The sequence below is a fragment of the Streptomyces scabiei 87.22 genome (assembly GCF_000091305.1).
GTDB classification, from domain to species: Bacteria; Actinomycetota; Actinomycetes; order Streptomycetales; family Streptomycetaceae; genus Streptomyces; species Streptomyces scabiei.
The window spans coordinates 3,109,703-3,166,669 of record NC_013929.1 but is presented as its reverse complement, the minus strand read 5'-3'; the positions used below and the strand labels follow the sequence as shown (position 1 = coordinate 3,166,669).

53 protein-coding genes and 2 riboswitches (1 of these 55 running past the window's edge) are annotated in these 56,967 nt (G+C 72.5%); of the genes, 30 read left to right on the top strand and 23 right to left on the bottom strand.

Translation table 11 applies throughout. From position 1 onward, the window contains the following. The 6 genes from SCAB_RS13190 to SCAB_RS13165 all read left to right on the top strand — a co-directional run. On the top strand, positions 1–279 hold the 3' end of the coding sequence (locus SCAB_RS13190) for a L,D-transpeptidase (protein ID WP_013000564.1). 948 nt of this gene lie to the left of the window's left edge; the window shows 279 of its 1,227 coding nt (coding positions 949–1,227); the start codon falls outside the window, past its left edge; the stop codon is at positions 277–279. Between the two features lie 172 nt (positions 280–451). After that, on the top strand, positions 452–1,708 hold the full coding sequence (locus SCAB_RS13185) for a L,D-transpeptidase (protein WP_173402870.1): 1,257 nt from the start codon (positions 452–454) through the stop codon (positions 1,706–1,708). Positions 1,709–1,800: 92 nt separating this feature from the next. Then, positions 1,801–2,568: an enoyl-CoA hydratase/isomerase family protein gene (locus SCAB_RS13180; protein WP_013000562.1), complete on the top strand. Its 768-nt coding sequence runs from the start codon at positions 1,801–1,803 to the stop codon at positions 2,566–2,568. 347 nt (positions 2,569–2,915) lie between these two features. Further along, positions 2,916–3,419 (top strand): ATP-binding protein, encoded by a 504-nt coding sequence (locus SCAB_RS13175; RefSeq protein ID WP_037722843.1) that lies wholly within the window; start codon positions 2,916–2,918, stop codon positions 3,417–3,419. 102 nt (positions 3,420–3,521) lie between these two features. Further along, positions 3,522–4,760: a YVTN family beta-propeller repeat protein gene (locus SCAB_RS13170; protein WP_013000560.1), complete on the top strand. Its 1,239-nt coding sequence runs from the start codon at positions 3,522–3,524 to the stop codon at positions 4,758–4,760. Positions 4,761–4,875: 115 nt separating this feature from the next. Next, positions 4,876–5,502: a DNA-targeting ADP-ribosyltransferase toxin scabin gene (locus SCAB_RS13165; protein ID WP_037722833.1), complete on the top strand. Its 627-nt coding sequence runs from the start codon at positions 4,876–4,878 to the stop codon at positions 5,500–5,502. 27 nt (positions 5,503–5,529) lie between these two features. Here SCAB_RS13165 and SCAB_RS13160 read toward each other — a convergent pair whose 3' ends face one another. Beyond that, positions 5,530–6,180 carry a GNAT family N-acetyltransferase gene (locus SCAB_RS13160; protein ID WP_041669157.1) on the bottom strand — a complete coding sequence of 217 codons (651 nt, stop codon included), beginning with the start codon at positions 6,178–6,180 and terminating at the stop codon, positions 5,530–5,532. A 245-nt stretch (positions 6,181–6,425) separates the two neighbouring features. On the opposite strand from SCAB_RS13160, the gene SCAB_RS13155 reads away from it, so the two are divergent. After that, positions 6,426–6,638 (top strand): EF-hand domain-containing protein, encoded by a 213-nt coding sequence (locus SCAB_RS13155; protein WP_013000557.1) that lies wholly within the window; start codon positions 6,426–6,428, stop codon positions 6,636–6,638. 189 nt (positions 6,639–6,827) lie between these two features. Further along, complete coding sequence (locus SCAB_RS13150) at positions 6,828–7,490, top strand: NADPH-dependent F420 reductase (RefSeq protein WP_013000556.1); 663 nt, start codon at positions 6,828–6,830, stop codon at positions 7,488–7,490. Between the two features lie 28 nt (positions 7,491–7,518). Here the strand turns inward: SCAB_RS13150 and SCAB_RS13145 are convergent, their stop codons facing one another. The 13 genes from SCAB_RS13145 to SCAB_RS13085 form a co-directional block, all read right to left on the bottom strand. Beyond that, a complete protein-coding gene (locus SCAB_RS13145) occupies positions 7,519–8,073 on the bottom strand; it encodes a glycoside hydrolase family 25 protein (RefSeq protein WP_037722835.1) in 555 nt (184 codons plus the stop codon). 152 nt (positions 8,074–8,225) lie between these two features. Continuing rightward, positions 8,226–9,698, bottom strand: coding sequence for an NADase-type glycan-binding domain-containing protein (locus tag SCAB_RS13140; protein WP_013000554.1), 1,473 nt, complete (start codon positions 9,696–9,698; stop codon positions 8,226–8,228). After that, complete coding sequence (locus SCAB_RS13135; protein ID WP_013000553.1) at positions 9,695–10,252, bottom strand: phage tail protein; 558 nt, start codon at positions 10,250–10,252, stop codon at positions 9,695–9,697. Before SCAB_RS13135 ends, SCAB_RS13140 begins: the two co-directional genes overlap by 4 nt. Positions 10,253–10,286: 34 nt before the next feature. Beyond that, entirely contained in the window at positions 10,287–12,245 is a 1,959-nt protein-coding gene (locus tag SCAB_RS13130; RefSeq protein ID WP_013000552.1) for a putative baseplate assembly protein, read from the bottom strand. Further along, a complete protein-coding gene (locus SCAB_RS13125) occupies positions 12,245–12,688 on the bottom strand; it encodes a GPW/gp25 family protein (protein ID WP_013000551.1) in 444 nt (147 codons plus the stop codon). The genes SCAB_RS13130 and SCAB_RS13125 overlap by 1 nt, the downstream gene beginning before the upstream one ends. A gap of 76 nt (positions 12,689–12,764) precedes the next feature. After that, positions 12,765–14,666, bottom strand: a complete 1,902-nt coding sequence (locus SCAB_RS13120; protein WP_013000550.1) for a VgrG-related protein — start codon at positions 14,664–14,666, stop codon at positions 12,765–12,767. After that, positions 14,666–15,394, bottom strand: a complete 729-nt coding sequence (locus SCAB_RS13115) for a CIS tube protein (RefSeq protein ID WP_013000549.1) — start codon at positions 15,392–15,394, stop codon at positions 14,666–14,668. Before SCAB_RS13115 ends, SCAB_RS13120 begins: the two co-directional genes overlap by 1 nt. Before the next feature lie 15 nt (positions 15,395–15,409). Beyond that, positions 15,410–15,835: a phage tail protein gene (locus SCAB_RS13110; RefSeq protein WP_013000548.1), complete on the bottom strand. Its 426-nt coding sequence runs from the start codon at positions 15,833–15,835 to the stop codon at positions 15,410–15,412. A 53-nt stretch (positions 15,836–15,888) separates the two neighbouring features. Continuing rightward, positions 15,889–17,646, bottom strand: a complete 1,758-nt coding sequence (locus tag SCAB_RS49035; protein WP_158512232.1) for a hypothetical protein — start codon at positions 17,644–17,646, stop codon at positions 15,889–15,891. 1,896 nt (positions 17,647–19,542) lie between these two features. After that, on the bottom strand, positions 19,543–19,701 hold the full coding sequence (locus SCAB_RS47705) for a DUF6760 family protein (protein ID WP_013000546.1): 159 nt from the start codon (positions 19,699–19,701) through the stop codon (positions 19,543–19,545). Continuing rightward, positions 19,698–20,273, bottom strand: coding sequence for a hypothetical protein (locus SCAB_RS13095; protein WP_013000545.1), 576 nt, complete (start codon positions 20,271–20,273; stop codon positions 19,698–19,700). Before SCAB_RS13095 ends, SCAB_RS47705 begins: the two co-directional genes overlap by 4 nt. After that, on the bottom strand, positions 20,273–20,716 hold the full coding sequence (locus SCAB_RS13090) for a phage tail protein (RefSeq protein WP_005480063.1): 444 nt from the start codon (positions 20,714–20,716) through the stop codon (positions 20,273–20,275). The genes SCAB_RS13095 and SCAB_RS13090 overlap by 1 nt, the downstream gene beginning before the upstream one ends. A 91-nt stretch (positions 20,717–20,807) precedes the next feature. Then, positions 20,808–22,385 (bottom strand): phage tail sheath family protein, encoded by a 1,578-nt coding sequence (locus SCAB_RS13085; protein WP_013000544.1) that lies wholly within the window; start codon positions 22,383–22,385, stop codon positions 20,808–20,810. A 280-nt stretch (positions 22,386–22,665) separates the two neighbouring features. Between SCAB_RS13085 and SCAB_RS13080 the strand changes: the two genes are divergently transcribed. Both SCAB_RS13080 and SCAB_RS13075 read left to right on the top strand, forming a co-directional pair. Continuing rightward, entirely contained in the window at positions 22,666–24,129 is a 1,464-nt protein-coding gene (locus tag SCAB_RS13080) for a hydrolase (protein ID WP_013000543.1), read from the top strand. Positions 24,130–24,224: 95 nt separating this feature from the next. Then, complete coding sequence (locus tag SCAB_RS13075) at positions 24,225–25,625, top strand: RICIN domain-containing protein (RefSeq protein ID WP_013000542.1); 1,401 nt, start codon at positions 24,225–24,227, stop codon at positions 25,623–25,625. Positions 25,626–25,687: 62 nt separating this feature from the next. Here the strand turns inward: SCAB_RS13075 and SCAB_RS13070 are convergent, their stop codons facing one another. From SCAB_RS13070 to SCAB_RS13060, 3 genes are all read right to left on the bottom strand, one after another. Next, the gene (locus SCAB_RS13070; RefSeq protein ID WP_013000541.1) at positions 25,688–27,796 is read right to left on the bottom strand and encodes an ATP-binding protein; all 2,109 of its coding nucleotides are present in this window, start codon (positions 27,794–27,796) and stop codon (positions 25,688–25,690) included. Next, the gene (locus tag SCAB_RS13065) at positions 27,793–28,449 is read right to left on the bottom strand and encodes a DUF4255 domain-containing protein (RefSeq protein WP_013000540.1); all 657 of its coding nucleotides are present in this window, start codon (positions 28,447–28,449) and stop codon (positions 27,793–27,795) included. The genes SCAB_RS13070 and SCAB_RS13065 overlap by 4 nt, the downstream gene beginning before the upstream one ends. Positions 28,450–28,581: 132 nt before the next feature. Beyond that, the gene (locus tag SCAB_RS13060; protein ID WP_013000539.1) at positions 28,582–29,307 is read right to left on the bottom strand and encodes a helix-turn-helix transcriptional regulator; all 726 of its coding nucleotides are present in this window, start codon (positions 29,305–29,307) and stop codon (positions 28,582–28,584) included. 370 nt (positions 29,308–29,677) lie between these two features. Between SCAB_RS13060 and SCAB_RS13055 the strand changes: the two genes are divergently transcribed. From SCAB_RS13055 to SCAB_RS13045, 3 genes are all read left to right on the top strand, one after another. Beyond that, positions 29,678–32,764, top strand: coding sequence for a helix-turn-helix transcriptional regulator (locus tag SCAB_RS13055; protein WP_013000537.1), 3,087 nt, complete (start codon positions 29,678–29,680; stop codon positions 32,762–32,764). A gap of 98 nt (positions 32,765–32,862) precedes the next feature. Then, positions 32,863–33,315, top strand: a complete 453-nt coding sequence (locus SCAB_RS13050) for a DoxX family protein (RefSeq protein WP_013000536.1) — start codon at positions 32,863–32,865, stop codon at positions 33,313–33,315. Between the two features lie 269 nt (positions 33,316–33,584). Next, on the top strand, positions 33,585–34,052 hold the full coding sequence (locus SCAB_RS13045; protein WP_013000535.1) for a hypothetical protein: 468 nt from the start codon (positions 33,585–33,587) through the stop codon (positions 34,050–34,052). On the opposite strand, the gene SCAB_RS13040 is transcribed toward SCAB_RS13045, so the two are convergent. From SCAB_RS13040 to gcvT, 4 genes are all read right to left on the bottom strand, one after another. Beyond that, entirely contained in the window at positions 34,039–35,406 is a 1,368-nt protein-coding gene (locus SCAB_RS13040) for an L-serine ammonia-lyase (protein WP_013000534.1), read from the bottom strand. The two genes, SCAB_RS13045 and SCAB_RS13040, sit on opposite strands and share 14 nt — an antisense overlap. A gap of 111 nt (positions 35,407–35,517) precedes the next feature. Then, positions 35,518–36,783 (bottom strand): serine hydroxymethyltransferase, encoded by a 1,266-nt coding sequence (glyA, locus tag SCAB_RS13035; protein ID WP_013000533.1) that lies wholly within the window; start codon positions 36,781–36,783, stop codon positions 35,518–35,520. Between the two features lie 18 nt (positions 36,784–36,801). Next, on the bottom strand, positions 36,802–37,179 hold the full coding sequence (gene gcvH / locus SCAB_RS13030; protein ID WP_013000532.1) for a glycine cleavage system protein GcvH: 378 nt from the start codon (positions 37,177–37,179) through the stop codon (positions 36,802–36,804). A gap of 185 nt (positions 37,180–37,364) precedes the next feature. Next, on the bottom strand, positions 37,365–38,489 hold the full coding sequence (gene gcvT / locus SCAB_RS13025) for a glycine cleavage system aminomethyltransferase GcvT (protein ID WP_037724756.1): 1,125 nt from the start codon (positions 38,487–38,489) through the stop codon (positions 37,365–37,367). Positions 38,490–38,523: 34 nt separating this feature from the next. Then, positions 38,524–38,664, bottom strand: a riboswitch (glycine riboswitch). After that, a riboswitch (glycine riboswitch) is annotated at positions 38,665–38,761 on the bottom strand. It abuts the riboswitch before it with no gap. A 214-nt stretch (positions 38,762–38,975) separates the two neighbouring features. Between gcvT and SCAB_RS13020 the strand changes: the two genes are divergently transcribed. From SCAB_RS13020 to SCAB_RS12975, 10 genes are all read left to right on the top strand, one after another. Continuing rightward, positions 38,976–39,647: an AAA family ATPase gene (locus SCAB_RS13020; protein ID WP_037724754.1), complete on the top strand. Its 672-nt coding sequence runs from the start codon at positions 38,976–38,978 to the stop codon at positions 39,645–39,647. 88 nt (positions 39,648–39,735) lie between these two features. Then, positions 39,736–40,512, top strand: a complete 777-nt coding sequence (locus SCAB_RS13015; RefSeq protein WP_013000528.1) for an enhanced serine sensitivity protein SseB — start codon at positions 39,736–39,738, stop codon at positions 40,510–40,512. A 191-nt stretch (positions 40,513–40,703) separates the two neighbouring features. Then, complete coding sequence (locus tag SCAB_RS13010) at positions 40,704–41,453, top strand: enhanced serine sensitivity protein SseB C-terminal domain-containing protein (protein ID WP_046773699.1); 750 nt, start codon at positions 40,704–40,706, stop codon at positions 41,451–41,453. 329 nt (positions 41,454–41,782) lie between these two features. Then, positions 41,783–42,781 carry an ABC transporter permease gene (locus tag SCAB_RS13005; protein ID WP_013000526.1) on the top strand — a complete coding sequence of 333 codons (999 nt, stop codon included), beginning with the start codon at positions 41,783–41,785 and terminating at the stop codon, positions 42,779–42,781. Positions 42,782–42,855: 74 nt separating this feature from the next. Further along, entirely contained in the window at positions 42,856–44,613 is a 1,758-nt protein-coding gene (locus SCAB_RS13000; RefSeq protein ID WP_231884989.1) for an ABC transporter substrate-binding protein, read from the top strand. 69 nt (positions 44,614–44,682) lie between these two features. Continuing rightward, on the top strand, positions 44,683–45,690 hold the full coding sequence (locus SCAB_RS12995) for an ABC transporter permease (protein ID WP_013000524.1): 1,008 nt from the start codon (positions 44,683–44,685) through the stop codon (positions 45,688–45,690). Next, the gene (locus SCAB_RS12990) at positions 45,687–46,781 is read left to right on the top strand and encodes an ABC transporter ATP-binding protein (protein WP_013000523.1); all 1,095 of its coding nucleotides are present in this window, start codon (positions 45,687–45,689) and stop codon (positions 46,779–46,781) included. The genes SCAB_RS12995 and SCAB_RS12990 overlap by 4 nt, the downstream gene beginning before the upstream one ends. Continuing rightward, on the top strand, positions 46,778–48,079 hold the full coding sequence (locus SCAB_RS12985; RefSeq protein WP_013000522.1) for an ABC transporter ATP-binding protein: 1,302 nt from the start codon (positions 46,778–46,780) through the stop codon (positions 48,077–48,079). The genes SCAB_RS12990 and SCAB_RS12985 overlap by 4 nt, the downstream gene beginning before the upstream one ends. 63 nt (positions 48,080–48,142) lie before the next feature. Beyond that, positions 48,143–48,778 (top strand): trimeric intracellular cation channel family protein, encoded by a 636-nt coding sequence (locus SCAB_RS12980; protein ID WP_013000521.1) that lies wholly within the window; start codon positions 48,143–48,145, stop codon positions 48,776–48,778. A gap of 117 nt (positions 48,779–48,895) precedes the next feature. Next, entirely contained in the window at positions 48,896–49,750 is an 855-nt protein-coding gene (locus SCAB_RS12975; RefSeq protein ID WP_013000520.1) for a thioesterase family protein, read from the top strand. A gap of 158 nt (positions 49,751–49,908) precedes the next feature. On the opposite strand, the gene SCAB_RS12970 is transcribed toward SCAB_RS12975, so the two are convergent. Beyond that, positions 49,909–50,535, bottom strand: coding sequence for a TetR family transcriptional regulator (locus SCAB_RS12970; protein ID WP_013000519.1), 627 nt, complete (start codon positions 50,533–50,535; stop codon positions 49,909–49,911). Between the two features lie 148 nt (positions 50,536–50,683). Between SCAB_RS12970 and SCAB_RS47700 the strand changes: the two genes are divergently transcribed. The 3 genes from SCAB_RS47700 to SCAB_RS12955 all read left to right on the top strand — a co-directional run bounded on the left by SCAB_RS47700 (position 50,684) and on the right by SCAB_RS12955 (position 52,485). After that, complete coding sequence (locus SCAB_RS47700) at positions 50,684–50,848, top strand: hypothetical protein (RefSeq protein WP_013000518.1); 165 nt, start codon at positions 50,684–50,686, stop codon at positions 50,846–50,848. 103 nt (positions 50,849–50,951) lie between these two features. Continuing rightward, positions 50,952–51,242, top strand: a complete 291-nt coding sequence (locus SCAB_RS12960; RefSeq protein WP_013000517.1) for a hypothetical protein — start codon at positions 50,952–50,954, stop codon at positions 51,240–51,242. Between the two features lie 73 nt (positions 51,243–51,315). Next, positions 51,316–52,485, top strand: coding sequence for a cysteine desulfurase family protein (locus SCAB_RS12955; protein ID WP_013000516.1), 1,170 nt, complete (start codon positions 51,316–51,318; stop codon positions 52,483–52,485). Between the two features lie 31 nt (positions 52,486–52,516). Here SCAB_RS12955 and SCAB_RS12950 read toward each other — a convergent pair whose 3' ends face one another. Then, complete coding sequence (locus tag SCAB_RS12950) at positions 52,517–53,236, bottom strand: N-acetylmuramoyl-L-alanine amidase (protein ID WP_013000515.1); 720 nt, start codon at positions 53,234–53,236, stop codon at positions 52,517–52,519. Positions 53,237–53,296: 60 nt separating this feature from the next. On the opposite strand from SCAB_RS12950, the gene mnmA reads away from it, so the two are divergent. The 4 genes from mnmA to SCAB_RS12930 all read left to right on the top strand — a co-directional run bounded on the left by mnmA (position 53,297) and on the right by SCAB_RS12930 (position 56,802). Continuing rightward, positions 53,297–54,427, top strand: coding sequence for a tRNA 2-thiouridine(34) synthase MnmA (mnmA, locus tag SCAB_RS12945; protein ID WP_013000514.1), 1,131 nt, complete (start codon positions 53,297–53,299; stop codon positions 54,425–54,427). 323 nt (positions 54,428–54,750) lie between these two features. Beyond that, a complete protein-coding gene (locus SCAB_RS12940; RefSeq protein ID WP_041669141.1) occupies positions 54,751–55,524 on the top strand; it encodes a class I SAM-dependent methyltransferase in 774 nt (257 codons plus the stop codon). 9 nt (positions 55,525–55,533) lie between these two features. Continuing rightward, a complete protein-coding gene (locus SCAB_RS12935; RefSeq protein ID WP_013000512.1) occupies positions 55,534–56,073 on the top strand; it encodes an LOG family protein in 540 nt (179 codons plus the stop codon). A gap of 39 nt (positions 56,074–56,112) precedes the next feature. Next, positions 56,113–56,802: an SDR family oxidoreductase gene (locus SCAB_RS12930; protein WP_078580104.1), complete on the top strand. Its 690-nt coding sequence runs from the start codon at positions 56,113–56,115 to the stop codon at positions 56,800–56,802. Positions 56,803–56,967 lie beyond the last annotated feature (165 nt).

Here is a 56,967-nt window from a genome sequence, read left to right as displayed (position 1 = left end):
CACGCCATGCGCCTCACCACCTCGGGCACCTTCCTGCACGGCAACTACTGGGCCCCGGACGCCTTCGGCCGGGCCAACGTCAGCCACGGCTGCGTCGGCCTGCGCGATGTGAAGGGCGGCGACTCCGGCACGCCCGCGGGCTGGTTCTTCGACCGCAGTCTCGTCGGGGACGTCGTCGAGGTCGTCAACAGCACGGACAAAGAGGTCGCTCCGGACAATGGTCTCGGAGGGTGGAACATGGGGTGGAAGGAATGGAAAGCGGGTGCCGCGGTGAAGTAGACGGACAAAGCCCGGACATGGGGGGTGCGCGCGTGCCCAGGGAAGTTGGGACTGAACGGTGACATACGCCGAGGCCAAATCGTCCCGATCATCTGGTTAATGTACGAGCGTACGCGCGCTCTGCGCGTAGGGGTGCGGGCCTGATCAGGCCGTGCGAGGGGAGAACAGAGAGTTGAACGGGCGACCGATATCGGGGGCGTCGGTTGGCGCGCGGACGCGGCGGCGCAAGGGGGCCCTGGCCGTACTGCCGGTCCTGATGCTGCTCGCGGTCACCGCGTGCGGCGGGGGCGGGGGTTCGGACACCGGCTCCGACGGAGGCAAGGGGAAGGGCTCCGACCGGACCGCCTCCGACAAGACGGCCACCAAGGCCTCGGAGGCCGTGGTCTCCATCGCGCCGAAGAACGGCGCCGAGTCCGTGGCCACCAGCGGTGCCCTCAAGGTGAACGCCACCAAGGGCAAGCTGTCCGAGGTCACGGTCGAGAACGACAAGGGCGAGAAGATCGCCGGCGAGATATCCGGCGACGGCGCCAGCTGGACGCCGTCGATCCACCTCAACTCGGCCACCGAGTACAAGGTGCACGCCGTCGCGAAGGACTCCGAGGGGCGTGAGGCGGCCGAGGACTCGTCCTTCACCACGCTGACCCCGAAGAACACCTTCGTCGGCATCTTCACCCCCGAGGACGGCTCGAAGGTCGGCGTCGGCATGCCGTTCTCGATCCGCTTCACCCGGGGCATCACGGCCCCCGACGACGTCGAGAAGGCCGTCACCGTCAAGACCGACCCGCCCGTCGACGTCGAGGGCCACTGGTTCGGCAACGACCGCCTCGACTTCCGCCCGGAGAAGTACTGGAAGGCCGGCACCAAGGTCACCGTCGACCTCAACCTCGACGGCGTCGAGGGCCGTGACGGCGTCTACGGCGAGCAGAGCAAGAAGGTCTCCTTCACCATCGGCCGCAGCCAGGTCTCCGTGGTCGACGTCAAGAAGCTCACCATGAAGGTGAAGCGCGACGGCAAGGTCATCAAGACCATCCCGGTCACCACCGGCAAGCCCGGCATGGAGACCTGGAACGGTCAGATGGTCATCAGCGAGCGCCTGCGCGTGACCCGGATGAACGGCGAGACGGTCGGCTACGGCGGCGAGTACGACATCAAGGACGTGCCGGACGCGATGCGCCTGACCAACTCGGGCACCTTCATCCACGGCAACTACTGGGGCGGCGACGCCTTCGGCAACTACAACGCCAGCCACGGCTGCATCGGTCTGCGCGACACCCGCGGCGGCTACGACCGCAAGGCGCCCGGCGGCTGGTTCTTCGACCACTCCATGGTCGGCGACGTCGTGGTCGTGAAGAACTCCAACGACCGGACCGTGGACCCGGACAACGGCTACAACGGCTGGAACATGGCCTGGGACAAGTGGAAGGCGTAGGCGCCCGCGCCTGACGGCCCCTTCCGACGCACGGCCCCGGTGTGATGTACGGCACCGGGGCCGTTGCCGTTAGTCGCCGTTAACCTGCCCTCATGACTGTGCATCTCGAAGTCGCCGAGGGCGTCGGCACCATCCGCCTCGACCGGCCGCCCATGAACGCCCTGGACGTCGCCACCCAGGACCGCCTCAAGGAACTCGCCGAGGAGGCCACGCGCCGCGACGACGTCCGCGCGGTGGTGATCTACGGCGGCGAGAAGGTCTTCGCGGCCGGCGCCGACATCAAGGAGATGCAGGACATGGACCACGCGGCGATGGTCGCGAGGTCCCGCGCCCTGCAGGACTCCTTCAGCGCCGTGGCCCGGATCCCCAAGCCGGTCGTCGCGGCCGTCACCGGCTACGCCCTGGGCGGCGGCTGCGAGCTGGCGCTGTGCGCGGACTACCGCATCGCCGGGGAGAACGCGAAGCTCGGCCAGCCGGAGATCCTGCTCGGCGTGATCCCGGGCGCGGGCGGCACCCAGCGGCTCGCCCGTCTCGTCGGCCCCTCCAAGGCCAAGGACCTCATCTTCACCGGCCGGATGGTCAAGGCGGACGAGGCCCTCACCCTCGGTCTGGTCGACCGGGTCGTCCCGGCCGACGAGGTGTACACCGCCGCGCACGCGTGGGCCGCCCGGCTGGCGAAGGGGCCGGCCATCGCGCTGCGGGCCGCCAAGGAGTCGATCGACGCGGGGCTGGAGACCGACCTGGAGACCGGACTCGCCATCGAGCGGAACTGGTTCGCGGGGCTGTTCGCCACGGAGGACCGCGAGCGCGGGATGCGCAGCTTCGTGGAGGAGGGGCCGGGCAAGGCCAAGTTCGTCTGAGGGCGAGGGCGAGGGCGAATCCGAGGGCGAGGGGAGCGGGCCGGGGTCCGGGGCTTCCGGAATTCGGCCCGCGAATTCCGCCCGCGGGCTTGCAGTTGACGCGATGTATGACCCGTGTCCCCCGAAGGAGCGGTGTCTCCGAGCCTTAAGGCAGCCTTAAGAGAACCTTGCCCAACGCTCGCGCCGTTGACCGAAGTTCAGGCTGTTCGCGCAGGTCGGACGGGCTTTCGTGGATGGTTTGCTGCCTCTGGCATATGACATCCGAAAGTCCCGGAATGGTTGGTTCCGGGGGTTGTATTCCTGTGGAACGGCCCCGAAAGGGGCCCGGGACGGCCATGATGGAGGGCATGGCGGGGCTGGAGGGTATCGAACAGCCGCGGCGGCACGGGAGTGCGACCGCGGCGCGTTGGTCACCTGCGATCGAGGACGAACGGGCGCAGAAGGCACTGGAGTTGTTCGGCAACCCGACCGAGGCGGAGGTCCCGCTGCCGTCCCGTCCCGAGTCCGCCGCCACGGCCCGGCGGCTCGCCCAGGTCGTCGTGCTCCGCCAGTGGCGGCTGTCGCCCAAGATGACCGAGGACGCGGTCCTGCTCGTCTCCGAACTCGTCGGCAACGCCGTACGGCACACCGGCGCCCGCGTCTTCGGACTCCGCATGCGCCGCCGCCCCGGCTGGATCCGGGTCGAGGTCCGCGACCCCTCGCGCGGACTGCCCTGTCTGATGCCGGTGCAGGAGATGGACACCAGCGGGCGGGGCCTGTTCCTGGTGGACAAGCTCGCCGACCGCTGGGGCGTCGACCTGCTGCCGCGGGGCAAGACGACCTGGTTCGAGATGAGGGTCGCCGACCGCTGACACCGGTCGCCGGCCGGCGACGGGGCCCGGCGGCCGCCACGCGCACCTCCGTCGATCGGGCCAATCGTCGGAATTCCCGGCGAACCTCCCTATAAAGGTCGCGTGACCACGCCCCGCAGCTCCCTCAAGCAGCGCACCCTCGTCCAGCGCGCCCTTCTCGCGGCCACCGTGCTCGCCGCCGTCGCCGCGTGCGGCGCCGGGGCCGGGACGGGGGCCGGGACCACGGAGCACGAGCAGCGGATCCGGGCCGCCCGGGCCGCCGCCGAGGCCGAGGCCGCCGAGCGGAGGAAGAGCCGGCGGACGGCGGTCCGGGGCCTGCGCGGCATGCCGCCCCTGCTGGATCCCCGGGACGTCTACGCCGCCGACCGCCCGGGCCGGCTCTCCCCGGTCGTCAAGGACTTCCCGTCCCGGGTGTACGTCCCCAACAGCGAGTCCGACACCGTCTCCGTGATCGACCCGGAGACGTACGAGATCGTCGAGACGATCCCGGTGGGCCGCCAGCCCCAGCACGTGGTGCCCTCCTGGGACCTGAAGACCCTGTGGGTCAACAACAACCGGGGCCACACCCTCACCCCCATCGACCCGGCGACGGGGAAGGCGGGCGAGCCGGTCGAGGTGCACGACCCCTACAACCTGTACTTCACCCCGAACGGCGAGTACGCCGTCGTCATGGCCTCGCTCGACCGCGAACTCGTCTTCCGCGACCCGCACACCATGAAGCGGGTCAGGACCGAGCCGGTCAGCTGCTACGGCGTCAACCACGCCGACTTCTCCGCCGACGGCACGTACTTCATCGTCTCGTGCGAGTTCAGCGGCGAACTGCTCAAGGTCGACACCGCGAGGATGAAGGTGATCGGGCAGCTGAAGCTGCCGTTCGAGGGGGCCATGCCGCAGGACGTGAAGATCTCCCCGGACGGCGAGCGGTTCTACATCGCCGACATGATGGCCGACGGCATGTGGGTCCTCGACGGCGACACGTTCGGCGAGCCGAAGCTGCTGCCCACCGGCAAGGGCACCCACGGGCTGTACGTCGGCCGCGACTCCCGCGAGATGTACGTCTCCAACCGGGGCGAGGGCACGGTCTCCGTCTTCGACTTCACCGAGAACAGGCTCACGAGGAAATGGCACCTGCCCGAAGGCGGCAGCCCCGACATGGGCGGCGTCTCCGCCGACGGCAAGGTCCTGTGGCTCTCCGGCCGCTACGACTCCGAGGTGTACGCCCTCGACACCCGCACCGGGAAGCAGCTCGCCCGCATCCCCGTGGGCAGCGGCCCGCACGGCCTCGCGGTGTACCCGCAGCCGGGCCGCTACTCCCTCGGGCACACGGGCATCTTCCGGTGATCCACACCGACCCGCACCGACCCATGGCGACCCTCACCGCCCCATGACAACCGCCCGGACTGACACGCCTCCGTACGAGTGACGGTCCCCGGCCCGGCGCCGCGCAGCCGAGATCGTGCTGAGCGTGATCACTTCTCGTGTGCGGCGCCGGGCCGCCGCCGTCGTCCTGTCCCTCTCCGCCGTCCTCGCGACCTCCGCCGCGACCGCTCCGGCCCAGACCCCCACCGCCACCGCCACGTCGGCCAAGGCCGCCGCCCCCGCCTGTCCCCGGTTCGACGACCCGGTGCACGCCGCCGCCGACCCCCGCGTGGACGTCGAGCGCATCACCCCCGACCCGGTCTGGCGCACCACCTGCGGCACGCTCTACCGCAGCGACAGCCGGGGCCCGGCCGTCGTCTTCGAGCAGGGCTTCCTCCCCAAGGACGTCATCGACGGGCAGTACGACATCGAGAGCTACGTCCTGGTCAACCAGCCCTCGCCGTACGTCTCCACGACCTACGACCACGACCTGTACAAGACCTGGTACAAGTCCGGCTACAACTACTACATCGACGCCCCCGGCGGCGTGGACGTCAACAAGACCATCGGCGACCGGCACAAGTGGGCCGACCAGGTCGAGGTCGCCTTCCCCGGCGGCATCAGGACGGAGTTCGTCATCGGCGTCTGCCCGGTCGACAAGAAGACCAGGACGGAGAAGATGAGCGAGTGCGTGGGCAACCCGCACTACGAGCCCTGGCACTGACACCGCCGCCCCACCGGCCCCGCGCGGTCACCGGTCCCCGCGTGGCTGCCGGGGGACGAGCAGGATCTCCGAGCCCACCGGCCGGTAGCCCGCCGACTGGAACGCCCGCACGCTGCGGGCGTTCCCCGGCGCGATCTGCGCCCACAGCGGCTCGGCGACGAGGTGGCGCGCGGCATGCACCAGCGCCCGTCCCAGCCCCCGCTCCCGTGCGTCCTCGTCCACCTCGACCGAGACCTCCAGCCGCCCGGCGATGCCCCGGCCCGTCGTCAGGACGCCGCCGTCCACCGTCCAGACCCGTACGTCGTCACGGCGCAGCCGTGCGTACGCGACCCGGGCGTGACCGGGGTCCTCGATCTCCCGCAGCGGGAGCGGAGGTTCGCCCGGCAGGGGCGGGGCGACCAGCATCGCGTCGATGGTCTCGGTCGTACGGCCCGTCCGTTCCATGAGGGCCGCGAGGAACCGCGGGTTCATGCTGGCGGACAGCCCGTCGCACTCCGTCTCCGCGAGACTCTCGCGCACCCACCGCGGGTCCTCGTCCGTGAACACGACGGAGTGCGCCGTGAAACACAGGACCCCCGCGTCCCGGGGGGAGGGCTGGGCGACGACCGTCGTACCGCCGTCCGCCGGCGGGAAGACTCCCACGGCCGCCGCGTCCAGAATGTCCCGCAAGCTCTCCATCGCCGCCGTACTCCCCGAGTCTCCGCCCACTGGAGGGCCCAGACTCCCAGACATGATCGATCACGGCACGCGCCTCCTCGCCATCGGGCAGCGCGGGGCGTCGAGCCCTTGTCGGCGCACACCGAGGAGTTCGCGAGGGTGGTCGCCGCACTCCGCGCTCGCCCGGCCGGTTAATCTGACCTGCGTCAGTAGGACCGTAGGCAGGACTGTCCGGAACGGGCAGGGCACCAAGAAGGGGCGGATCGGTGGCGGACATCGAGGCAGCGCGCAAGGAGTTCCAGCGGATCGACGCGGACGGTGACGGGTTCATCACCGCAGCGGAGTTCAAGACCGCCCTGGCCCAGGAGGGCGACTGGAACGTCACCGAGTCCGTGGCGGAGGTCATCATCCGCACCCGTGACCTCAACGGCGACAAGCTCCTGTCGTTCGACGAGTTCTGGGCCCACCTGGACAAGTGAGGCCAGGGGCAGAGGGGCGCCTTCCGTCGCGTACGACGGGGGCGCCCTTCGTCGTGCCGGGCACCGGAATAGCTCGGGGCACTCCGGGGTTGGCGAGTACTGCATGCACGCGCATGCATATGTGGAACCTCCGGGACCACTCGGATCTCCCGGCTCCCGGAACACCCCGAACACGAAGGGCGGCCTGTCATGAAGATCGGCATCATCGGCGCGGGCAACATCGGCGGCAACCTCACCCGGCGGCTCACCGCCCTCGGCCACGACGTCTCCGTCGCGAACTCGCGCGGTCCGCAGACCCTCACCGCGCTGGCCGAGGAGACGGGCGCGACCGCGGTCACGGTGGAGGAGGCGGCCCGCGGTGCCGAGATCGTGGTGGTCACGATCCCGCTGAAGGCGGTGCCCGACCTGCCCTCCGGCCTCCTCGACGCGGCAGCGGACGGCGTCGTCGTCATCGACACCGGCAACTACTATCCCCGCCGGCGCGACGGCAGGATCGCCGCGATCGAGGACGACGGCCTCACCGAGAGCCGCTGGACCGAACAGCACCTCGGCCACCCCGTCGTCAAGGCGTTCAACGGCACCTACGCCCAGGACATCCTCGACCTCCCCCGCCCCGCCGGCGCTCCCGACCGCGTCGCCCTCCCCGTCGCCGGCGACGACGATGCGGCCAAGTCCAAGGTCCGCGCCCTCATCGACGAACTCGGCTTCGACACCGTCGACGCCGGCGGCCTCGACGACTCCTGGCGCCAGCAGCCCGACACCCCCGTCTACGGCCTCCGGGGCGACACCGAGGCCGTCACCAAGGCACTGGCCGAGGCGTCACCGGAACGGACGCCGGAGTTCCGGGGCTGATCCCGGCGACCGGCTCCGCCCGCGACGCTCAGCCGCCGGCCCACTCGCGCAGCGCGGCCTTGCTCGGGAAGTCGGCCACGTTCTTGTCGACCGGGTGGTCCGTGTACTGGTGGAAGCGCCACCGGGCCTTGACGCGCGGTCTGCCGGCGGTGACGTAGTCGGCGATCCAGAGGCCGTCGCCGGCGTAGGACGTCGTGTCGACGGTCAGCCAGTAGTCGCGATTGCAGTAGAGGACCACCCGGTGCTCCGGGCGGAGTTCCTTCACCTTCCGCAGGAAGCGGTCCTTCTCGGCGTTGCTCGCGCGGGTGCCCTCGCCCGTCGTCTCCCAGTCGACGGCGAGGATGTCGCCCGCCCGCTCCGGGGCCCTGCCGACGAAGTACTCGGCCTGGGCGGTCGTATGGCCCGGCCAGAGGAAGTGGTAGAAGCCGACGACCAGGTCCGCCTCGCGAGCGGTCCTGGTCTGGGCGGCGAGTCGGGGGTTGGTGTAGGTGCGCCCCTCGGTGGCCTTGACGAAGACGAAGGACAGGCCGGTGGTGTCGTAGTCGGAGGGCTGGTGGGAGCTGACGTCGATACCGCGCAGCATGAGGTCTCCGGAGGTGGGGGAGCCGGGCCGGTGACCGGCCTGTGGGGGGCCGGTCACCGAACCAGGCTCGCAGATCCGGAGCGACGTCGTCCGCCTTTCCCGGAACCAGCCCCCGGCGCTCTGTCCCGGCCCCCGTGGGTGCCCTTCCCGCGCTAGCTGTTGCTGTTCGAGCGGCCGAAGAACTCGATCTCCGCGATGGCCACCTGCTTCTTGTCGTCCGCGCCGTAGGAGGAGCGGATGGTGAAGCGGACGGACTTGGCGTCCCCGACGCGGAACTTGCGGCTCTGGCCGCCGGCGGCCTGGTCGAGGGTGAGCATTCTGGTGGACTTGGAGCCGTCGGCGGCGGTGACGGTCGCCTCGATGCGGTGCGGGCGGGCCGACTCCGAGCGCTGGTCCGCCTGCTTGGAGACGCCCGGTGTGATGACCACGTCCAGCAGCCGGATCGGCTCCTCGAAGTGGGCCTCCAGCCACTCGCCCTCGCCGGACTGCGTGACACCCGGACCCCACCACGTGTTGCTGTACGTGTCGAAGGCCAGGTCCGGCTTGTGGCCGGGGAAGGAGCGGGACGCCTTGAAGGTGTCGGGGACGACCGACGCACGCTTGGCGAAGTGGTCGCGGGCCGCCCGGTAGCCGTCGTCCGCCTTGAAGGCGAGGGTGACGACCAGGGTGAGGACGACGGCGGCGACCACCCAGTTGAGGATCGCGCCGAAGCCGCGCCGCAGCCGCGGGCGGTCGCCGGCCCACGGGGTCTGCGTGTCGCGGCCGATCAGCAGCCTGCGCCACCACGGCAGCCGTCCCGGTGTCTCCGCACGGCCGGCCATCGGCATCGCGCAGCGCGCGCAGAAGTGACGGTCCGGCCGGGTGGGGGTCCCGCACCACGGGCAGGGCACACCTCCGTCCGTGCCGAACTCCGGGCCCGGGGTGCGCACCTGGGGCCGCTGCACGTCCGGGCGGCCCGGCAGCACGGGCGCGACGGCCGGCTCCGCCGGGGCACGGGGTTCGGGGTCGGCGACCGGGACGAGCAGGGACCTGGCCCGGTCGGCGTCGGAGGGCGAGGGCGCGGCGGGTGTCGGGAGGGGGGTGGTGGGGGCCTCGTCGTCATGGCGGGGGCGGGGCGCGGGGACCGGCTCGGGGGCGGCCGCCGGGGACGGGGTCCGGGGCTCGGCCGGGGGAGCCGCCGTCGCCGTCGCCGCTGTCGTCGCGCCGGCGGCGGCCGGTTCGGCGGCGGGGGGTGCGTCCGTGCGGGCCGCCGGGGTGGTCCCGGGGGCCGCGACCGTGCCCGGCCGGCCGGTGTCCTGGGCGCCGTCGTGGCCGGTGCGGGCCGTACCGGTGCCCGCGCCCGGGAGCGCGAAGGCGTCCCAGCCGGGCTCTCCGGGGGCCGCCGGACGGCCGGCGGGCGCGCCCGCGGGGGCCGCGGCCGGGGCCGGGTCGTCCGTGCGGTCGGCGGCCGGGACGGTCGCGGGGGCGGCGGCAGCCGGGGCCTCGCCCGTGGCCGCGCGGGCCGGGGTTCCGGTCCAGCCGAGCACCGCGCCGCAGGCGTCGCAGAAGGACTGGCCGGGCTCCCCGCGGGTTCCGCACTCGGCGCAGCTCCGGGCCTGGCCGGTGCCGGGGGTCGGGCTGGTCATCTCTCGGGGATCCTTTCGGCGGCGGTCACCTGGACCGTGTAGGGCATGTGGGCGGGACGGGCGGCGGCGACGAGGCTGTCCAGCCGGTGCTCGTCCGCGGAGGTGGGGTCGGGCAGGCGCAGGGTCACGTGCAGACGGGGGCGGGCCTCGCCGGGGACCGGGCCGAGGGGGCGGGCGTCCCAGGAGGCGGCGCCGCTCTCGGTGATCTCCGGGACCACGCCGAACACCAGCCGCACCGCCTCGGACAGACCGCGCCGGGTCCCGCGGACGCGGTGCAGATACGTGGCGGCGGCGACCGCGGCGCGCAGCCGGTCCTCCGGTTCCGTGCCGTCGGTCTCGGCGCCCACCCAGCCGGCGAGCCACTGGGTGAAGTCCACCGGGGCCAGGGACGGCGTGAAGTAGGAGTCCAGGCAGTCGAGGACGGACAGGATCGGGGCGATGACGTCGTCCAGACCGCCGACGAACCGCTGCGCGAGGTCGTCGTCGGCGAACACGGCGGGAAGCATCGCGCCGATGGGGTGCGAGGAGCCGAGACCGTCGATGGAGCCTCTCACCGGCGCCCGCCTCCCCCGCCCGGGAACCCGGCGCTCACTGCTTGTCCCCGATCACGCGGACCCGGTGGTCGAAGGAGAACACCAGCGACGGGGCCGAGAGGTCGATACGGTCGGTGGCCTCGCCCCGCTTGCCGGTGAGCGGGTCGGCCGGGTGCAGCTGGACGTCGTCGACGAGTTCGACGCCGGGCACCCGCTGGAGGACGGCGAAGACCTCACCGGACTGGACGGGGCGGCCGAAGGGCCAGCCACGGCCGTCGGCGCCGCCCGTCAGCGGGTCGAGGTGGCGGTAGAGCGCGTCATGGGCCTGACGGCGGACCCGGTCGGTGTCCACGCCCCGGAAGGCGTGCAGCGTCGCGACGACCGTGACGCCCTGGTAGAAGGGCGGGCCGACGGCCAGCCGTGTGCCGATCAGCCGGCGTTCGTCCAGGTGGCGGGTGATGCGGCGCAACAGCGCGTCGCCGGGCACCAGTTGCTCGAAGCGCAGCCGCCCGCCCGGGTCCGGCACCGCCTGGGGGACCACGAGCACCCGGACCGCGTACGCCCCGTGCTCGCCCTCCTCGCCCTCCAGGCAGGTGATGCGGGCGGTCTCGGGGGCCGCGCGGCGGGCCAGTTCCTCGTAGTCGCGCAGGGTCACCGCGCGTTCCTGGGCGCGCAGGGTGATCGGCGCCCGGACCTTCGCCTCCTCCACGGTCTCCGCGTCCACACCACCGCGCGCCGCCTCCCGGTTGACGACCTCGGAGACGTACGGGACGGAGGTGCGCAGCACCCGGATGGCGCCCCGGGCCACGTTCCCGGCCCGGCCGCCGCCGGTGCGGTAACGCACGGCCCGGATGACGGCGCCCTTGGGCGCGACGGCCCCGTACGCGCGCAGGGTGCCGTCGGGCTCCCGTACGGCCGGGCCGAAGGCGATCTCCCCGGTGGCGCAGTCCAGGGTGATGTGACGGTCGTGGGAGGTGGACGCGGCGAAGGACGGGACGACGTCCCAGTCGGTCCAGCCGTCGTGCTCGGCGGTCTGCAGCAGCACGGGCGGGGTGTCGCCCACCACCGGGAAGTGGGCGAGGCGCAGTCGCTGACCGGGCAGGCCGGTGGACTCGCCGAGGGCCTCGTCGTAGACCGTCTCGGCGTGCACGGCGGTCGTGGTGCCGCCGATGGTGAAGGCCTCGGCGGCGCGGACGGTCGGCGAGGTGGTGTAGAAGGGCTGGCCGGGCAGCGGTTCGGTGACCCGGCAGCGCAGCCAGCCGGCCTCCTGTCCGCCGGTGCGGGACAGGGTGTGCCCGCCGGGCATGTGCAGGATCACCTCGCCCGGCCGGTTCAGGCCGCCCGTGCCGTCGCGGTCGACCTCGCACGCGATCCAGCCGTCCTCGGTCCACGCCTCCCAGACCAGCGGCGGCTGCCGCGGGTCCACGCCGACGCCGTCGACCACGCTGTCCAGTTCCAGCACGACCGCGCAGTGCGGCACGGCGGCGGTCAGGCCGAACAGCACGCAGTCGCCGGGGCGCGGGGACTCGGCGAAGCACAGCAGGTCCTTGCCCTCGGCGAGGTCGGCCGTCCGGTCGGCGACCGGCTCACCGGGCCGCTGGGTGACCAGGTACCGCAACGCGCAGGGCACGACGGACAGTTCGCGCTCGGTGGCGAAGACGACCGCCTCCTCCCGCTCGGTGCGCAGGGTGGCGACCTCGGTGCCCACCGGCAGCGGCACCGGCTCCTCCTGCGGCGCCGACAGCCAGAACGTCACGTCCGTACGGGCGGCCGACGGCGGGAAGAGGGTGATGCCCACCAGGTCCAGGAAGGCCAGATGGTTCTTCTCCGGCACCCGGTTGAGCCGGTAGACGATCTGGTCGGCCATGTGGGCGACCGTCTCCACCAGGGTGACCCCGGGGTCGGAGACGTTGTGGTCGGTCCACTCCGGCGCCCGCTGCTGGATGTAGCGCTTGGCGTCGTCGACGAACTGCTGGAAGCGGCGGTCGTCGAGGTTCGGGGAGGGCAGGGCCATCAGCGGTCGCTTTCGGGACGGTCGGAGCCTTCGGGAGCGAGGTCCGGCTCGTCGTGGGAGGGGATGACGTAGAACGGGAAGACCAGGCTGCGCGGGTTGTTGGTGCCGCGGATCGCGTAGCGGACGTCGATGAAAAGGACGCCCTGGTCGGGGCCCGCCGTCACCTCGACGTCGGTCACCTCGATCCGCGGCTCCCACCGGTCGAGGCTCGCGTACACCTCGTGCTGGATACGGCCGGCGGTGGCCTCGTTGACCGGCGCGAACACCAGGTCGTGGATGGCGCAGCCGAACTCGGGGCGCATCGGCCGCTCGCCCGGCGCGGTGGCGAGGACCAGCCGGATGGCCTCCTCGACCTCGCGTTCCCCGCTGACCAGGGCGATGCCCCCGGTGGGCCCGATGCGCAGCGGGAACGCCCAGCCGGATCCGACGAACTGCTCGGCCATCAGCGGGCCACCCCTCTCTTCTGACGTAGGACTTCTCGGCGGACGTGCGAACGGGCGGACCCGCGGGCTGCGGGCGTCACGGGATCGGGTACGGCTTCTTGTTGACCAGCACGATGCCCGTGATGTCGATGTTGGCCGCCCGCAGCGCCGCCTGGCCGACGGCGTTGATCTGCACGGTTCCGGCCGCGCTGATCGTCGCGGCCCCGGCCGCGCTCAGAGTGAGGGCGCCCACGGCGTTCACGTTGACCGCGCCGCCGAGCGACCGCAGGCCGACGACGCCCTGGCCCTGGAGGTTGAGGGGGCCGCCGCTGCGGATGGTCACCGACCGCCGCGCGCTCAGCGTCAGATCGGTCCCCGCCTTCACCGACACCGAGGTGCCGCCGGTGATGGAGACGGCACCCTTGCTGTCCACGGTGATCTCGGTCTTCGTCCGGTCGAGGTTGATGATCAGCCGGTCGTTGCCGGTGGCGAGCCGCACGCCCTGCTTGCGCAGACCGGTCTGCTGGCTGAGCAGGTCCACCCGGTTGCCCTCCCGGTCGGACAGGGTGTGCCGGATCGCCTTCTTCTTGACCGGGTCGTGCAGCCACACGTCCTTCACCGGGGTCGGCTTGTCCACGCCGTTGTAGAGACCGCCGATGACGAACGGGTGGTCGAGCGCGCCCCGGTCGAAGGCGACCAGCACCTCGTCGCCGACGTCCAGCGGGAAGATGCCGCCGCCGGCCTTGCCGCCCAGCTGCACGGTCCGCGTCCAGTCGCTGACGTACGCGTCGTCCAGCCACGGGAACTGCAGCTTCACCCTGCCCTGCTTCAGCGGATCCTGTACGTCGGTGACCAGGGCGTTGGCGACACTGGGCAGCCGCGGGGCCGCCGTACCGCCGCCCGAGGTCAGCCCGAACAGCGAGCGCCACTGCCGGCCGCTGACGGTCACCCAGGTCTCGTAGTGGCTGCCGTCGCCGAAGGTGTGCCGCACCGAGGTGCAGGTGTACTTGCCCTCGAACGGGGCGCCCACGTCGGAGAGCGTGATCGGCACACCGGGGCGCAGCAGCGGATTGCCGCGCACCATGATCTCCAGCTCGGCGAAGGCGGAGGTGATGTCGTCGGCGAGGGAACCGGCGGCGTGCGTGACCTCGCTCTGCAGGTCGTACGGCGTGTCCGTCTCCACCAGTTTGGCGGCCCTGAACGGATTGGCCGCCTTCTGCGGGGTGGTGCCGATGGCGATACCGGGGTTGGCGTCCGCCTTCGTCGTCGCGGTGAGCTTCTTCTTCGTGGTGACGTTCCAGCCGCGCGTCTCGACCTTGTCGACCTGGTCGGCGGCGGTGACGGCGGCCCGGCAGCGCAGGATGTCCACCCCGGCCTTCAGCTCGTAGGGGCTCTTCTGCCCGGGAGGGCTGGGCGCGGCCGCGCCGGACGCCGGCTTCGGCTTCACGAACTGGAACTTGCCCTTGGCGTCGAGCGACATCACCATCTCGTTCTCGTCGGCGAGCCGCGCCAGGAAGTCCCAGTCCGTCACGTTGGACTGGCTGATGAAGTCGTAGACGGTCTTGGTGGACTGCACCTCACCGACCGGCACGCCGTTCGTCGTGGCCAGCTTGCGGGCGATGTCGGCGGCCGTCTGGTTGCGGTACGCCGCCACCCGGCGCACCCGCATCAGCCGGTGGCCGGCGTCGTAGCCGCGGACGACGGTGAAGGTGCCGGTGCCGTCGTAGTCGGTCTCCATCCCGGTGACCTCGCCGGTGAACACCGGGTTCCCCGCGCCCTGCCCGCCGGCCACGGGCGAGATGACCACCAGGGACCCGAACCTGACGTTCAGTTTGCCCAGCACCAGCCCGTGCGGGTCCCGGAAGGTGAGCCGGAAGGCGCCGGGCACCCCGGCCCCCAGGTCGACCCAGCCGCCGACCAGCAGATCGGCGTAGTCGGTGGGCAGCTCCCTGCCGTCGATCGTGACCCTGATGATGTTGGAGAAGGACGGCTTGACCATCAGAGGGCCACCTCCCCGGCCGCCGGGAGGACCAGTTCGGTGCCGGTGGGCAGATACGTGGGGTCGTCGATGCCGTTGGCCTCCGCGATGGCCCGCCAGGCGGAGGCGTTCCCGTACTCCCGCCACGCCAGCGACTGCAGCGAGTCGCCCGCCACGACCCGGTGCACGCTCCGCGCGGTGAGCGCGCCCGAGGTCGGGTTCTGCCCCTCGGTCCGGCTGGGGATCTCGTGCAGCGTCATCCGGCAGGCGGCCCGGATCGGCACACCGGTCGTCCCGAACAGGGAGTACGTGACGTCCACGGAGCTGACGTACGCGGTGAAACGCGCCGTCGAGAACGACCCCCACTGGAAGACCACCCAGGGCGGCGACGGCTGCTTCGCGGCGAGGCTCTTCGCCGTCACCTCGCAGCAGGACAGCAGCGATTCCACCTTCTTCAGCACCGTGGTGCCGCTCGGCTTGTCGGAGGAGTCGAGGAAGATCTCGACGTTCATCTCCCGGGGGTCGGGCCCCATGAACTCCGGCAGCGCGCCGTCGCGCACCGCCGCGCTCGTCGTCCGCTTCCACTGGGCGCCCTGCCGCAGGGTCAGTTCGGACGGGTTGAACTCAAACTCGAACTCTTTCTTCATCCCTCCGGGGGTGGTGCTGGTGCCTACCGGGGGTTCGTGGATGGCCAGGGTGGCGCGCACGAGGCTCTTGCCCGCGCCGCCGCCCTTGCTGCCCTTCGCCATGATCTGTCCCGCCCCTCAGTCCGTGAACCCGTGGTGCGCGATCTCCAGCACCTCGGTCGCCACGCTCGGGTTGGACGGGTCCAGGGACGGGCCCTGCCAGCTCACCGGCAGGACGTCGATCAGCCCCCAGTGCGCGACCTCCGAGCCGTCCGCGCGCAGCGCCGCGATCTGGGCCGTCGGCCGCTTCACGCCCGTCGCGACGGACGAGATCCAGGCCGCGACCTTGGCCGTGTCGGGTGTCAGCGGCCGCGTCAGCCGGATGTTGGAGAAGGTCACCCGCGACGGGAACTGCCAGACGAACCCGTTGTTGCCGCCCTCCTGGCGCTGCTCGATCTCCACGGTCGAGGACAGCCCTTCGCACCCGTTGAAGTAACCGAGGCTCTCGCCGTCGATCGTCAGCGTGAAGAAGATGGTGGAGCCCGGGTCGAGATCGCGGGACATCGGGAAGGGCCTTTCTGGTGGTGCGGGGCGGCGCCGGTGCGGGGGCCTGGAGGTCAGTGGCGGGGGTCGCGGAGTCGGCCGATGCGTTCGCGGTCGAGGCGGAGTTCGGTGCGGACGAGGCGGGTGATGCGGCCGATGAGCTTGTGCGTCAGCTCGTCGAGCTGGAAGTCGGTGAGCGTACGGGGGTCGAACGGCGCGCCGGGGGGTGTGGCGGAGGTGCGGCTGGTCTTGGCCGGGGTGGTGGCCGAGGCGGCTGCGGAGGCTGTGGACGTTGCGGACGCTGTGACGGGTGAGACGGCTGAGGTCGTGGTTGCGGGGGTGGGGCGGAGGGGGATCTCCGGGGCCCGCTGGACCGGAGTGGGTGCGGGTGTGGCTGGGGGCGGGGGCGCAGGCGCGGGTGGGGGCGTCGGTGCGACGGCGCGTACGCGGGGGACGACGGGCGGGGTGGTGGGCTGGGCCGGCCGGGTGGCGGGACGGGGCTTCGTGGGCTGGTTGGCCGTGAGGCGTTGTACGGCGGGGGCGGCGGCCGGGGCCGTGCGGTGGTCGTGTGCGGGGGCGGGGCGGCGCAGCGGGACGGCGGGGCGGGCGGCCTGACGCTGGAGCACGGGGGGTGCCGTGGCCGTGGGCAGGGCCGAGGTGAGGGCGCGGGTGGGTGTGAGGGGGCGCACGGGAGCGGATGCGGGAGTGCCGGCGGGCATGGGTGCTGGAGTCCCGGGCCGTTCGAGGGGACGCCGGGTGGGGACGGCGGGCGACTGCGGGGCGGGGGCGGGAGCGGCCGGGCGCACGCCGGCTCGCGTCTCGCCTGGGCGCTGTCCCTGGCCGGTGGACTTCAGGGGGGCGGCCGGGTGGTGGTTCGCCCCCGGCTGCCGTGCCGCTGTCGCCCGCTGCAGGACAGGAGGCGAGCCGTGGCCGCCCGCGCCGGGGGAGGGCTTGCGGGGGGAGAGGGGCTGGGCGTCCCGGGGCGGGGTGGTGAGGGGGGCGCCCAGGAGGGGGCGCTGACGGGGTGTGGGTGCAGGTGCGGGTGCGGTCGGGGGTGCCGTCCGGACGGATGGGGTCGCCGCGGGGCCGGGGGCGGGGGCGGGGGCGGCCGTCGGGACGGGGCCGGAGGTGGGGGCGGCCGTCGGGACGGGGCCGGAGGTGGGGGCGCCGAGCCCCACGCGCCTGGCTCCGCCGGGGGTGCGCGGACCGCCGGGGGCGGTGCGGGGGGCGGGGGAGACGGCGGGCGCGACGCCGCCACCGCCGGCCGCTCTTTGGATGGGCGTGCGGGAGGGTGTGCCGCCGGTGAGGGGTGGGACTGAGGCACCGGCGGGTGCGGGTGCGGGTGCGGGTGCCGGTGCCGGTGCGGCCGCACGGCCGGGGCTGGGCACCGGGGTGGCCGTGCTCCCGGGCGTGGGGCGGTGATCCGGCGTCGTACCTGACGACTTGGCCGGTGCGCTGCCGAGATCCGCCCTGGGCTGGGGGGCGTTGTTCGCGGTCACGCCCGCGATGCCGCGCGGGGCGGTCGGCGCCGTGACCGTGGTGGTGTCCGCCGCGAGGGGCTGCGGAGTCTCCGCCCGCTGGACGGTGGCTTCGACCGGGCCAGGGGTGGCGGTGGTGCGCTGCGGGGTGGGGCCGGTCACCGGCATGCCGGAGTCCGCCGCCGTACGACCTGTACGGGCGGCGCGCCGGACGGCGGCCTCTGCCGGTCCGGGGGTGACAGGGGCGTTCTGGGCGGTGGGGACGGCGCCGTCGATGCCGCTCGCCGTCGCGGCGGGGGCCGTGCCGGCGGAGGCCGCCGCCGTACGGCTCGGGTGGTGTGCCGCCCGCTGCACGGTGACGTCGGGCGGCCCGGAGGTGGCGGGGGCGTTCTGAAGGCTGGGGCGGTGGCTGCCGGATCGTGCCGGTGCTGCCGGTGCCGGTACGGCTAGTGCCGACGGGGTTGCCGGTGCCGACGGAGTTGCGGGAGTGGTCGAGGTGGCGGAATTCGCTGCCGTACGGGCCGCGTCGGGCGCCGCCCGTTGGACGGTGGCCTCGGCCGGTCCTGAGGCGGCCGGGGTGCTGTGAGCACCGGTTGCCTTCGGGGCGGCTGTAGTTGGGCCGGCCGTCGTCGGCGTCCGGCGTGAGGGGGAGGGTGTCGGCCGGGTGGTGCCCTCGGTGTGTTCGGGCGTGGCGGCGGCGCTCCGCGAGCCGGGGCTCGGCGCCGAGGGGCCGGGACTCGCTGCCGTACGGGCCGCGTCGGGTGCCGTCCGCTGGACGGTGGCCTCGGTGGGTCCGGAGGTGGCGGGGGTGCTCCGGGGGCTGGGGCGGGTGGCGCCGGGGCGTGTGGGTGCCGTCGGGGTTGCCGAGGGGGCGGGGTTCGCTGCCGTAGGGGCCGCGTCGGGTGCCGTCCGCTGGACGGTGGCCCCGGCCGGTCCGGAGGCGGCAGGCGTGCCCGGAGGGCTGCCTGCCCCGACGGCGGTTGCCGTGGGGCCGATGGCCGTCGGCGCAGACCCCGGAGTGACGTCCCTTGACACCGAACGCTGCACCGAGACCCGGCCGGAGGCCGCCCGGGGCCCGGACGACGCGGCACCGGGGCTCGTGGGGCGGGACGGGGCCGCGTGGGCACCCGCGCGACCGGACGGATCGGCACCGGCGACGGCGCCCTTCGACGGAGCCCTACTGACGACGGCGGGCCCGGACGGTGCTCCACGCTCGACCGTGTGGCTCGGCGCGGTTTCCCCCACAACCGTGTGAGCCGGTGGCGCTTCCCCCGCGACCGTGTGGACCGGTGACGCTGCCGCCACGACCGTGCGGCTCGGCGGTGTTTCCTCCACGGCCGCGTGGCCGGGCGAGGCGGCACTCTCGGGCGTGCGTCCGGTCGCGGAGCCGCCGGGCACCGCCGGGCGGGCCCCCGACGTGGCGTCCACCGCTGCCGTACGGCCCGCGGGCGACGGGACCGGGCCGCTGCCCGTCGCCGTCGGTCCTGGCGAAGCGTCGCCCGGGGCCGCGCCCGGCATCGTCGTACCGCGCGCCGCACCCTCGGAGCCGGTGCTTCGGGGCGCCTGGGAAGGCCGTGCCGTGGGCAGTGTGCGGCGCTGGACGGCCGGAGGCGCGGCGGCGACCTTGGTCAGCGGGGCCGGGCGGGAGGCCCGGGGCGGTACGGGGGTCACCCGGGGGCCGGCCGGGCGGGACGGCGTGACCTGGTACGGCGCACGCTGCACGGGGCGTGCGTCGCCGCCGGGCGCGTCGGCGCGGGTCGCGGGTTCCTCGCTCGCCACCGGCAGGGTCCGCGAGGGCAGTTCGAGGCCGGCGACCGGTGTGGCCGAGGTGGTGAGCACGTCCCTGACCAGCCCGCCCGGCGCTCCGGGCAGCACGGCGTGGGTCAGGGTTCCGGTGAAGGAAGGGTTCTGCCAGCTGCTCAACCGTCCACTGAACCCGGCGTCCGCGACGGTGGCCCGCCCCTCGACGGTCCGCCGCATCGGAGCGAGCCCTTCCCAGCCACGCCCCGGGGCGCCCCCGGCCCCCGGAGCCGCGGGCACGGCAGGCGCCGAGGCCGAGCCGGCGCCCGCACCGGCAGCCGGTTGCGGAGTCCCCTCCGCCACCGCACCCCCGGCAGCGGACGTCACGTCGCCGCCCGAGCGGACCTCGCCCGAGCGGGCCCCGCCCGAGCGAACCCCGTCGGAGCCGACCGCGTCAGCCCCGGTCCCCCGTCCCGCGCCACCTCGTAGCCGATCCAGGAACCCCACGTGTCAGCCCTCCGCCCCGCCCCGTGTCACGAGGGACGCGATCTGTTCGGTGTAGCGGCGGCGGTCATGGTGTTCGAGGTCGAGGATCTCCTCGAAGCCCCAGTGGAAGTGGTAGGCGACGTACGCGATCTCCTCGTGCAGCCGGTCGGTCGCGTACGTCACGATTCCCCCAGGCGGCTCCCGCCGAGTTCGACCTCGAAGGGCTCGGAGCAGTGGGGGCACTCCACGGCCGCGCGGGTGTGGCCCTCGGCGTTCACCTGCCGGTAGAAGTCCTGCAGGAACGCGAGGTCGGACGCGAACATGTTCTCCACGATCCCGTCGTGGACCATCGGCAGATTGCCGAGCCGGGTGATGACCCGGCCCAGCAGCACGACCGACAGATACGCCGGGTTCTCCTGGACGCGGACGTCCCGCAGCGGGATCAGCTCGTCCCGGGCCGTGGCGAGACGCATCACGCCCTCCCGGTGCACGTTCCCCGCCTCGTCGACGTACCCGCGCGGCAGCTCGAACGGGAACTCCGTCCGCAGCCGCTGCGCCACCGGCGCGACGGCCGGGGCGGCGGCGGGAGGGGCGGCGGTGGTGGGGAAGGGCGACGCGACCGAAGCCGCCTCGCCCCCGGCCCCCGCCACCGCACCCGGACCCACGACCGCGCCGGCGCCCGGCCCGGGCCCCGATCCGGGGACGTCCACGATCGAGCCGGCGCCCGCGCCCGCCCTGCCAGCCGTGCGCCGCATTACTCGATGACCAGTTCTTCGAAGACGATGGTCACGGTCTCGGTGAGCGCGGACGCCTCGCCGGCCTTCAGGGTGCTCGCGTCGATCTTGCTGCACCAGGCGTTGCGCATGTTGTACCGCTTCACCGGGTTGTTCTGATAATCCATCATGATGATCGACGCGTTCTTGCGCGCCGAGCTCATCTGGCCGTTGATGGAATCGTTGATCCACGTGTTGAACGCGGCCGACTGGGTCATACCGCGGACCACGGTGCACTGCCCGTTCTTCTGCACACCGGGCAGCAGGTTGACCTCGGGCCGGCCCTGCGCGGAGTTCTGCTGGTACGTGATGACGTCCTGTTCGAGGGTGAGGCCGCTGACCTCCGCGAGGTACTCGACCATCACCCCGTCGATCTGCAGGCCGAAATTGTGTGAGGTAAGGGCGTCACCCGGCGCGAGACTCATCTGTTCTGTGTCCTTCTAAGGGGGCGGGCAGGGGCTGGGGCTTGGGAAAGGTCTGGTGCGCGAACGCTGGTGGGCGCGGGCCGTCGACGGCCTACTCCTCCAGCTCCCCGCTGCCGCTGGAGAACTGCGCCAGCCGGAAGATCACGAACTCGGCGGGCTTGACCGGCGCGATGCCGATCTCGCAGATGACCCGGCCGAGGTCGACCGACTCCGGAGGGTTGGTCTCCTCGTCGCACTTGACGTAGTACGCGTCCTCGGGCCGCTGGCCGAAGAGGGCTCCGCTGCGCCACTCGTTGACCAGGAACGCGGAGACGTTGCGCCGGATCCGGGCCCACAGCGCGTGGTCGTTCGGCTCGAACACCACCCACTGGGTGCCGATCAGGATCGACTCCTCCAGGTAGTTGAAGTACCGGCGGATGTTGAGGTAGCGCCAGGCCGGGTCCGAGGACATGGTGCGGGCGCCCCAGACGCGGATGCCGCGGCCGGGGAAGGCACGGATGCAGTTGACGCCGATGGGGTTGAGCAGGTCCTGCTCACCGCGGGTGATCTGGAGTTCGAGGTCCACCGCGCCGCGGACGACCTCGTTGGCGGGCGCCTTGTGGACACCGCGCTCGAAGTCGTTGCGGGCCCAGACGCCGGCGACGTGGCCGCTCGGCGGGATGACCCGGGACTGGCCGCTGGCCGGGTCGAAGACCTTGATCCAGGGGTAGTAGAGGGCCGCGTACTTGGAGTCGTACCCGGCGGTCTCCTGGCGCCAGACCCGGATCTGACGGGCGTTGAGGCCGGGCGGCGGGTCGATGACGGCGACCCGGTCGCCCATCAGCTCGCAGTGCGCGATCAGACCGAGCTGGACCGCCTTGACGGCCTCCAGGTCGATCGCGCCGCGCTGGTAGGCGGCCATCAGGTCGGGCACGGCGACCATGGAGATCTCGTCCACGGCCTCCAGCCCACCGAAGCCGGTGCGGTCGGCGGAGTCACCGAGGTACTGGGCCGGGCCGGGGTGGCCGTCGTCCGCCGCGGCCGGGGCGACGGGCGCGGGGGCGGCCGGGGCCGCCAGCGCCACGGTCTGGTTGTCGGGGCGCGCGAGCTGCGCGGCCGGTGCCGTCTCCTGGACGGTGATGAGCCTGGAGCGCTCCTTGACCTGCGTGACGACGTAGTTGCGGCCGCCCTTCTTGGCGGTCACGTCGAAGGTCTCGACCGGCTTGTCACCGTCCTTGACGATCAGCCGGAACCGCTCGGCCGGACCCTCGCCCTCGGGGTCGGCGACCTCGACGCTCAGCGAACCGCCCGCGATGGCGGTCACACTGAAGGTGCCCAACTGCTTCGGCTCGCCCGGCGGCAGCGCGGCCGGCGCGGCGGTACCCGTCACCGCGGCCGGACCGGCGGCGGACGCGCCGCCCTGCTCGGTGCCCCCGACCCGGACGACGTACGCGGCGCTGCCGCCGTTGTTGAAGAACCCGTACACCGAGTGCGCGAGGTAGTAGCCGTCGGTGAACTCGCCGAAGGCGGCGACGTACTGGGACCAGTTGGTCACCAGCGTCGGCTCGTTCAGCGGACCGGTCGGGGCCAGACCGACGAAGGCGGCGACCGAGGTGCCCACACCCTCGATGGGACGCGAGCCGCTGGCCACCTCCTCGACGTAGACGCCCGGCGACAGGTAGGACGGCATGCTCTGCTCTCCTTGGGGTACGAGACAGGTCGCCTCTCACCCTCACGCGCGAAGCGCGTCCGTCGAAACGTCCTCGGGTACCTGATCGGGGGCACGCCCGTTGCCCCGAGGGGCAGTCGGGCCGGCCGGCGTGGCTGCCCCGCGGGCCGCACCCCCGCACCGGTCCGGCGGTGGCGCCCCGGTGGGCCTCGTCGGTCCCGCGCGCCCTGCCCTTTCGGGCACCGCGATCGTGCACCTTCTCCTGCTGACCCGGCTCCCGCGCTCTCGGTAGCGTCCTGACGTGAGCCTGTGGACTTCCCTCGAACCCGCCTCCGCGACCGTGGACCCGGGGAGCAGTACGACGGTGCGGCTGCGGCTGCGCAACACCGGTGACGTGGTCGACGAGTACCGCTTCGAACCCGTCGGTGACATCGCGCCGTGGACCAGGGTGGAGCCGCAGACGCTGCGGCTGTACCCGGGGACGACGGGGTCGGTGGAGCTGACGTTCGCCCCGCCCCGTACCCCCGACGCGACGGCCGGTCCGAACCCGTACGCGGTGCGGATCACGCCGACCCAGCATCCGGAGGCGACGACGGTTCCGGAGGGGAACCTGACGATCACCCCGTTCACGGAGGTGCGGGCGGAGCTGGTCCCGCCGACGGTGAAGGGGCGTCTGCGGGGACGGCCGAAGCTGGCCATCGACAACCTGGGCAACACCAAGGTCACCGCGTCGGTCAGCGGCAGCGACAACGGTGACCAGCTGTCGTACGACCTGCATCCGAGCAATGTGCAGATCGAGCCCGGCCGTGCCGCGTTCGTCAAGGCCACGCTCAAGCCGCGGCAGATCACCTGGTTCGGCTCCAAGGAGGAGCGGCCGTACACCCTCGCGGTGAAGCGGTCGGGGGTCACCCCGCTCGATGTCGAGGGCACCTACGTCCAGCGCAGCTTCCTGCCCGGCTGGCTCGCCACCTGCCTGGCGATCTGTCTCGCCCTCGCGATCACCTTCGTGACCCTGTGGCTCGCCTACAAGCCCAGGGTCGTCAGCGCGGCCAGCGAGCTGCAGAAGACCGGCGTCAGCACCCTGCCGCCCAGCCCCTCGGCGCCGGCGTCGACCCCGCCGCCGCCCACGCCCTCCGCCCCGCCCGCCTCCTCCCCGCCCCCGCAGGTCACGGAGACGCAGGCCGCGGCAGCCGGTGGTGGAGGCGGCAGCGGCGACACCAGCGGCGGCGGATCCGGCGGCGGGTCGCAGGAGAAGAAGAAGCGCGCCCCCACGGCCGCGACCGCCGTACGGCAACTGGCCGCGGCGGACCCGGGCGGCCGGCACATCTGCTACCGCGCCTTCGTCACCGGCAAGGGCTGGACGGCCCCGGAGTGCGACGGCGACACGGCCGGCACGGTGGGCCAGGGCCGGTCGCTCAAGGCCCTGAACATCGCGGTGTCCGGCGTCAACGGCACGGCCAGTGCCGCGTTCGTCCACGACCCCGACTCGACCAACGGCCAGGGCACCTACGGCGGGAAGCCGTGGTCGGGCGCGAAGGACGGCTTCGACAACTACTTCGGCAGCTCCAAGCCGGGCGCCCCGGACCTGCTGGGCTTCACCATCAACGTCGACGAGGGCGGCAGGGGGGTCTGCCAGGCGGTCCACCAGAAGGACCGGGGCTGGCAGAACCTGGCCTGCGACAAGCCGAACGAGGGAGAGCACTACATCTTCGCCGGCACCCTCGACAACGGCATCTGGCTCGAAGCCGTCAAGTTCACCGTGTGACAAGGCCGTCGGGACGGGATCCGGTGGCCGCCGGGGCAGCCGGGCCTGCCCCGACGGCTCCTGACCGGACGCCGTGAACCGCGTAGCGTCCTGACGTGAGCCTGTGGACTTCCCTCGAACCCGCCTCCGCGACCGTGGACCCGGGGAGCAGTACGACGGTGCGGCTGCGGCTGCGCAACACCGGTGACGTGGTCGACGAGTACCGCTTCGAACCCGTCGGTGACATCGCGCCGTGGACCAGGGTGGAGCCGCAGACGCTGCGGCTGTACCCGGGGACGACGGGGTCGGTGGAGCTGACGTTCGCCCCGCCCCGCACCCCCGACGCGACGGCCGGTCCGAACCCGTACGCGGTGCGGATCACACCGACCCAGCATCCGGAGGCGACGACGGTTCCGGAAGGGAACCTGACGATCACCCCGTTCACGGAGGTGCGGGCGGAACTCGTCCCGCCGACGGTGAAGGGGCGTCTGCGGGGACGGCCGAAGCTGGCCATCGACAACCTGGGCAACACCAAGGTCACCGCGTCGGTCAGCGGCAGCGACAACGGTGACCAGCTGTCGTACGACCTGCATCCGAGCAATGTGCAGATCGAGCCCGGCCGTGCCGCGTTCGTCAAGGCCACGCTCAAGCCCAGACGGATCATCTGGTTCGGGTCCAAGGAGGAGCGGCCGTACGCGCTCGCCGTCCAGCGGGCCGGGGTCGCGCCGCATCCGGTCGACGGGACCTATGTCCAGCGAGGGTTCCTGCCGGGCTGGCTCGCCACCTGCCTCGGGGTGGCCGTGGCCCTGGCGGTCACCTTCGTGACGCTGTGGTTCGCCTACCAGCCCAGGGTCACCAGCGCCGCGACCGATCTCCGGCAGGCCGGTACGACGGCCCTGCCGAGCGGCAGCCCGTCCGCCATGGCACCGGCGCCGAGCATCTCGGCGGCCCCGCTCCCGTCACAGACCCCCGAGGCTCCCCCCGAGGAGAAGCAGGAGGAGCGGCCCGAGGACCCGGGCCCGGACTCCGGCTCGGGCGGCTCGGGCTCCGGTTCGGGGGGCTCCGGCTCCGGCTCGCAGCAGGAACCGGACACGAAGCCCACGACGAAGAAGCCCGCCGCCGCCAAGGGCTTCGCCATCATCGGCAAGGGCTCGGACCGCTGCGTCGACGTCACGGACGCGAAGAACGGCAAGGGCAAGGACGGCACCCCGCTCCAGATCTGGGACTGCGCCGGCACCGCCAACCAGAAGTGGGACTTCCGGGGCGACGGCACCGTGCGCTCCCTCGGCCTGTGCATGGACGTCGCGTGGGGCTCCCGCGACGACGGCGCCGTCATCCAGCTGGCCCGGTGCAGCGGCAACCCCGCCCAGCAGTTCGTGCTCAGCACCGCCGGAGACCTGGTCAACCCGCAGGCCGACAAGTGCGTCGACGTGAAGGACAACGCCACCGGCGACGGCGGCAGGCTCCAGCTGTGGACGTGCTCGGGCACACCCAACCAGAAGTGGCGCGTGAAGTAGTCCCGTTCGGCGGGAGCGGCCCCCGGCCCGGGTGCTCCCGCCGTCCCCGGCCGCCGGGCCCGCTACCAGGTGCCCTCGCCCGGCACCAGTCGCCCGGCCTTGCGGTACTCGCGCTCGGCGCCCTCCCGCAGGTCGGCCGTGGTCACCGGACCGCCGCGCCCGGCGGCGGCGTAGGCGGCGGTGACGACCGCACTGCGGATGGAACCGCCGGCCAGCTCGAAGTCACGGGCGACCGCCGCCGGGTCGGTGTCGTCCGCGCCGGGCACCGCGGCGAGACTGTGCCGCCACAGGGCCAGCCGCTGGGCGGTGTCCGGGAACGGGAAGTCGACCACCAGATCCAGCCGCCGGGTGAACGCCTCGTCGATGTTGGCCCGCAGATTGGTGGTCAGCAGGGCGATGCCGTCGAAGGACTCCAGACGCTGGAGCAGATAGGCGCTCTCCATGTTGGCGTACTTGTCGTGGGAGTCCTTGACCTCCGAGCGCTTGCCGAAGACGGCGTCCGCCTCGTCGAAGAGCAGCACGGCGTCCGTGCGGTCCGCCTCGGTGAAGATCCGTTCGAGGTTCTTCTCGGTCTCGCCCACGAACTTGTCCACGATCGAGGAGAGCTGCACGACGTAGAGGTCCAGGCCGAGTTCGGCGGCCACGACCTCCGCCGACAGCGTCTTGCCGGTGCCCGACTCGCCCGCGAAGAGCCCCAGGACCCCACGGCCCCGGCCGCCCCCGGCGCTCAGCCGCCAGTCGCCGAGCACCCGGTCGCGGTGACGGGCACGCAGGGCCAGTTCCCGCAACTCGGCCAGGGGCTTGTCGGGCAGGACGAGATCGTCCCAGCCGACGTCCGGACGGATCCGGCGGGCGTGCCGCTCCAGACCGGAGGCCGACTGCAGCCGTGCGGCCAGCCGCAGATGGTCCGCGGTCACCTCGGTGCCGTCGAACGCCGCGAGACCGGCGGCCGCGCGGGCCGCCCGCTCGATCCGGTCACCGCCGAGCCGGTACGGGGCGACCGTGGCCGCCAGGTCGAACCCCGGCCCCTCCGCCCCCGCACCGAGCGCCGCGGCCCAGGCGTCCACGGCACCCGAGGGCGGCCGGGGCACGTCGAGGACCAGCGGATCACGGTCGCACCACTGCGGGTCGTACGGCTGCGGCCCCGTGAACAGCACGGACACATCGGGCGCGGTCAGCCCCCGGAACAACGGCCCCGGGTTCTCCGGGAGCGGCGCCACCACGACCGCGCACCCGCGCAGCCGGGCCTCGCGCAGCAGCGGGGGCAGGAGCCGGGCCGCCTCGTCGTCGGCCGCCGGGGGCGTGAAGTGCAGCGCCGCCACCCCGGCCGCGGCCAGGGCGGCCGAGGCCCGCACCAGACCGTCGCCCTCCCGCCGCTCCCGCAGATGCACGGTGACCGGGGCGGCGGCCAGCCGTCCGGCCAGCCGCTCGGTGAACCCGCCGTCCTCCGCGAACGCGGACGCGGCGGCCGACGCACCGGCGCCCGCCGACGGCGGGAGCGGACGCACGTGACCCACCAGCGCCGCGTCCATGATGTCGTCGCCGAGGAGATGGGCGGCCAACCGGTCCGGCACCCGCAGTTCCCGCCCGAGGAAGGGCCGTTCGGGCTCCTCCACGGTCAGCAGCCCGAGCGCGCACAGCGGTGCCGAGGGCAGGAACCGGGCCCGTGCCCGGGCCAGATGCACGGGCAGCCCGCACAGATCGAGAGCGAGCCCGACGGTGGCCCGGCGCCTGCTGACGTCGTCGTTCAGATACCCGTACAACTGCTCGTAGGAGCGGTCCAGATCGGGTGCCAGGGCGATCAGCAGGATGCGGGTGTCCAGCTCCGTCAGCCCGAGCCGCGCCGCGAGCCGCTCAAGCGGACCGGCCCTCCGGGCTTCCGCGCCGTCCTGGCCGCCCTCTCCGTCCTCCCCGTCCTCGAACACGGGGGCGTCCGGCCCCGCCGACGGCTCCAGCAGACGCCGTACGCCCTCCTCGGACACGTACAGCCCGCGCAGCGGATCACCGGCCGTCGGGTCACCGGCACCGCGCCGGGCCACCAGCTCGGCCACCCGCTCGCGCAGCCGGGCGAGCCGGAGGAGAAGCGGGCCGGTGGCGGGGGAGTCGAGCGCTGCGCATGACGTGGGGGAGACGGGAGTGACGAAAGTGGTGGGGGATGTGGAAGTGGTCAACGCCGTCCCTCCCCGGTGTCCGGTACGGACGCGAGCCGGTCCGGCCGGTGCGCGCGTTCCTCCGAGCCCTCCAGGGAGCCGTCCATGCCGCGCACGCGGATCGCCGCGCCCTCGGTGACCGGGGGACCGGCGTCGTACTCGGGGAAGGCCGGGAAGGGCACCGTGACGACGAGGTCGAGGGACGGCTTCAGCTCGCCGCCCAGCGCGGACCAGATCTCGGCGAGGGACCGCGACTCGGTGTGCAGCCCCGCCACGGACAGCGGCACGGTCAGGCCGAGGGCCCCGAGCGCGCCCGGGAGTCGGTCGGCGGGCAGCAGCTCGTGCGGCAGCAGCGTGGCCAGCACCGCCGAGAGCAGCCGGTGCTCGTCCTGGGGCTGTTTGGTCCACGCGGTGACCAGGTACGACAGTCGGAACCAGCGGGGCGGCTGCCGACGGCGCACCACGATGTCCCGCTCGTCACGGACCGGCATGTGGCCGCGCTGGCGACGGGAGACGTCCTCCCGGATGTCGTACAGATAGGCGTTGACGGCGGGCGCGTTGCGCCGGGCCGCCCAGTCGCGGGTCGGGGCCTCGAAGGAGACGTCGATGCCGGAGCCGGCCAGGGCACCACCGCCGATCAGTCCCTTGAGGACCTCGTCCACCTCGTGGATCACGGTCGTGCTCCTGCTGTGTCGTGTGCCTGTCGGTCGATCCTGTCCGCCGGGGCGTCCCCCTTCCAGACATGCCGGGGACGACGAGGGGGCACGGTGGGTTGCCCAACGGGCCCGGTCCGACTGCCCGTTCGATCAGATGTAGCCTTCCCGGAGGGCATAGGCCACCGCGTGCGCCCGGTTGCGCAGATGCAGCCGGGTGGTGAGTCCGTGCATCACGTTCTTGACGGTGCGTTCGGAGTAGGAGAGTTTGCTCGCGATCTCGCCGGTGTCCATCCCCTCGGCGACGAGCCGGAGGACGTCGATCTCACGCGGCACCAGGCCCGACAGCGGCGCCCCGGTGCGGCCGGCCACGGAACGCTGCAACGTCCCCACCTGGTTGATCAGCCGGCCGAGCAGATCGGCGGGCAGGTCGCCGTCCCCGCGCGAGGCCGCGAGCACGGCCTGCGCCAGCCGGTGCGGGGTGGCCTCGTGACGCCACACGATGGCCCCGACCCCGCACTCGATGACCTCCAGCAGCTCGGTCTCGCGGATCAGGCTCACCACCAGGACGGCCCGCGCCCCCTCGCTGCGCACCATCCGGCGCAGCGTCGACAGCAGCGGCTCGTCCGGGGTGTCCCCGACCAGCACGGCCACGGTGCCCGGCCGTACCGCGGCGTCGTCCCTGAGGTCGATCACCGGGTGCCCGCGCAGTTGGCTGATCACCCCGGCGCGGGAGAGCGGGTCGAGGGTGTGGACGACGACGGGGACACGGCGCCGCGGCTCCTGGTGCTCAGCCGTGGCGGTGACCGGGGCGGCGGCCGTGCCGGTGGCCGCGGCCGTGGCCGCCGCCGTGTCCGCGGTCCGGAATGTGCTGCGCAACCGTTTCTCCCGTATGCACGAAATCGCCGCTCCTGTGAGCGGAGTGGCGGAGGGGCTCGTTTCACCCTTCTGTGTGGCGTGTGCGCCGCGCAATCGTGGAGGACCACGAGACACACCACGAGATTCGGGGCGGGCCTGGTGCGGAACTCCGGCCGGCCCGCGACGAGCGGTGCACCAGGACGGCCTCCGTGCCGTCCATGGAAGCGGAGAACGACGCTCCACGCCGGCCATCACGGCCACGACAGCAATCACGGTCACGACGGCCGCCGTGGCCACCACGCCCACGACAGCAACCGCGGCGACCAGAGCCACCTGGCCATGACGGTCACCACAGCCACGACAGCCACCACAGCCACGACAGGAGACAGCGATGTGCGCGCCGGAACCGCTTCTCGAACGCCGTGAACCCCTGGAGCTGCTGACCGCCGAGGCCGCCCGCGCCCGGACCGGCTCCGGCCGCCTGGTCCTGCTCCGGGGCGCCACCGGCACCGGCCGCACCGCGCTCCTGGAGGCGGCGGCCGGGCACGCGGCGGCGAACGGCATGCGCGTCCTGCGGGCCCGCTGCTCACCCGAGCACCGCTCCGTCCCCTTCGGCACCGTCTTCCAACTCCTGTCCCACGGGCCGGAGTTCGACCAGGCCGCGGGCGAGGCGCCGGACCCGCCGGGCACCCAGCCGCACCGGGGCAGGCCCGCGCGCCTGTGGCGGCTGCTGCGCTCCTACGCGGCCGAGTCCCCGCTGCTCGTGGCCGTGGACGACGCGCACCTCGCCGACCTCCCGTCCCGCCGCTGGCTCGCCGAGGCCGTCCGCCGCCTCGACCGCCTGCCCGTGCTCCTGGTGGTCACCGAACGCAGCCAGTACGACATCGACCCTCCGGCGGACGGCTTCGCACACGCCCTCTCCCCCGCCCTCGTGCACACCCGCACCCTGGCCCCGCTGAGCCCGGACGCCGGTGCGCGGCTGGTCCGTTCGGTCCACGGGGACGCCCCGCCGGACTGGGTCGACGCCTGCTTACGGGCGGGTGCGGGCAGCCCCCTGCTGCTGCGCGCCCTGCTGTCCGACCTCCGTGACTCCGCCCCCGGGGCCCTCCCGGCTGCCCTTCCGGACACCTGCGCCGCGCTCTACCCGGGCACCTACGCCGCCGCCGTGTCCTGGTGGCTGGACAGCGCCGGGCCCGCGACCACGGGCGTCGCCCGCGCGCTCGCCGCCCTCGACGACGAGGGCACCCCGGCCGACGCGGACCTGCTCGCCCGTACGGCCGACGCGGATGCCGCCCGCGTACCCGGCTGGCTCACCGCGATGACCCGGCTCGGCCTGCTCCGCCCCGACGCCGGGGGCCGCCCCCGGTACGCCCACCCGCTGCTGCGGGACGCCGTGCTCGGCGGCTGGGCCGGCGCCGACCGCCAGGCCGCGCACCGCCGCGCTGCCGAGGCGATGCTGCACCGCGGCGACCCGGCCGAGGCCGTCGCCGGACAACTGCTGCGCTCCGGGCCCGTCGGCGAGGCATGGGCGACCGCCGCCCTGCTGGACGCCGCCGACCTCGCCGTCCGCGCCGACCGCAGCGAGGACGCCCTCGCCCACCTGCGCCGCGCCCTCGACGAACCCATGCCGGCCGCCCGCCGCACCGTGGTCCTCACCGAACTGGGCTCCCTGGAGTACGCCACCGTGCGGTCCTCCGCCGGCATCCCCCGGCTCGCGGAGGCGATGCGGCTGCCCGGACCGCCCCGGGAGCGCGTCCACGCGGCGGTCGCCCTCGGCACGGCCCTGGCCCGGCGCGGCGAGGCCCGTGCCGCCGTCGACGTACTGCGCGGGCTGCGTGACGAGCATCTGACGGGCCATCCGGACCTGATCCGCACCGTCCAGACCGCCTCCGCCCTGCTCGCCGACCACGACCAGGGCGTACGGCAGGAGGTGTACCGCTGGCTGCGCGAGACCGCCGAGCGCTCGCCCCACCTGGTCGGCACCGCAGGACAGGCCCTCCTCGTGCGCTACGAGGCCACCGCCGGCCTGATCTCGGCGGCCTCGGCGATGCACCGTGTCCGGGCCCTGCTCGCCCGGCCGGCCGAACCACTGTCCGAGGTGTTCCTGCTGGGCACCGCCGCCGCCGTCGCCCAGTGGGCCGACCAGCTGGAGGAGGCCGAACGTCTCGTCGACCGTGGCCTCAGCGGCCAGCGCACCTCCCTGCTGCACCCCATGCACCTGGCCCTGCTCAACGTCCGGATCGACATCGCCGCCGCCCGGGGCGCCCACGCGGAGGTCCTCGCCGATCCCGAGGTGGCCCGCGCGGTCGCGGGCGGCCCCGAGTCCGCCAACGCGCTGGCCCACGCGGTCGTCGCCCTGGTGGAGACCGGGCGTACGCAGGAGGCCGCCCGTCTCGCCGACGGCTTCGACGTCCGGCACGCCCACGACTCCTGGGAGGCGAACCGCTTCCTGCACGCCCGCGGCCGCCTCCGCGCCGCCACCGGCGACCCGGCCGCGGCCCTCGACGACTTCCTGGAGTGCGGCCGCCGCCAGTCGGCCCGGGACGTCGCCAGCCCCGTCGTCACCCCCTGGCGCTCCGCCGCCGCCGCGTGCCATCTCGCCCTCGGCCGCCCCCAGGAGGCCCTGGCCCTCGCCGAGCAGGAACTGCGTCTCGCCGGTGTCTGGAACACCCCCCGCGTCCTCGGCCGGGCCCTGTCCGCGCTCGGCACGGCGACGGGCGGCCGCCGGGGCCTGGAGCTGGCGGACCGGGCGGTACGGGCGCTGCGGCAGGGCGTCGACGGAGTACCGGAGGAGGCCGCCGGGACCGGCCCGGCCGCCGTGGTCGCGCTGGGCAGCGTCGCCGCGGCGGGCGGGGGCCGGCTGTCGGCCAGGGGGCCCGTGACGGCCAAGGGCGGCTGGAAGCAGGGCGGCACCCGCTTCACGGCGGCCTCCGCGCGCGGCTGGACGCCCGGCGGAGCCCCGGCACGGGCCCTGGGCGGCGGCCGGGCGGTCGGCGATGTCTCCGCGGTGCCATCCGGCGGCGCCTGGGCGGCGCCCGCCGCGCCGGACACCGCGGGGGCCGGGGCGCCGGGCGGCTCCCCGGTGACCTCGGAGCTGATCCCGGCCCTCGTGGCGCAGGGAAGGGCGCTCGCCGCAGCCGGGGAGCGGGCGCGGGCCCGCGGCGCCTTCCGGGAGGCGGCCGGACACGCCGAACGCCTCGGCGCGCTCCGCCTGCGCGCTCTCGCGGAGGAAGCCCTGCGCGAGGGCGGTGCCCGCCGCCCGGCGACGGCCCTGACGGGCCCGTCCGCGCTCACGGCGGCCGAGCGCCGGATCGCCGAACTCGCCGCCCAGGGCCACACGAACACCGAGATGGCCCAGCTCCTCCACCTGGCCCGGCGCACGGTGGAGACCCATCTGACCAGCACCTACCGCAAGCTCGGCATCCGCCGCCGGGCGGAACTGGGCGCGGCTCTCGCGAACTCCGCCGAGACTCCGTGACCGGCCACGCGCCGACTGAACCGAAGGGCGGGCGCATGCGTAGGGAGGTGGGGGGAACGGGACCACCCACGTACGGCCACCGCACCCGAGGAGCACCCATGAGCAGCACCCCGCCCCTGCACGACTGGCTCGACTCGCGCCGGCCGCTCGTGCTGGGCCTGTTCCGTATCGTCCTCGGGCTGCTGTTCGCCAGTGAGGGAGCCGCCACGGTCTTCGGCGTCCTGGACCGCAAGGCGAGCCCGGTCGGCGACTGGCCCTTCTGGTACGCCGGAGTCATCGAGCTGACCTGTGGCGTCCTGGTCCTCCTCGGCGTCGCGACCCGCAGTGCCGCGTTCCTCAGCTCGGGCATCATGGCGTTCGCCTACTTCACGGAGCACCAGAAGGACGGCCTCTTCCCCCTCCAGAACGGCGGCCTCGCCCCCGTCCTGTTCTGCTGGGGCTTCCTCCTGCTGGTCTTCGCCGGCCCCGGCGCCCTGTCCCTGGCGGGCCCGACCCGCCGCGAGACCGGCTCCCGCACCGGCTCCGACCGGATCACCGAGCCGTCCCGCTGACCGACCCTCCGTCACGCGGGACGCGGTGCCGAGGGGTGGGACGATCATGCTCGCGACCCGCGTGCCGATGGCGCGCGACGGCTTCGAGGAGCGGCTCCGCACACCCCTGCCGGGCCTCGGCATCATCGACAACCCGGCCGTGGTGTACGCGGGGTGGGCCGCCGACGGCGCCCATCCGGACCGGGACCTCACCACGATCGCCGCGCACCGTCCGTCGACGGGCGGCCGCCGTCCGCGCCGAACGGGAGAAGACGCCGGCGCACCTGCTCGTGCCCCGCGCCGCCCGAGTCCTCACCCTGCTCCGCCATCGCGACGACTCGCCGGAGGCGTACCTGTACGACTACCAGGGCGACGAGAGCGCCACCCACACCGCGCTGCTGATGCCGGCCGGCGCGGGCCGCTTCGCCCACCCCGGCACCGAGACCCCGGCCCTGTACTGGGGCGTCGGCGCGACCCGGTCCCGCTTCGCCGCCACGCACCCGCTCGACACCCTGATCGCGCACCTGACGCCCGTCGAGACGGACTTCCCCGCCGCGACCGAGCACAGGGACGAGGCAGCCGGGGACGGCCGGCCCGGCCACACACCGGACCTCCTCGACCCGGCACTCCGCCCGGCGCTCCGCCCGGCGCTCCGCCCGGCTCTCCGCCCGGCTCTCCACCCGGCTCTCCACCCGGCTCTCCACCCGGACCGCCGCCCGCAGGCCGAGCAGCCGGGCGGCCCGCTCAGCACTCGATGATGTTGACCGCCAGCCCGCCCCGGGCCGTCTCCTTGTACTTGACGCTCATGTCGGCGCCGGTGTCCTTCATGGTCTTGATGACCTTGTCCAGGGACACCTTGTGGGTGCCGTCGCCGCGCATGGCCATCCGGGCGGCCGTGACGGCCTTCACCGCCGCCATGCCGTTGCGTTCGATGCAGGGGATCTGGACGAGGCCGCCGACGGGGTCGCAGGTGAGGCCGAGGTTGTGCTCCATGCCGATCTCGGCGGCGTTCTCCACCTGTTCGGGGGAGCCGCCCAGCACCTCGGCCAGCGCTCCGGCCGCCATGGAGCAGGCGGAGCCGACCTCGCCCTGGCAGCCGACCTCGGCGCCGGAGATGGAGGCGTTCTCCTTGAACAGCAGACCGATCGCGCCGGCGGCCAGCAGGAACCGCACCACGCCGTCCTCGTCGGCGCCCGGCACGAAGTTGATGTAGTAGTGCAGGACGGCGGGGATGATGCCGGCAGCGCCGTTCGTCGGCGCGGTGACGACCCGGCCGCCGGCGGCGTTCTCCTCGTTCACGGCCATCGCGTAGAGCGTGATCCACTCCATGGAGCGGGCCAGCGGGTCGCCCTCCGCCCGGAGCTGACGGGCCGACATGGACGCGCGGCGGCGGACCTTCAGACCGCCGGGCAGGATGCCCTCGCGGGACATGCCGCGGGAGACGCACGCCTGCATGACCCCCCAGATGTCCAGGAGTCCGGAGCGGATCTCGTCCTCGGTGCGCCAGGCCCGCTCGTTCTCCAGCATCAGCGCGGAGATCGACAGACCCGTCTCCTTCGCCAGCCGGAGCAGCTCGTCGCCCGTGCGGAAGGGGTACTTGAGGGGGGTGTCGTCGAGCTTGATACGGTCCGCGCCGACCGCGTCCTCGTCGACCACGAAGCCGCCGCCGACGGAGTAGTACGTCTTCGACAGCACCTCCGCACCCGCGGCGTCACGGGCCCATATGGTCATGCCGTTGGCGTGGTACGGCAGGGCCTTGCGGCGGTGCAGGACGAGGTCCTTGTCGAAGGAGAAGGGGATCTCGTGGTCGTCGAGGAGGCGGATGCGCCCCGACGTCCTGATCGCCTCCACGCGGTCGTCGGCCGACTCCACGTCGACGGTCCGCGGGGAGGCGCCCTCCAGGCCGAGGAGCACCGCCTTGGGGGTGCCGTGGCCGTGGCCGGTCGCGCCCAGCGAGCCGTACAGCTCGACGCGGACCGAGGCCACGTCGGAGAGCAGCTCCTCGTTGCGCAGCCGGCGCGCGAACATCCGGGCTGCGCGCATCGGGCCGACCGTGTGGGAGCTGGACGGGCCGATGCCGATCGAGAACAGGTCGAAGACCGAGATGGCCACGGTGACTCCTCAGAACGGGGGAGGGCGGTGCGGGGGACGGGGTACCGCGCTCACTCCCCAGTGTGCGCGGTACCCCGGAAACTGCGGGGTGTGGTCCGGTGAGGCCCGGGGTCACTCACCCAGCGTCGGGTAGAGCGGGTGCTTGTCGGCGAGGGCCTTGACCCGGGCCTTGAGGGCTTCGGTGTCGTAGGAGGGCTTGAGGGCCTCGGCGATGACGTCGGCGACCTCGGTGAAGTCCTCGGCGGTGAAGCCGCGGGTGGCCAGGGCCGGGGTGCCGATGCGCAGGCCGGAGGTCACCATCGGCGGACGCGGGTCGTTGGGGACCGCGTTGCGGTTGACGGTGATGCCGACCTCGTGGAGGCGGTCCTCGGCCTGCTGTCCGTCCAGGTCGGAGTGGCGCAGGTCGACGAGGATGAGGTGCACGTCGGTGCCGCCGGACAGCACGTCGACGCCGGCCTCGCGGGCGTCGGGGGCGGTGAGCCGTTCGGCGAGGATCTTCGCGCCCTCGACCGTGCGGCGCTGGCGCTCCTTGAACTCCTCGCTCGCGGCGACCTTGAAGGAGACCGCCTTGGCCGCGATGACGTGCTCCAGCGGGCCGCCCTGGAAGCCGGGGAAGACCGAGGAGTTGAGCTTCTTGGCGAACTCCTTGCTGCGGGCGAGGATGATGCCGCCGCGCGGGCCGCCGAGGGTCTTGTGGGTGGTGGAGGTGACCACGTCGGCGTACTCGACGGGGTTGGGGTGCAGCCCGGCCGCGACCAGACCCGCGAAGTGGGCCATGTCCACCCACAGCAGCGCGCCGGTCTCGTCGGCGATCCGGCGGAACGCGGCGAAGTCCAGCTGCCGCGGATACGCCGACCAGCCCGCGATGATCACCTTCGGGTTGTGCTCCTTGGCGAGCCGTTCGACCTCGTCCATGTCGACCAGGCCGGAGTCGTCCACGTGGTAGGCGACCACGTTGAACTGCTTGCCGGAGAAGTTCAGGCGCATGCCGTGGGTGAGGTGGCCGCCGTGGGCGAGGTCCAGGCCGAGGACGGTGTCGCCGGGCTGGGCCAGCGCGAACAGCGCGGCCTGGTTGGCGGAGGCACCCGAGTGCGGCTGCACGTTGGCGTACTCCGCGCCGAACAGCTCCTTGAGCCGGTCGATCGCGATCTGCTCGGTGACGTCGACATGCTCGCAGCCGCCGTAGTAGCGGCGGCCCGGATAGCCCTCGGCGTACTTGTTGGTCAGGACCGTGCCCTGCGCCTCCATGACCGCCAGAGGGGCGAAGTTCTCGGAGGCGATCATCTCCAGCGTGGACTGCTGACGGTGCAGCTCGGCGTCGACGGCGGCCGCGACCTCGGGGTCCAGCTCGTGCAGGGGGGTGTTCAGAAGCGACATACGGGGGACCTCGTCTTCTCAGCCGGCGGTGTGGGCGGCGTACTCGTCGGCGGAGAGCAGGTCGTCCGGCTCGCCCGCGACGCGTACCTTGAACAGCCATCCGCCCTCGAACGGGGCGGTGTTCACCAGCGACGGGTCGTTGACGACGTCCTCGTTGATCTCGGTGATCTCACCGGAGACCGGCGAGTACAGGTCGCTCACCGACTTCGTGGACTCCAGTTCGCCGCAGGTCTCGCCCGCTTCGACCGTGGAGCCCACGTCGGGGAGCTGGGCGTAGACGACATCGCCGAGCGCGTTCGCCGCGAACTCCGTGATGCCGACCGTCGAGACGCCGTCCTCGGCGACCGACAGCCACTCGTGCTCCTTGCTGTAACGCAGCTGCTGGGGGTTGCTCATGGCCTGAATTCTCCTGTACGCGGGGGAGTGATGGTGAAGGGGGGACTGCAGAAACCGCTGTTGAACAGCGCGGATGTGCCCAGGGTCACGCTCGGGGTCCGCACGACGCCGCTTCCGGACGACTCCGTATACGACCACGCGAACCGCCCCGGCCGCACGAGCACGACCGCACGGCTACGAAGGTGTCACTTCCGCCGCGAGTAGAACGGCAGGGCCACGACCTCGTACGGCTCGTGGCTGCCGCGGATGTCCACGGCGACCCCGGTGGTGCCCGGGGCGGCGTACATGGCGTCGACGTACGCCATCGCGATCGGCTTGCCCAGCGTGGGGGAGGGGGCGCCGGAGGTGACCTCGCCGATCACCTTGCCCTCGGCGACGACGGGGTATCCCGCGCGGGGGACCCGGCGGCCCTCGGCGATCAGGCCGACGAGGACCGGCGGCTCGTGGTTGACGTGCTCGGAGGCCTCGCGCAGGGCCGCGCGGCCCACGAAGTCGCCCTCCTTGCCGAACTTCACGACCCGGCCGAGCCCGGCGTCGAACGGCGTCAGTTCGGTCGACAGCTCGTGCCCGTACAGCGGCATGCCCGCCTCCAGGCGGAGCGTGTCCCGGCAGGACAGCCCGCAGGGGACCAGGCCGGCGCCCTCGCCCGCCTTGGTCAGCGCCTGCCACAGTTCGACGGCGTGCTCGGGCTTCACGAACAGCTCGAAGCCGTCCTCGCCGGTGTATCCGGTGCGCGCGATCAGCGCCGGGACGCCGGCGACCGTGCCCGGCAGTCCCGCGTAGTACTTCAGACCGTCGAGGTCGGCGTCGGTGAGGGAGGCCAGGATGCCGGGCGACTCGGGGCCCTGGACGGCGAGCAGCGCGTACGCGTCCCGGTCGTCCCGCACCTCGGCGTCGAAACCGGCGGCACGCTCGACGAGCGCGTCCAGCACCACCTGGGCGTTGGAGGCGTTCGCGACGACGAGGTACTCCGTGTCCCCGAGCCGGTAGACGATCAGGTCGTCGAGGATGCCGCCGTCCTCGCGGCAGATCATGGTGTAGCGGGCGCGGCCGGGCTTCACACCGCCGATGTCGCCGACCAGTGCGTGGTCGAGCAGCGCGGCGGCCCCCGGCCCGGAGACGGTGATCTCGCCCATGTGGGAGAGGTCGAAGAGGCCGGCCCTCGTGCGGACGGCGAGGTGCTCGTCACGCTCGGAGCCGTAACGCAGGGGCATGTCCCAGCCTGCGAAGTCGGTCATCGTCGCACCGAGCGAGCGATGCAGGGCATCGAGCGCGGTACGGCGCGATCCAGCGGTGGGGCTACTGCTCATCGGATTGCTCCCGGGGCATGACAGGCGAGGACGATCCTCCCCATCTGTCATCGGAACCTGAGAGGTTCACCGCGACCGTACGTACCGGTGATCGTGACGCACCGGTGATCGTGGTTTGCACCTTGGGTGGAGCCGTCCTCCTCGAAGGGAGGCGCGGCCCGCTTTTCAGATGTGCCTCGCCCGCGCGGTATCTGGGCCTGAGAGATTCAAGGGAGGGACTTGCTCCTTCGGCGCCCCAGCGAGACTGCTGGGAGCTCTCCCGCGCGGATTCAAGCGGCCGGTATGCAGTTGGCGCGCACATCATTGCACGCATCGACGCGGCGCGGCAGGGGGACCTTCACTGGTGAGGGCGGCGAGCGGGAGCGGACACACCGGTTCGTAGCACTCTTGTGGCAGGACGAGGACTCAACCAGGAGGGATCGGGCATTACCTTCTCTTTACAGTCTGTGGGGATGGGACTCCATACCCCTGGGGAGGACGATCACGGTGAACAGGACCACGGCGTACGCGACGACCTCGGGCATCGCCGCCATGCCCGAGCAGCCCGTCGCACCGGCCGGTGAGGCGTGCGGCCCGTTCCCGAGGGCGGTCGTCCGCGACCTCAGGGAGCGTGCCGGGCGCAGCCCGCACGGACTGTCCTTCGGGCCACGCGACCTGGTGGTGGTGACCGGGCTCCCGGGCAGCGGCAAGTCGACGCTGATGCGGCGGAGCGTGCCGGGCGTGCGGATCGACTCCCAGGACACCCGGGACCGCTTCGACGCGCGCTTCGCCCGCCACCTGCCGTACGCGGCCTACCGGCCCTTCGTGCGCCTCGCGCACTACGCGGGACTGCGGCGCGCCCTCCGCTCGGGCCAGGGCGTCGTCGTGCACGACTGCGGTGCCCAGGCGTGGGTGCGGAGCTGGCTCGCGCGGGAAGCCGTACGGCGGGGCGGCACCCTGCATCTGCTGCTGCTCGACGTGACCGCGGACGAGGCGCGGGACGGGCAGCGGGAGCGGGGCCGGGGGGTCTCGCGGTACGCGTTCGCCCGGCACCGCGGCGCCATGACCAGACTGCTGCGGGCGGTGGAGAAGGGACGGCTGCCGCAGGGGTGCGGGGCGGCGGTGCTGATCGACCGGGCGGCGGCGGACGTGCTGAAGCGGATCGACTTCACGGGGTAGGAGGCGGCTCCCGGAGGGAGCGCCCGCGGCCCGGAAGCAATTAAGGTGCTGGGACAACAGCATCACGGAGCAAAGCGGTAGGCAGCAGATGGACTTCCCGGCGGACTTTCCGGCACAGGCGCATCCCCACGGGCACGGTGGGTGGCCCGGCAACGAGCTGGAGGAGGTGCTGTCCGCTTCGCTCGGTGTGCCCCAGGCCGGGGCACGGATCGTGGAGGTGCTGGCCCGCAGTTTCGTCTGGGTGCCGCTCCCGGAGGGGGGCGGCCCGAGCAGCGGTCAGCTCGACCTGCCCACGATGGAGTTCGACGGCCAGGCGTACGTCCCGGTCTTCACGTCCGAGGAGCAGTTCCGCCAGGTCGTCGGCAGCCACATGTCGTTCACGATCGCCCCGGCCGTCGAGTTCGCGCGCGGCCTGCCTCCGCAGATCGGCCTCGCCCTCAACCCGGACGGTGTCGTGGGCATGCCGTTGCCGCCGCCCGCGGTGGCCGAGCTGTGCCGGGCCGGACGGACCCCGCTGGACGGCTCGGCGAACGGCGCCCGCGTGCGGCTGTTCGAGCCGGACTGGCAGGACGATCCCGTGGACTTCCTGGCGGCCGCCTCGGCGGAGTTCGCCACGACCGGAGTGGTCCTCTCCGCCCGCCGCTGCCTCGCCACCATCGAGACCGCCGACCCCGTCATGTTCATCGGCGTCGAGCTGACCTCCTGGGAGGCCGACCGGGGCCTCCCGCTCGCTGCCCTCGGCCGGGCCCTCGCCAAGGCCCCCGTCCCCTGGCCGGTCAACATGGTCTTCCTGGACGTCGCCCAGGACCCGGTGGGCGACTGGCTCCGCGAGAAGGTACGGCCTTTCTACCAACAGGGGTACTGACCGACGCGCCCCGGAAGGGCGCGGAGAGCGGCGCGACCAGCCACGACCTGCCCGCACCCCACGAGGTACGGCACCGCCCGAGCCCTGACCGGCTCAACCGGCGCACCACCTAAGCTGTCTCCTATAACCAGGGTCCAACACGAAGGACGGCCAACGTGAGCGGCAGCATCGCCACCGGGCAGGTCGAGCACATGCTGCGGCAGGTGACGCCCGGGCGTTACGACGCCTACGAGGCGCTGCTGCGTGCCCTCGCCACCCCGTCCTCCGGCCAGATCTGGATGCTGCTCTGGCACGGCCAGGGCGGCTCCCAGGACGCGCAGTACGGGAACATGGAGGTCGACGGGTTCAACTACGCCCCGTGCGTGACCTCCGCCCAGGAGCTCTCCGCCAGTGGCTGGAACCGCAGTTACGAGGTCGTCGACGGCCTCGACGTGGCCCGCACGCTCTACCCCGACCACTACGGCCTCTGGCTGAACCCGCACGCGCCGGGCGGTGGCGTCGGCATCCCCTGGCTCGATCTGCGCCGGATCGCCACCGGCCTGGAGCGGCAGCCCGCCGGCCCGCTCCGGCTGTCCGAGCCGGCCATCGAGATCCCCCAGTTCTACGGCCTGCTGACCCAGAACGCGCACCGCACACCCGCCGTGCGCTCGCTGCGCCGCGCCTGGGTGCAGCCGGCGCTCGGCGCGCCGTACCTGGCCATCGGCCTCGACGTGTACGACACCTCGCCGCCGGCCGTGGACTCGGTGCGCGCGATGATGCAGCAGTCCATCGGCGCCGTCCCGGACGGGCTGCCCGTCTCCACGGTCGCGATGTCCGACGAGTACGACCCGGTCGCCATGTGGCTGCGGGCGGGCGCCCGCCCGTTCTACGACCGCGAGGCCCACGCGGCTCCGGCGCAGGCCCCGGCGGCGGGCGGCTACGGGTATCCGAGCCGGTACTGAGCCGCCCCGCCTGCGTCCTCCCCGCACCCCCACCGCTCAACAGAGCGTCACGTCCGGATAGCGGAACCGTGCTGGCCACATCACGGTTGCGCATACTTTCGCCGTCGGGTCTGGTGCCTGATCGCGCGGCCGTTGAAGACTCCCCCAGAGCGATGGGGGGATGCGGCGAACACGCTGTTCATAGGGTGAAGTTCTCCGCCGTGCCCCTCCCTCGTACTCAGCAGTAGTCACAGAGCAGGCGAGACAGCAGTGGTGACGGACCGCACCGCAGACCCGGGCGGCCGCCAGGCACAGTCGGCAACCACCGGCACGGGCAAGCACGAGGGACGATGACCGCACCCATTGAGACGACCGGATCGCAGGCCGAGGCGCAGCCCGAAGCCGTGCTGGAAGGTGTCGAGGCCAAGAAGATCGAGGGCCGTTCGCTCGGCCAGATCGCCTGGACCCGCTTCAAGCGCGACAAGGTGGCCGTCGCCGGCGGTCTCATCGTCGTTCTGCTGATCCTGGTCGCGGCCTTCTCCCGGCCGCTGCAGTCGCTGCTGGGGCTGGACCCCAACGCGTTCAACCAGGACCTGATCGACCCCAACACCTCCCTGCCCAAGGGCGACTTCGGCGGGATGAGCTGGGACCACCCGCTCGGTGTCGAGCCGAAGTTCGGCCGCGACATCCTCGCCCGCATCCTGGAGGGCTCCTGGGTCTCCCTGGTCGTGGCCTTCGGCGCGACGATCCTGTCCAACGCCATCGGCGTGGTCCTGGGCCTGGTCGCCGGGTACTACGGCGGCCGGGTCGACACGATCGTCAGCCGGCTGATGGACACCTTCCTGGCGTTCCCTCTGCTGCTCTTCGCGATCGCCATCTCCGCGACGCTGCAGGGCGGCGCCTTCGGTCTCGAAGGTCTGCCCCTGCACATCTCGGTGCTGATCTTCGTGATCGGTTTCTTCAACTGGCCCTACATGGGACGCATCGTGCGGGGTCAGACCCTGGCCCTGCGCGAGCGCGAGTTCATCGACGCCTCGCGGGGGATGGGCGCCGGCGGCCCGTACGTCCTGTTCAAGGAGCTGCTGCCGAACCTCGTCGCCCCGATCATCGTCTACTCGACCCTGCTCATCCCGACCAACATCATCTTCGAGGCGTCGCTCAGCTTCCTCGGCGTCGGGATCCAGCCGCCGCAGGCATCCTGGGGCGGCATGCTCAACCAGGCGGTCGACTTCTTCGAGGTCGACCCGCAGTACATGATCGTTCCCGGCCTCGCGATCTTCATCACGGTGCTGGCCTTCAACCTCCTCGGTGACGGCCTCCGGGACGCCCTCGACCCCCGCAGCCGCTGACGTCTGCGCCCGCGGCCCGGTTGTGGCCCGCAGTCCCACACAACTGTCCAACTACGAAGGAGAAACCGACCATCATGCGAAGGTCAGCAATGGCCGCTGTCGCGGTTGTGAGCAGCGCCGGATTGCTTCTGTCCGCCTGCAGCAAGGCGGACGACGGTACGGACGACGCCCCCAAGGGAGCCGGCGCCAACGCCGCGACCACGGGTGTCGTGAACGAGTCCACGGCGAAGGGCGGCACGGTCACCTACGCCAGCTCCGACGCCCCCGAGTCCCTCGACCCGGGCAACATGTACTACGCGTACGGCTTCAACTTCAGCCGCCTCTACGCGCGTCCGCTGATGACCTTCAAGCCCGGCCCGGGCGAGAAGGGCAACGAGCTGGTCCCCGACCTCGCCGAGAGCGCGGGCACCCCCAGCGACGGCGGCAAGACCTGGACGTACAAGATCCGCAAGGGTGTCAAGTACGAGGACGGCACCGAGGTCACCGCCAAGGACGTCAAGTACGCCGTGGAGCGCTCGAACTTCGCGCGTGACGTGCTCTCGCTGGGCCCGAACTACTTCCAGCAGATGCTGAACGACCCGAAGAAGTACAAGGGTCCCTACGCCGACAAGAGCGACAAGGGCATCTCCTCCATAGAGACGCCGGACGACTACACGATCGTCTTCAAGCTCAACAAGGCGTTCTCCGAGTTCGACTACCTGGCGAGCATGCCGCAGACGGCTCCGGTGCCGAAGGCCAAGGACACCGGCGTCGACTACACCAAGAAGGTCGTCTCCACCGGCTCGTACAAGTTCCAGAAGTACGACGAGGGCAAGCAGATCGTCCTCGTCCGCAACACGGAGTGGGACGCCAAGACGGACCCGCTGCGCAAGCAGTACCCGGACAAGATCGTGGTGAACCTGAAGGTCAACAAGGCCACCATCGACAAGGACGTCATGTCCGGCGACACCATGATCGACATCCAGGGCACCGGTGTCGACGCCCAGACCCAGGCCCAGGTCCTCAAGGACAAGGACCAGAAGGCCAACACGGACAACGCGTCCGGCGGCCGTCTCGTCTACACGGCGATCAACACCAAGGTCGCGCCGTTCGACAACGTCGACTGCCGCAAGGCCGTCGAGTACGCGATCGACAAGGTCGCCGTGCAGACCGCCATGGGCGGCCCGATCCGCGGTGACATCGCCTCCACGGTGCTTCCCCCGGACGTCACGGGCTACGAGAAGGCCGACCTGTACGCCACCCCGGACAACAAGGGTGACGTCGCCAAGGCCAAGGAGAGCCTGAAGGCCTGTGGCAAGGAGGGCGGCTTCAAGACCTCCATCTCCGCCCGCACCGACCGTCAGGGCGAGGTCGACGCGGCCACCGCGGTCGTCGAGGCGCTGAAGAAGGTCGGCATCCAGGCCGACATCAAGCAGTACCCGTCGGGCAAGTACTTCTCCGACTACGCGGGTGTGCCGAAGTTCAACAAGAAGAACGACATCGGCCTGATCATGATGCAGTGGGGCTCCGACTGGCCGACCGGCTACGGCTTCCTGCAGCAGATCGTGCACGGCAAGGCCATCGGCCAGTCCGGCAACACCAACCTGTCCGAGCTGAACGACCCCGCGGTCAACAAGCTGCTGGACGACGCGATCGGCAACACGGACGAGGCCGCCCGCACCGCGGCGTACACCGAGGTCGACAAGAAGGTCATGGAGCAGGCCGCCATCGTGCCCCTGACCTACTTCAAGGTCCTGCTGTACCGCTCGCCGTACGCCACCAACCTGGTGTCGTCCTCGGCCTTCAGCGGTCAGTACGACTACCTCAACATCGGTGTCAAGGAAAAGAAGTAGCCCCGGAAGGCAGGTGAAGGCATTGGCGCCCGCGGGTGAGCACACCCGCGGGCGCCGGCGCCGGTCCTCGTGATCTCGTACATCATCCGCCGGACGATCGCGGCGGTGATCCTGCTGCTCGTCGTCACCGCGGTCACCTTCGGCATCTTCTTCATCCTGCCGAAGCTCGCCGGGCAGACCGCCGAACAGCTGGCACAGCAGTACATCGGCAAGAACCCCTCGCCCGAGGACATCGCGGCGGTCAAGCGGAACCTCGGCCTGGACCAGCCGGTCTACGAGCAGTACTGGAACTTCATCAAGGGCATTGTCTCCGGTGCCACGTACGACCTGGGGCCCACCACCGTCCACTGTGACGCCCCCTGCTTCGGCTACTCCTTCAAGGACCACCTGGAGGTCTGGCCGCAGCTCACCAGCCGGCTGCCGGTGACCATCTCGCTCGCCTCCGGCGCCGCCGTGCTGTGGCTGCTGGGCGGTATCGCGGCGGGTGTCATCAGCGCACTGAAACCGGGCTCGTTCTTCGACCGGGCCGCCATGGGCGTCGCGCTCGCGGGCGTCTCCCTGCCCATGTTCTTCACCGGCCAGCTCGCCCTGCTGCTGTTCAGCTACCAGCTGGAGATCTTCGGCCGGACGTACGTCCCCTTCACCGAGAACCCCTCGCAGTGGGCCAACACCCTCTTCCTGCCGTGGTGCTCGCTCGCCCTCCTCTATTCGGCCATCTACGCCCGGCTCACCCGCTCGGGCATGCTGGAGACGATGAACGAGGACTACATCCGCACCGCCCGGGCCAAGGGCCTGCGTGAGCGCAACGTGGTCGTGAAGCACGGTCTGCGGGCCGCGCTGACCCCGCTGGTGACGGTCTTCGGCATGGACGTCGGCCTGCTCCTCGGCGGCGCCCTCATCACCGAGACCGTGTTCTCCCTGCACGGCATCGGCGAGTACGCGGTCCAGTCGATCAGCGCCAACGACCTGCCCCCGATCCTCGGGGTGACCCTGCTCGCGGCGTTCTTCGTCGTCTTCATGAACCTTGTGGTGGACCTGCTGTACGCCACGATCGACCCGCGGGTGAGGCTCTCGTGACCGAACTGTCCAAGACCGGGGCCGCCGTCGGCGAGCCCGCACGCGCCGGGGACGCCCCCGAGGCGTTCCTCGAAGTGCGCGACCTCAAGGTGCACTTCCCCACCGACGACGGCGTGGTCAAGTCCGTCGACGGCCTCTCCTTCCAGCTGGAGAAGGGCAAGACCCTCGGCATCGTGGGCGAGTCCGGCTCCGGCAAGTCGGTGACCTCGCTGGCGATCATGGGCCTGCACCGGCTTGGCGCGCGCGGCAAGAACGTGCGGATGTCGGGCGAGATCTGGCTCGACGGCAAGGAGCTCGTCGGGGCGAGCCCCGACGAGGTGCGCCGGCTGCGCGGCCGCGACATGGCGATGATCTTCCAGGACCCGCTGTCCGCGATGCACCCGTACTACCGGGTCGGCAGCCAGATCGTCGAGGCGTACCGGGTCCACCACGACGTCAGCAAGAAGGTCGCCCGCAAGCGCGCGATCGAACTCCTCGACCGCGTCGGCATCCCGGAGCCCCACAAGCGCGTCGACGGCTACCCGCACGAGTTCTCCGGCGGTATGCGCCAGCGCGCCATGATCGCCATGGCCCTGGTCAACAACCCCGAACTGCTGATCGCCGACGAGCCCACGACCGCCCTGGACGTCACCGTCCAGGCGCAGATCCTGGACCTGATCCGGGATCTGCAGAAGGAGTTCGGCTCCGCGGTCATCATCATCACGCACGACCTCGGGGTGGTCGCCGAGATCGCCGACGACATCCTCGTGATGTACGGCGGCCGCTGTGTGGAGCGCGGCCCGGTCGACGACATCTTCCACCAGCCGCAGCACCCCTACACCTGGGGTCTGCTCGGCTCGATGCCGCGCATCGACCGCGCCCAGACGGACCGGCTCATCCCGGTCAAGGGCCAGCCGCCGAGCCTCATCAACGTGCCCTCGGGCTGCGCCTTCAACCCGCGCTGCCCCTACGCGGACGTCCCCAAGGACAACATCACCCGCACCGAGCGCCCCGACCTGCGCGAGGTCGGCGGCCGGCACTTCACCGCCTGCCACCTGTCGCAGGAGGACCGTACGCGGATCTGGACCGAAGAGATTGCGCCGAAGCTGTGAGCGAGACTGAGACCCGGGCCGCCGTGCCGGCCCCGCGCGCCGACTCCGACGAGAAGCCACTGCTCAGGGTCGAGGGCCTGGTCAAGCACTTCCCCATCAAGAAGGGCCTGCTCCAGCGGCAGGTCGGGGCGGTCAAGGCCGTCGACGGCATCGACTTCGAGGTGCGCCGGGGCGAGACCCTCGGCGTCGTCGGCGAGTCCGGCTGCGGCAAGTCGACCATGGGCCGGCTCATCACCCGTCTGCTGGAGCCGTCCGGCGGCAAGATCGAGTTCGACGGCACCGACATCACGCATCTCAAGACCGCCGGGATGCGTCCGCTGCGCCGCGACGTCCAGATGATCTTCCAGGACCCGTACGGCTCGCTGAACCCCCGGCACACCATCGGCACCATCGTCTCGGCGCCGTTCAAGCTCCAGGGCGTCCAGCCCGAGGGCGGGGTGAAGAAGGAGGTCCAGCGCCTCCTGGAGCTGGTGGGCCTGAGCCCCGAGCACTACAACCGGTACCCGCACGAGTTCTCCGGCGGCCAGCGCCAGCGCATCGGCATCGCCCGCGCGCTCGCCCTCAAGCCCCGGATGGTCGTCGCGGACGAGCCGGTCTCCGCGCTCGACGTGTCAATCCAGGCCCAGGTCGTCAACCTGATGGACGACCTCCAGGACGAGCTGGGCCTGACGTACGTGATCATCGCGCACGACCTCTCGGTGGTCCGCCACGTCTCCGACCGCATCGCCGTGATGTACCTCGGCAAGATCGTGGAGCTGGCCGACCGGGACTCCCTGTACACCGCGCCCATGCACCCGTACACCAAGGCGCTGCTGTCGGCCGTGCCGATCCCGGACCCGTCGCGCCGGGGCGCCAAGAGCGAGCGCATCCTGCTCAAGGGCGACGTGCCCTCGCCGATCGCGCCGCCGAGCGGCTGCCGCTTCCACACCCGGTGCTGGAAGGCCACGCAGGTCTGCACGACCACCGAGCCGCCGCTGGCCGAACTGAGGCCGGGGCAGCGGGTCGCCTGCCACCACCCCGAGAACTTCGAGGACCAGCAGCCGCAGGACGTCGTCCTGCTGACGGCCGCGAAGGAGGCGGCCGAGCTGGTACCGGACACGGTGAAGACGACGGAGGCGCCGCCCGCGGAGCCCGAGCTGCCGGCGGCGGACGAGCCCCCCGCCGCGACCGAGCCCCCCGCCGCGGCGGAACCGCCCGCCGCGACCGGGGCCGCCGCGGAGCCCGAGGCTGTCGAGAAGCCCAAGACCGCCAAGGAGCCGGAGGCCGCCGAGGAGTCCGGCGGCGCCGACGACAAGTAAGCGAGAACGAGCCCCCGCCTTGCAATGGAAGGTGGGGGCTCGCTGCTGCGTCACAATATAGGGGTGTCTCCCTATCCGCTCGACCTGATCGGCATCTTCGTCTTCGCGATCTCCGGCGCGCTGCTGGCCGTCCGCAAGAACTTCGACGTCTTCGGTATCGCCGTCCTCGCCGAGGTGACCGCGCTCGGCGGCGGGCTCTTCCGCGACCTGGTCATCGGCGCCGTACCGCCGGCCGCCTTCACCGATCTCGGCTATTTCGTCACCCCGCTGCTCGCCGCCCTCCTCGTCTTCTTCCTGCACCCCCACGTGGAGCGCATCCAGGCCGGGGTCAACGTCTTCGACGCCGCCGGCCTCGGCCTGTTCTGCGTCGCGGGCACGGCGAAGGCGTACGACTACGGCCTCGGCCTGACCGCCTCCCTCGTCCTCGGCCTCGCCACCGCGGTCGGCGGCGGTGTGCTGCGGGACGTCCTCGCCAACGAGGTGCCCTCGCTGCTGCGCTGGGACCGCGACCTGTACGCCGTGCCCGCGATGGTCGGTGCCGGGATGGTCGTCCTGTGCATCAGCCAGGACGCCCTGACCCCCTTCACCTCGGCACTCGCCGCGATCACGGCCTTCGTGCTGCGGCTGCTGGCGATGCGGTACCACTGGCGGGCGCCACGGGCCTGGAACCGGCGGTCGGCAGCGGTCGAGGAGGGGTGAGGCCGGCGAGGGAGGGGCCGGAGGGGGAGAGCCGAGGCGATCGGGGCCCGCGCGGAGGAAACGCCACCGCAACGCATAAAGCTACCGCTTAGTAATCTCCTGTTGTACGGTTCACCCATGCCCGAAGCAGCTTCCGTACAGGCCACCATCGGCGACAGTGAGTTCGACCGGGACACCGCGGTCACCCGACGCGCACCCGGCGTCTACGACATCGACCTCTCCGCCGGCTGGACCATCATCGGTGCCGTCAACGGCGGCTACCTTCTCGCCGTCCTCGGCCGCGCCCTCGCCGACACGCTGCCGCACGGCGACCCGTTCACGATCTCCGCGCACTACCTGACCGCCTCCCAGCCGGGCCCGGCGGTCGTGCGCACGGATGTCGTCCGCACCGGCAGGACCCTGTCGACCGGCCAGGCGTCCCTCTTCCAGTACGACGACGCCGGCCGCGAGATCGAGCGGATACGGGTCCTCGCCTCCTACGGCGACCTCGACGCGCTCCCGGACGACGTCCGCACGACGGCGACACCGCCCGCGTTCCCGCCGGTCGAGCAGTGCTTCGGCCCGCAGGACGCGCCCGGTCCCGTCCCCGGCGGCTCCGCGATCACCGACCGGCTGTTCCTCAAGCTGGATCCCGCGACCCTCGGCTGGGTGCTCGGCGCGCCGTCGGGCAAGGGCGAGATGCGGTCCTGGTTCGGTCTGGCCGACGGCCGTGACGCCGACCCGTTCTCCCTGCTCCTCGCGGTGGACGCGCTGCCGCCGACCGCGTTCGAGATGGGCCTGAAGGGCTGGGTCCCGACGGTCGAACTGACCGTCCACGTCAGGTGCCGCCCGGCGCCGGGCCCGCTCCGGGTCGCCCTCACCACCCGCAACCTCGCCGGCGGCTTCCTGGAGGAGGACGCGGAGGTCTGGGACAGCGCGGACCGGCTGGTCGCACAGTCCCGGCAACTGGCCCGCGCGCGACTGTCGGACTGAGGCGGCCGGGCGGGCGCGTCGGGCGGCTCCGGCGACACCTCGTCGTCCACCTCGGGCGATTACTGCTCGGGCGGACGGAACTGCCAGGCCCCGTCGGGTGGAAGCGGACGGACAGGGCGCCCCCGTGCACGGGGGCGCCCTTGTGGTGTCGCGGGCGCTCAGTCCAGCCAGTGGCGGCAGCCGATGCTGATCAGCCGCATGCGGCGGCTCGCCAGCCGCGTCACCCGGACGCGTTCCTCCTCCGGAGCGTCCAGGACCGCCAGGAACAGCGAGGCGGTCACCAGCATCTGATCGACGTACAGCCCCGCCAGCATCAGCCGGTCGTCGTCGGTCCACCCCGCCGTCTCCGGCCGGGTGGCCAGATCGTCGCGCACCTCCTCGGCGAACCGGGCCAGTTGCCCCTGGATGGCGTCCCGCACCGGCTGGACCCCGCTGTGCCGTTCGCGTGCGATGAACCTGACGTGTGCGGGGTACGCGTCCACATGGCGGGCGATCAGATCGACGGCGCGCTCGATGAGTTCGTCACTGTCGCCCACCGCCGACATCAGATCCGCGACCACCGCGTGCAGACTGCCGAGCACCTCCTCGACCAGCGCGACACCGAGGTCCGCGGTCGACCGGAAGTGCCGGTAGAAGGCGGTGGGGGCGACGCCCACGGCCCGGGTGACCTCGCGCAGTCCGAGGCTGCTGAGGCTCTGCTCCTCCAGCAGCCCGAGCGCGGCGTCCATGAGCGCCTGCCGGGTCCGCTGCTTCTGGACCTGCCGGACGCCGAGAGTGTGACTCATGCCATGCAGTTAACAACTGTTCTCCGTAAATGAAAAGCCGGGCGACGCGCTAGACTTGGGAGTCAGTGAACAGTTGTAACCACAATCGTTCACCCAAGCGTCACCGGACGGACCGGACCGACGAACCGAAACGAGAGGCGGGTCCCTCATGCTGTTCCTGGTCGCCGCACTACTGCTGCTGGGTGTCGTCCTCGGCACCGTCGCCCATGTGCCGATGGCCGTCTCGTCCGCCCTGGCCGCCGGGATCGCCCTCTGGCTGGCCGTCTTCGCCTACCGCGAGCGCCACGCCCGCCGGAGCCGCACCACCGACTGACCGGCCGGCGCGCCCGACCGCTCACCCCGCCGACCGTCCACCACCGACCCGCCGTTCCCCGCGAACGACCGTCCCCCGAGAGCCCGTAGGGAGCAGACCGACCATGCAGCTCACCGCCGCACGTCCGCAGACCGGAACCACCACGACCCGCACCCGTACCGGGGGCCGGGACGCCGACGGCATGGCCGTCGCCTCCTTCGTCCTCGGCCTCCTCGGGCTGCTGGTCCTCAACCTCTTCCTCGGTCCCATCGCCATCGTCCTGGCGGCCGTCGCCCTGAAGCGCGGCACGACGCGACGGGGCCGTGCCTTCCTCGGCCTCGGGCTGGGCGTCGCCGACCTGGTGGTCCTGGCCGCGCTGATGCAGAGCACCGACACGGTCTCCTGGAGCTTCTGACGCGGAGCCGGGTGCCGCCCGGACCGAGAGCACCCCGAGGCCACCTGTACGGGGCCCGTAGAATCGGCTCACCATGGCTTACCTCGACCACGCGGCGACCACCCCGATGCTCCCCGAGGCGGCAGAGGTCCTGACCGCCCAGCTGAGCGTCACCGGCAACGCCTCCTCGCTGCACGCCTCCGGCCGCCGAGCGCGGCGCACCGTCGAGGAGGCCCGCGAGACCCTCGCCGAAGCCCTCGGAGCCCGGCCGAGCGAGGTGGTCCTCACCTCCGGCGGAACCGAGGCCGACAACCTGGCCGTGAAGGGCCTGTACTGGGCCCGCCGTGCCGCCGACCCGGCCCGTACCCGTGTCCTCGCCAGCCCCGTCGAGCACCATGCGGTCCTCGACGCCGTCCACTGGCTCGGCGAACACGAGGGCGCCACCGTCGAGTACCTCCCCGTCGACGCGTACGGCAGGGTCCACCCGGACGCGCTGCGCGAGGCCCTCGCCCGCGACCCCGACGATGTGGCCCTCGCCACCGTCATGTGGGCCAACAACGAGATCGGCACGATCATGCCGGTCCGTGAACTGGCCGACGTGGCCCAGGAGTTCGGCGTCCCGCTGCACGCCGACGCCGTCCAGGCGTTCGGTCAGATCCCGGTCGACTTCGGCGCCTCCGGCCTCGCCGCCATGACCGTCTCCGGCCACAAGGTCGGCGGCCCGTACGGCATCGGCGCGCTGCTGCTGGGCCGCGAGTACAGCCCCGTCCCCGTCCTGCACGGCGGCGGCCAGGAGCGCCACGTCCGCTCCGGCACGCTCGACGTCCCGGCGGTCGCCTCCTTCGCGGTCGCCGGACGGCTCGCCGCCGAACAGCACGCGTGGTTCGCCCGGGAGATCGGCGCCCTGCGCGACGCCCTGGTCGAAGCGGTCCGTACGGCGGTGCCGGACGCGATCCTGGGTGGTGACCCGGCACCGGGGGGACGCCTCCCGGCCAACGCCCACTTCACCTTCCCCGGCTGCGAGGGAGACTCCCTGCTGCTGCTGCTCGACGCCCAGGGCATCGAGTGCTCCACGGGCTCCGCCTGCACCGCCGGGGTCGCCCAGCCGAGCCACGTCCTCCTCGCCACCGGCACCGACCCGGAGCTGGCCCGCGGCACCCTCCGCTTCTCCCTCGGCCACACCTCCACCGAGGCGGACGTCGAGGCGGTCGCCAAGGCCATCGGCCCGGTGGTGGAACGCGCCCGCAACGCGGGCCTGAGCTGACGCGGGTCCGAGCCGAGGAGCGCCCGTCGCGTCAGGCGGAGGCCGACGACTCCGCGGCCGCCGCCGCGCGGACCAGCTTCATGTAGCGGTCCCAGTCCCAGCCCTCGCCGGGGTCGGTGTGGTCCGTCCCCGGCACCTCGACATGGCCGAGGATGTGCTCACGGTCGACGGGGATGTCGTACCGCGCGCAGATCCGGGCCGTCAGCCGCGCCGACGCCTCGTACATCTCCGCGGTGAAATCCTCGGGCTTCTCCACGAAGCCCTCGTGCTCGATGCCGACACTGCGCTCGTTGTAGTCGCGGTTGCCCGCGTGGTAGGCCACGTCCAGCTCGCGGATCATCTGGGTGACACGGCCGTCCTTGCGGACGATGTAGTGCGCGGCCGCGCCGTGCGCCGGGTCCCGGAAGACCTTGACCGCACTGGCGAAACTGCCCTGGGTGACATGGATGATCACCATGTCCACGCCGAAGTCGTCCGGCCGGTCCGCCAGCCGCCAGTTCGCGTCCGAGGCCTCGATCCACTTCGCGCCCGCGTAGTCGACCTCACCCGCCTTGCGCGGCTTCGCGACACCGGGCACCCGCCACCAGGCGCGCTTCAGCTCGTCCTGGGCCACCACGGCCGTACCGACGGCGGCCACGGCCGTGCCGATGAGCAGCGCCCGCCGCCCGACGCGCCGGCCCGTGTCCCCGCCGCCGGAGGCGCTCGCGCCGCCGCCCCCGGATCCGCTCTTCGAAGCCCTTCTCGTTCCCACGAGACCGTCAACGGATATCCGCGGGTTCCGGTTCCCGGCGCCCCGTACCCTGGAAGGGTTATGACTGAGATCCCGCAGCGCCCCCGCCCCCTCCGTGTCCTCGCCGCCATGTCCGGCGGGGTCGACTCCGCCGTGGCCGCCGCCCGCGCGGCGGAAGCCGGGCACGACGTGACGGGCGTCCACCTGGCGCTGTCCGCCAACCCGCAGTCGTTCCGGACCGGCGCGCGCGGCTGCTGCACGATCGAGGACTCCCGGGACGCCCGCCGCGCCGCCGACGTCATCGGCATCCCCTTCTATGTGTGGGACCTCGCCGAGCGCTTCCGCGAGGACGTCGTCGAGGACTTCGTCGCCGAGTACGAGGCTGGACGCACCCCGAACCCCTGCCTGCGCTGCAACGAGAAGATCAAGTTCGCGGCCCTGCTCGACAAGGCCCTCGCCCTGGGCTTCGACGCCGTCTGCACCGGCCACTACGCCCAGGTGATCGTGCGCGAGGACGGCACCCGGGAGCTGCACCGCGCCTCCGACATGGCCAAGGACCAGTCGTACGTCCTGGGCGTGCTCGACGACCGGCAGCTCGCCCACGCGATGTTCCCCCTCGGCGACACCGTGACGACGAAGGACGAGATCCGCGCCGAGGCCGAGCGCAGGGGGCTCGCCGTCGCCAAGAAGCCCGACTCCCACGACATCTGCTTCATCGCCGACGGCGACACCCAGGGCTTCCTCGCGAACCGCCTGGGCCGCTCCGAGGGCGACATCGTCGACGAGTCCGGCACCGTCCTCGGCACCCACGAGGGCGCGTTCGGCTACACCATCGGCCAGCGCAAGGGCCTGCGCATCGGCACGCCCGCCTCCGACGGCAAGCCGCGCTACGTCCTCGACATCTCCCCGGTGAACAACACGGTGACCGTCGGCCCGGCGTCCTCCCTCGACGTCGAGGCCCTGACCGCGATCCGCCCCCGCTGGTGCGGCGCGGCCCCCACCGGCCCCGGCACCTACACCGCCCAGCTGCGCGCGCACGGCGGCGAGACCGAGGTCCGCGCGGAACCGGTCGACGGCACCCTGGAGGTGTCCTTCACGGAGCCGGTGCGCGGGGTGGCCCCCGGCCAGGCGATCGTGCTGTACGACGGCACGCGCGTGGTGGGGTCGGCGACGATCGCCTCCACCACGCGCGCCGGGGCGGCCGTCTCCTAGGGGCGCGGGCGCGCGGCCACGATCGCCCCTCCCCGGGTAGCCGTCCCCGCGTCCGGGCCGCAGGCTGCTTGGTGAGCTTCGAGCTCTTCCAGGAGGCCCTGGCGGGCCGCAGGGGGACGTAGGAGGTCGCCATGACAGCCACAGATCCGGCGGGACAGACGGACCCGCCCCGGGGCCCGTCCCCGGACCCGTCGCAGCACCCGGATCCGTCCCGGGACGCCCCTGGTGACCCGCCCCGGGAAGCGCCTCGCGATCCGTCGCACGACGGGTCCCGTGATCCGCTCCGGGACGTGTCGCGGAACCGGCGGAGTCTCGGCCACCGGATGCGGTACGCCCTGCGCCACCCCCGGCGCGTGCCCGCGCACGCCCGACGGGTCGCGCGGGACACCTGGCTCCAGCTCAAGCACCGCGACCACATCTCCTACTACCGGGCCGTCATGGCCGCCGACACGTCACGCAGCCCCGAGGCGGCCGTCGGGCACAACCCGTCCGTCGAGAAGTGGGAACGCATCGGCCGGATGCAGTTCGACTACCTCCTGCGGCACGGTCTGGAGCCCGGGCACCGGATGCTGGAGATCGGCTGCGGGAACCTGCGGGCCGGGCGCCTGTTCATCGACCACCTGGACACCGGGAACTACTACGGCATCGACATCTCGCCGGCCATCCTCATGGAGGCCCAGCGCACCCTCGCGCGGGAGGGCCTGCAGTCCAAGCTCCCCCATCTCGCGCTCGTCGCCGACCTCACGTTCGCCTTCCTGCCCGCCGGCCACTTCGACGTCGTCCACGCGCACAGCGTGTTCTCCCACTCGCCGCCGCACGTCATCGAGCAGTGCCTCGCGCACGTCGGCCGCGTCCTCGCCCCCGGCGGCTGCTTCGACTTCACCTTCGGCCGCACCGAAGGCGCCGAACACCAGGTGCTGCACGAGGACTTCTACTACCGCACCGAGACCCTCGTCGAACTGGCGCGCACCCACGGCCTGTCCGCCCGGCTGATGGACGACTGGGAGGACCTGCCGCACCGGCAGTCCAGGATCCGCGCGACGCTCGCCGGGGAGACCGGCGGACGAGCGGCCCCCGAGGACGGCGCCGCCCCCTAACGTGGACCCATGAACATCTGCGTCTTCCTCTCCGCCGCCGACCTCGACGACCGCTACACCCGCCCCGCGAAGGAGTTCGCCACGCTCATCGGCAAGGGCGGGCACACCCTGGTGTGGGGCGGCTCGGACGTCGGGCTGATGAAGGTGGTCGCCGACGGCGTGCAGGAGGCGGGCGGCCGACTGCTGGGCGTCTCCGTCGAGTTCCTGTCGGCCAAGGCGCGGCCGAACACGGACGAGATGGTGGTCGCGCGGGACCTCGCCGAGCGCAAGCGGCTGCTGCTGGAGAAGGCCGACGCGGTCGTCGTCATGGTCGGCGGGACCGGCACCCTCGACGAGGCGACCGAGATCCTGGAGCTGAAGAAGCACGGCCACACCGAGATGCCGGTCGTCCTGCTCAACACCGCCGGCTTCTACGACGGCCTGAAGGAGCAGTTCCGGCGCATGGAGGACGAGGGCTTCCTGCCCCGCCCGCTCACCGACCTGGTCTTCTTCGCCGAGGAGCCGGTCGGGGCGCTGGCGTACCTGGAGGAGAGCCGGGGCGTCGCCTGACGTTTCCCGTCGCCGCTCCGGTGATGCGAGCATGACCGCATGGCTACTCATGTGATCACCGGGGCGGGTTCCGGCATCGGGGCGGTCGTCGCCCGACGGCTGCACGAGCGCGGGGACGAACTCGTGCTGCACGCGCGCGACGCCGGACGCGCGAAGGAACTGGCCGCACAGTTCCCGGGGGCGCGGACGCTGGTCGGCGATCTGGCGGACCCGGACAAGATCTCCTGGGCCTTCTCCCACCAGAGCCTGCCGGACCGGGTGGACTCGCTGCTGCACATCGCGGGCGTGGTCGACCTCGGCCCGGTCGGCGAGCTGACCCCCAAGACCTGGCGCCACCAGCTCAACGTCAATCTCGTCGCCCCCGCCGAACTGACCCGCCACTTCCTGCCCCAGCTCCGGGCCGCCCGCGGCCACGTGCTCTTCGTCAACTCCGGCGCGGGACTGAACGCGCACGCGGACTGGTCGGCGTACGCCGCGTCCAAGCACGGGCTCAAGGCGCTGGCGGACTCCCTGCGGTGGGAGGAGCACGGCAACGGGGTGCGGGTGACCACGGTCTACCCCGGGCGCACCGCCAGCCCCATGCAGGCGAAGGTGCACCAGCAGGAGGGCAAGGAGTACGACCCGTCCCGCTGGATCGCCCCCGAGTCGGTCGCCACGACGATTCTCATGGCCCTGGACCTGCCCCGCGACGCGGAGGTGAACGACCTGACGGTCCGCCCGGGAGCCTGAGGGCGCTGCCGGGTGGGGGCGTGGTCGGGTGCGGGTCCGGTGGGGGCTGGCCGCGCAGTTCCCCGCGCCCCTGAAGAGCCGGGGCTGCGCCCGTGCTTTCGGGCCCGCAGGGCGGTTGGCTTTCAGGCCCGCAGGGGCCCGATGTCTTCAGGGGCGCGGGGAACT

What these genes read in the sequence shown, in the direction of transcription:
- SCAB_RS13180 (WP_013000562.1), top strand. Translation starts at nt 1,801, where the DNA reads ATGACTGTGCATCTCGAAGTCGCCGAGGGCGTCGGCACCATCCGCCTC.
- SCAB_RS13175 (WP_037722843.1), top strand. Translation starts at nt 2,916, where the DNA reads ATGGCGGGGCTGGAGGGTATCGAACAGCCGCGGCGGCACGGGAGTGCG.
- SCAB_RS13160 (WP_041669157.1), bottom strand. Translation starts at nt 6,180, where the DNA reads ATGGAGAGCTTGCGGGACATTCTGGACGCGGCGGCCGTGGGAGTCTTC.
- SCAB_RS13150 (WP_013000556.1), top strand. Translation starts at nt 6,828, where the DNA reads ATGAAGATCGGCATCATCGGCGCGGGCAACATCGGCGGCAACCTCACC.
- SCAB_RS13145 (WP_037722835.1), bottom strand. Translation starts at nt 8,073, where the DNA reads ATGCTGCGCGGTATCGACGTCAGCTCCCACCAGCCCTCCGACTACGAC.
- SCAB_RS13140 (WP_013000554.1), bottom strand. Translation starts at nt 9,698, where the DNA reads ATGACCAGCCCGACCCCCGGCACCGGCCAGGCCCGGAGCTGCGCCGAG.
- SCAB_RS13130 (WP_013000552.1), bottom strand. Translation starts at nt 12,245, where the DNA reads ATGGCCCTGCCCTCCCCGAACCTCGACGACCGCCGCTTCCAGCAGTTC.
- SCAB_RS13125 (WP_013000551.1), bottom strand. Translation starts at nt 12,688, where the DNA reads ATGGCCGAGCAGTTCGTCGGATCCGGCTGGGCGTTCCCGCTGCGCATC.
- SCAB_RS13120 (WP_013000550.1), bottom strand. Translation starts at nt 14,666, where the DNA reads ATGGTCAAGCCGTCCTTCTCCAACATCATCAGGGTCACGATCGACGGC.
- SCAB_RS13115 (WP_013000549.1), bottom strand. Translation starts at nt 15,394, where the DNA reads ATGGCGAAGGGCAGCAAGGGCGGCGGCGCGGGCAAGAGCCTCGTGCGC.
- SCAB_RS13110 (WP_013000548.1), bottom strand. Translation starts at nt 15,835, where the DNA reads ATGTCCCGCGATCTCGACCCGGGCTCCACCATCTTCTTCACGCTGACG.
- SCAB_RS13095 (WP_013000545.1), bottom strand. Translation starts at nt 20,273, where the DNA reads ATGCGGCGCACGGCTGGCAGGGCGGGCGCGGGCGCCGGCTCGATCGTG.
- SCAB_RS13090 (WP_005480063.1), bottom strand. Translation starts at nt 20,716, where the DNA reads ATGAGTCTCGCGCCGGGTGACGCCCTTACCTCACACAATTTCGGCCTG.
- SCAB_RS13085 (WP_013000544.1), bottom strand. Translation starts at nt 22,385, where the DNA reads ATGCCGTCCTACCTGTCGCCGGGCGTCTACGTCGAGGAGGTGGCCAGC.
- SCAB_RS13055 (WP_013000537.1), top strand. Translation starts at nt 29,678, where the DNA reads ATGTGCGCGCCGGAACCGCTTCTCGAACGCCGTGAACCCCTGGAGCTG.
- SCAB_RS13050 (WP_013000536.1), top strand. Translation starts at nt 32,863, where the DNA reads ATGAGCAGCACCCCGCCCCTGCACGACTGGCTCGACTCGCGCCGGCCG.
- glyA (WP_013000533.1), bottom strand. Translation starts at nt 36,783, where the DNA reads ATGTCGCTTCTGAACACCCCCCTGCACGAGCTGGACCCCGAGGTCGCG.
- gcvH (WP_013000532.1), bottom strand. Translation starts at nt 37,179, where the DNA reads ATGAGCAACCCCCAGCAGCTGCGTTACAGCAAGGAGCACGAGTGGCTG.
- gcvT (WP_037724756.1), bottom strand. Translation starts at nt 38,489, where the DNA reads ATGAGCAGTAGCCCCACCGCTGGATCGCGCCGTACCGCGCTCGATGCC.
- SCAB_RS13015 (WP_013000528.1), top strand. Translation starts at nt 39,736, where the DNA reads ATGGACTTCCCGGCGGACTTTCCGGCACAGGCGCATCCCCACGGGCAC.
- SCAB_RS13010 (WP_046773699.1), top strand. Translation starts at nt 40,704, where the DNA reads ATGCTGCGGCAGGTGACGCCCGGGCGTTACGACGCCTACGAGGCGCTG.
- SCAB_RS13005 (WP_013000526.1), top strand. Translation starts at nt 41,783, where the DNA reads ATGACCGCACCCATTGAGACGACCGGATCGCAGGCCGAGGCGCAGCCC.
- SCAB_RS13000 (WP_231884989.1), top strand. Translation starts at nt 42,856, where the DNA reads ATGCGAAGGTCAGCAATGGCCGCTGTCGCGGTTGTGAGCAGCGCCGGA.
- SCAB_RS12975 (WP_013000520.1), top strand. Translation starts at nt 48,896, where the DNA reads ATGCCCGAAGCAGCTTCCGTACAGGCCACCATCGGCGACAGTGAGTTC.
- SCAB_RS12970 (WP_013000519.1), bottom strand. Translation starts at nt 50,535, where the DNA reads ATGAGTCACACTCTCGGCGTCCGGCAGGTCCAGAAGCAGCGGACCCGG.
- SCAB_RS47700 (WP_013000518.1), top strand. Translation starts at nt 50,684, where the DNA reads ATGCTGTTCCTGGTCGCCGCACTACTGCTGCTGGGTGTCGTCCTCGGC.
- SCAB_RS12960 (WP_013000517.1), top strand. Translation starts at nt 50,952, where the DNA reads ATGCAGCTCACCGCCGCACGTCCGCAGACCGGAACCACCACGACCCGC.
- SCAB_RS12955 (WP_013000516.1), top strand. Translation starts at nt 51,316, where the DNA reads ATGGCTTACCTCGACCACGCGGCGACCACCCCGATGCTCCCCGAGGCG.
- mnmA (WP_013000514.1), top strand. Translation starts at nt 53,297, where the DNA reads ATGACTGAGATCCCGCAGCGCCCCCGCCCCCTCCGTGTCCTCGCCGCC.
- SCAB_RS12940 (WP_041669141.1), top strand. Translation starts at nt 54,751, where the DNA reads ATGCGGTACGCCCTGCGCCACCCCCGGCGCGTGCCCGCGCACGCCCGA.
- SCAB_RS12935 (WP_013000512.1), top strand. Translation starts at nt 55,534, where the DNA reads ATGAACATCTGCGTCTTCCTCTCCGCCGCCGACCTCGACGACCGCTAC.
- SCAB_RS12930 (WP_078580104.1), top strand. Translation starts at nt 56,113, where the DNA reads ATGGCTACTCATGTGATCACCGGGGCGGGTTCCGGCATCGGGGCGGTC.